57 protein-coding genes (1 of these 57 running past the window's edge) are annotated in these 55,400 nt (G+C 73.3%); 16 read left to right on the forward strand and 41 right to left on the reverse strand.

Translation table 11 applies throughout. The features are described from left to right. A partial coding sequence (locus ACFWIS_RS25375) for a hypothetical protein (RefSeq protein ID WP_380523997.1) occupies positions 1-251 on the forward strand: 251 nt, incomplete at its 5' end. Between the two features lie 147 nt (positions 252-398). Here the strand turns inward: ACFWIS_RS25375 and tyrS are convergent. Continuing rightward, the gene (tyrS, locus tag ACFWIS_RS25380) at positions 399-1,694 is read right to left on the reverse strand and encodes a tyrosine--tRNA ligase (RefSeq protein ID WP_380457729.1); all 1,296 of its coding nucleotides are present in this window, start codon (positions 1,692-1,694) and stop codon (positions 399-401) included. Between the two features lie 348 nt (positions 1,695-2,042). Here tyrS and ACFWIS_RS25385 point away from each other — a divergent pair, with 348 nt between their 5' ends. After that, on the forward strand, positions 2,043-2,573 hold the full coding sequence (locus tag ACFWIS_RS25385) for an HNH endonuclease (protein WP_380457720.1): 531 nt from the start codon (positions 2,043-2,045) through the stop codon (positions 2,571-2,573). 33 nt (positions 2,574-2,606) lie between these two features. On the opposite strand, the gene ACFWIS_RS25390 is transcribed toward ACFWIS_RS25385, so the two are convergent. The 7 genes from ACFWIS_RS25390 to ACFWIS_RS25420 form a co-directional block, all read right to left on the reverse strand. Next, positions 2,607-4,556, reverse strand: a complete 1,950-nt coding sequence (locus ACFWIS_RS25390) for a PQQ-binding-like beta-propeller repeat protein (RefSeq protein WP_380457718.1) — start codon at positions 4,554-4,556, stop codon at positions 2,607-2,609. Between the two features lie 108 nt (positions 4,557-4,664). After that, a complete protein-coding gene (locus ACFWIS_RS25395; protein WP_380457716.1) occupies positions 4,665-4,970 on the reverse strand; it encodes a 4a-hydroxytetrahydrobiopterin dehydratase in 306 nt (101 codons plus the stop codon). Positions 4,971-5,004: 34 nt separating this feature from the next. Further along, a complete protein-coding gene (locus ACFWIS_RS25400) occupies positions 5,005-5,184 on the reverse strand; it encodes a DUF1272 domain-containing protein (RefSeq protein ID WP_380457714.1) in 180 nt (59 codons plus the stop codon). Positions 5,185-5,253: 69 nt separating this feature from the next. Further along, complete coding sequence (locus ACFWIS_RS25405) at positions 5,254-6,012, reverse strand: sulfite exporter TauE/SafE family protein (protein WP_380457712.1); 759 nt, start codon at positions 6,010-6,012, stop codon at positions 5,254-5,256. Positions 6,013-6,207: 195 nt separating this feature from the next. After that, on the reverse strand, positions 6,208-7,260 hold the full coding sequence (locus ACFWIS_RS25410) for an SPFH domain-containing protein (protein WP_380457710.1): 1,053 nt from the start codon (positions 7,258-7,260) through the stop codon (positions 6,208-6,210). A gap of 10 nt (positions 7,261-7,270) precedes the next feature. Next, on the reverse strand, positions 7,271-7,693 hold the full coding sequence (locus ACFWIS_RS25415; protein WP_380457708.1) for an NfeD family protein: 423 nt from the start codon (positions 7,691-7,693) through the stop codon (positions 7,271-7,273). A 119-nt stretch (positions 7,694-7,812) separates the two neighbouring features. Further along, positions 7,813-8,604 carry an ABC transporter ATP-binding protein gene (locus ACFWIS_RS25420; RefSeq protein ID WP_380457706.1) on the reverse strand — a complete coding sequence of 264 codons (792 nt, stop codon included), beginning with the start codon at positions 8,602-8,604 and terminating at the stop codon, positions 7,813-7,815. A gap of 150 nt (positions 8,605-8,754) precedes the next feature. Between ACFWIS_RS25420 and ACFWIS_RS25425 the strand changes: the two genes are divergently transcribed. Beyond that, positions 8,755-9,558, forward strand: a complete 804-nt coding sequence (locus ACFWIS_RS25425) for a hypothetical protein (RefSeq protein ID WP_380457704.1) — start codon at positions 8,755-8,757, stop codon at positions 9,556-9,558. Positions 9,559-9,568: 10 nt separating this feature from the next. On the opposite strand, the gene ACFWIS_RS25430 is transcribed toward ACFWIS_RS25425, so the two are convergent. From ACFWIS_RS25430 to ACFWIS_RS25440, 3 genes are all read right to left on the reverse strand, one after another. Beyond that, positions 9,569-10,222 carry a response regulator gene (locus ACFWIS_RS25430; protein ID WP_380457702.1) on the reverse strand — a complete coding sequence of 218 codons (654 nt, stop codon included), beginning with the start codon at positions 10,220-10,222 and terminating at the stop codon, positions 9,569-9,571. Further along, positions 10,215-11,411, reverse strand: coding sequence for a GAF domain-containing sensor histidine kinase (locus ACFWIS_RS25435; RefSeq protein ID WP_380457700.1), 1,197 nt, complete (start codon positions 11,409-11,411; stop codon positions 10,215-10,217). The genes ACFWIS_RS25430 and ACFWIS_RS25435 overlap by 8 nt, the downstream gene beginning before the upstream one ends. Positions 11,412-11,582: 171 nt before the next feature. Then, positions 11,583-14,210: an FHA domain-containing protein gene (locus ACFWIS_RS25440; protein ID WP_380457698.1), complete on the reverse strand. Its 2,628-nt coding sequence runs from the start codon at positions 14,208-14,210 to the stop codon at positions 11,583-11,585. Between the two features lie 236 nt (positions 14,211-14,446). Here ACFWIS_RS25440 and serB point away from each other — a divergent pair, with 236 nt between their 5' ends. After that, positions 14,447-15,694, forward strand: a complete 1,248-nt coding sequence (gene serB / locus ACFWIS_RS25445) for a phosphoserine phosphatase SerB (protein WP_380457696.1) — start codon at positions 14,447-14,449, stop codon at positions 15,692-15,694. A gap of 72 nt (positions 15,695-15,766) precedes the next feature. On the opposite strand, the gene ACFWIS_RS25450 is transcribed toward serB, so the two are convergent. The 3 genes from ACFWIS_RS25450 to ACFWIS_RS25460 all read right to left on the reverse strand — a co-directional run bounded on the left by ACFWIS_RS25450 (position 15,767) and on the right by ACFWIS_RS25460 (position 17,969). Next, complete coding sequence (locus tag ACFWIS_RS25450; protein ID WP_380457694.1) at positions 15,767-16,294, reverse strand: SixA phosphatase family protein; 528 nt, start codon at positions 16,292-16,294, stop codon at positions 15,767-15,769. Positions 16,295-16,465: 171 nt separating this feature from the next. Then, entirely contained in the window at positions 16,466-16,588 is a 123-nt protein-coding gene (locus tag ACFWIS_RS25455; protein WP_380457692.1) for an SGM_5486 family transporter-associated protein, read from the reverse strand. A 97-nt stretch (positions 16,589-16,685) separates the two neighbouring features. After that, positions 16,686-17,969, reverse strand: a complete 1,284-nt coding sequence (locus tag ACFWIS_RS25460) for a CynX/NimT family MFS transporter (RefSeq protein WP_380457691.1) — start codon at positions 17,967-17,969, stop codon at positions 16,686-16,688. A gap of 123 nt (positions 17,970-18,092) precedes the next feature. On the opposite strand from ACFWIS_RS25460, the gene ACFWIS_RS25465 reads away from it, so the two are divergent. Then, the gene (locus ACFWIS_RS25465; RefSeq protein ID WP_380457689.1) at positions 18,093-18,767 is read left to right on the forward strand and encodes a FadR/GntR family transcriptional regulator; all 675 of its coding nucleotides are present in this window, start codon (positions 18,093-18,095) and stop codon (positions 18,765-18,767) included. Positions 18,768-18,891: 124 nt separating this feature from the next. Here ACFWIS_RS25465 and fabI read toward each other — a convergent pair whose 3' ends face one another. Together fabI and fabG are read right to left on the reverse strand one after the other, a co-directional pair. Next, positions 18,892-19,659, reverse strand: coding sequence for an enoyl-ACP reductase FabI (fabI, locus tag ACFWIS_RS25470; RefSeq protein ID WP_380457687.1), 768 nt, complete (start codon positions 19,657-19,659; stop codon positions 18,892-18,894). A gap of 2 nt (positions 19,660-19,661) precedes the next feature. Beyond that, positions 19,662-20,381: a 3-oxoacyl-[acyl-carrier-protein] reductase gene (gene fabG, locus ACFWIS_RS25475; RefSeq protein ID WP_380457686.1), complete on the reverse strand. Its 720-nt coding sequence runs from the start codon at positions 20,379-20,381 to the stop codon at positions 19,662-19,664. A 316-nt stretch (positions 20,382-20,697) separates the two neighbouring features. Here fabG and ACFWIS_RS25480 point away from each other — a divergent pair, with 316 nt between their 5' ends. The 6 genes from ACFWIS_RS25480 to ACFWIS_RS25505 all read left to right on the forward strand — a co-directional run bounded on the left by ACFWIS_RS25480 (position 20,698) and on the right by ACFWIS_RS25505 (position 26,600). Further along, positions 20,698-21,843: an MBL fold metallo-hydrolase gene (locus ACFWIS_RS25480; RefSeq protein ID WP_380457685.1), complete on the forward strand. Its 1,146-nt coding sequence runs from the start codon at positions 20,698-20,700 to the stop codon at positions 21,841-21,843. Positions 21,844-21,990: 147 nt separating this feature from the next. After that, the gene (locus ACFWIS_RS25485) at positions 21,991-23,592 is read left to right on the forward strand and encodes a TldD/PmbA family protein (protein WP_380457683.1); all 1,602 of its coding nucleotides are present in this window, start codon (positions 21,991-21,993) and stop codon (positions 23,590-23,592) included. Next, positions 23,592-25,007 (forward strand): metallopeptidase TldD-related protein, encoded by a 1,416-nt coding sequence (locus ACFWIS_RS25490; RefSeq protein ID WP_380457681.1) that lies wholly within the window; start codon positions 23,592-23,594, stop codon positions 25,005-25,007. The genes ACFWIS_RS25485 and ACFWIS_RS25490 overlap by 1 nt, the downstream gene beginning before the upstream one ends. Positions 25,008-25,039: 32 nt before the next feature. Continuing rightward, positions 25,040-25,588 carry an RNA 2'-phosphotransferase gene (locus tag ACFWIS_RS25495; protein WP_380457728.1) on the forward strand — a complete coding sequence of 183 codons (549 nt, stop codon included), beginning with the start codon at positions 25,040-25,042 and terminating at the stop codon, positions 25,586-25,588. Between the two features lie 144 nt (positions 25,589-25,732). After that, positions 25,733-26,116, forward strand: a complete 384-nt coding sequence (locus ACFWIS_RS25500) for a DUF3099 domain-containing protein (RefSeq protein WP_380457679.1) — start codon at positions 25,733-25,735, stop codon at positions 26,114-26,116. A gap of 265 nt (positions 26,117-26,381) precedes the next feature. Beyond that, entirely contained in the window at positions 26,382-26,600 is a 219-nt protein-coding gene (locus ACFWIS_RS25505) for a hypothetical protein (RefSeq protein WP_380457677.1), read from the forward strand. Between the two features lie 39 nt (positions 26,601-26,639). Here ACFWIS_RS25505 and moaA read toward each other — a convergent pair whose 3' ends face one another. From moaA to ACFWIS_RS25525, 4 genes are all read right to left on the reverse strand, one after another. Then, positions 26,640-27,629 (reverse strand): GTP 3',8-cyclase MoaA, encoded by a 990-nt coding sequence (gene moaA / locus ACFWIS_RS25510; protein WP_380457675.1) that lies wholly within the window; start codon positions 27,627-27,629, stop codon positions 26,640-26,642. Between the two features lie 79 nt (positions 27,630-27,708). Continuing rightward, positions 27,709-29,316, reverse strand: coding sequence for a cation acetate symporter (locus ACFWIS_RS25515; RefSeq protein WP_380457673.1), 1,608 nt, complete (start codon positions 29,314-29,316; stop codon positions 27,709-27,711). Continuing rightward, complete coding sequence (locus ACFWIS_RS25520) at positions 29,313-29,669, reverse strand: DUF485 domain-containing protein (RefSeq protein WP_380457671.1); 357 nt, start codon at positions 29,667-29,669, stop codon at positions 29,313-29,315. The genes ACFWIS_RS25515 and ACFWIS_RS25520 overlap by 4 nt, the downstream gene beginning before the upstream one ends. A gap of 259 nt (positions 29,670-29,928) precedes the next feature. Beyond that, positions 29,929-30,972, reverse strand: coding sequence for a zinc-dependent alcohol dehydrogenase family protein (locus ACFWIS_RS25525; protein WP_380457669.1), 1,044 nt, complete (start codon positions 30,970-30,972; stop codon positions 29,929-29,931). Between the two features lie 145 nt (positions 30,973-31,117). On the opposite strand from ACFWIS_RS25525, the gene ACFWIS_RS25530 reads away from it, so the two are divergent. Together ACFWIS_RS25530 and ACFWIS_RS25535 are read left to right on the forward strand one after the other, a co-directional pair. After that, positions 31,118-32,113, forward strand: a complete 996-nt coding sequence (locus ACFWIS_RS25530) for a DEDDh family exonuclease (protein WP_380457667.1) — start codon at positions 31,118-31,120, stop codon at positions 32,111-32,113. A gap of 31 nt (positions 32,114-32,144) precedes the next feature. Beyond that, a complete protein-coding gene (locus ACFWIS_RS25535) occupies positions 32,145-32,948 on the forward strand; it encodes an SURF1 family protein (protein ID WP_380457665.1) in 804 nt (267 codons plus the stop codon). Positions 32,949-32,982: 34 nt separating this feature from the next. On the opposite strand, the gene trxA is transcribed toward ACFWIS_RS25535, so the two are convergent. Together trxA and ACFWIS_RS25545 are read right to left on the reverse strand one after the other, a co-directional pair. Beyond that, a complete protein-coding gene (gene trxA / locus ACFWIS_RS25540; protein WP_380457663.1) occupies positions 32,983-33,312 on the reverse strand; it encodes a thioredoxin in 330 nt (109 codons plus the stop codon). Between the two features lie 6 nt (positions 33,313-33,318). After that, positions 33,319-33,726, reverse strand: a complete 408-nt coding sequence (locus ACFWIS_RS25545; RefSeq protein ID WP_380457726.1) for a MerR family transcriptional regulator — start codon at positions 33,724-33,726, stop codon at positions 33,319-33,321. Positions 33,727-33,827: 101 nt separating this feature from the next. On the opposite strand from ACFWIS_RS25545, the gene ACFWIS_RS25550 reads away from it, so the two are divergent. Then, positions 33,828-34,595 carry an SDR family oxidoreductase gene (locus ACFWIS_RS25550; RefSeq protein WP_380457661.1) on the forward strand — a complete coding sequence of 256 codons (768 nt, stop codon included), beginning with the start codon at positions 33,828-33,830 and terminating at the stop codon, positions 34,593-34,595. Between the two features lie 10 nt (positions 34,596-34,605). Here the strand turns inward: ACFWIS_RS25550 and ACFWIS_RS25555 are convergent, their stop codons facing one another. From ACFWIS_RS25555 to ACFWIS_RS25595, 9 genes are all read right to left on the reverse strand, one after another. Continuing rightward, a complete protein-coding gene (locus ACFWIS_RS25555) occupies positions 34,606-35,244 on the reverse strand; it encodes an alkaline shock response membrane anchor protein AmaP (protein ID WP_380457659.1) in 639 nt (212 codons plus the stop codon). Further along, a complete protein-coding gene (locus tag ACFWIS_RS25560; protein ID WP_380457658.1) occupies positions 35,241-35,873 on the reverse strand; it encodes a DUF6286 domain-containing protein in 633 nt (210 codons plus the stop codon). The genes ACFWIS_RS25555 and ACFWIS_RS25560 overlap by 4 nt, the downstream gene beginning before the upstream one ends. After that, on the reverse strand, positions 35,870-36,223 hold the full coding sequence (locus ACFWIS_RS25565; RefSeq protein ID WP_380457656.1) for a hypothetical protein: 354 nt from the start codon (positions 36,221-36,223) through the stop codon (positions 35,870-35,872). The genes ACFWIS_RS25560 and ACFWIS_RS25565 overlap by 4 nt, the downstream gene beginning before the upstream one ends. Next, on the reverse strand, positions 36,223-36,414 hold the full coding sequence (locus ACFWIS_RS25570; RefSeq protein ID WP_380457654.1) for a hypothetical protein: 192 nt from the start codon (positions 36,412-36,414) through the stop codon (positions 36,223-36,225). Before ACFWIS_RS25570 ends, ACFWIS_RS25565 begins: the two co-directional genes overlap by 1 nt. 66 nt (positions 36,415-36,480) lie before the next feature. Continuing rightward, positions 36,481-36,987, reverse strand: coding sequence for an Asp23/Gls24 family envelope stress response protein (locus ACFWIS_RS25575; RefSeq protein WP_380457724.1), 507 nt, complete (start codon positions 36,985-36,987; stop codon positions 36,481-36,483). A 186-nt stretch (positions 36,988-37,173) separates the two neighbouring features. Next, complete coding sequence (locus ACFWIS_RS25580; RefSeq protein ID WP_380457652.1) at positions 37,174-37,980, reverse strand: enoyl-CoA hydratase/isomerase family protein; 807 nt, start codon at positions 37,978-37,980, stop codon at positions 37,174-37,176. Positions 37,981-38,210: 230 nt separating this feature from the next. Continuing rightward, positions 38,211-38,444, reverse strand: coding sequence for a helix-turn-helix domain-containing protein (locus ACFWIS_RS25585; protein WP_030059940.1), 234 nt, complete (start codon positions 38,442-38,444; stop codon positions 38,211-38,213). A 327-nt stretch (positions 38,445-38,771) separates the two neighbouring features. After that, positions 38,772-40,370: an ABC-F family ATP-binding cassette domain-containing protein gene (locus ACFWIS_RS25590; protein WP_380457650.1), complete on the reverse strand. Its 1,599-nt coding sequence runs from the start codon at positions 40,368-40,370 to the stop codon at positions 38,772-38,774. 206 nt (positions 40,371-40,576) lie between these two features. Next, positions 40,577-41,590, reverse strand: a complete 1,014-nt coding sequence (locus ACFWIS_RS25595) for a hypothetical protein (protein ID WP_380457648.1) — start codon at positions 41,588-41,590, stop codon at positions 40,577-40,579. A gap of 368 nt (positions 41,591-41,958) precedes the next feature. Between ACFWIS_RS25595 and ACFWIS_RS25600 the strand changes: the two genes are divergently transcribed. Further along, positions 41,959-43,164, forward strand: a complete 1,206-nt coding sequence (locus ACFWIS_RS25600; RefSeq protein ID WP_380457647.1) for a glycoside hydrolase family 26 protein — start codon at positions 41,959-41,961, stop codon at positions 43,162-43,164. 21 nt (positions 43,165-43,185) lie between these two features. On the opposite strand, the gene ACFWIS_RS25605 is transcribed toward ACFWIS_RS25600, so the two are convergent. The 9 genes from ACFWIS_RS25605 to ACFWIS_RS25645 form a co-directional block, all read right to left on the reverse strand. Next, positions 43,186-44,346, reverse strand: a complete 1,161-nt coding sequence (locus tag ACFWIS_RS25605) for a GNAT family N-acetyltransferase (protein WP_380457645.1) — start codon at positions 44,344-44,346, stop codon at positions 43,186-43,188. Continuing rightward, on the reverse strand, positions 44,343-45,266 hold the full coding sequence (locus ACFWIS_RS25610; RefSeq protein WP_380457643.1) for a Wzz/FepE/Etk N-terminal domain-containing protein: 924 nt from the start codon (positions 45,264-45,266) through the stop codon (positions 44,343-44,345). Before ACFWIS_RS25610 ends, ACFWIS_RS25605 begins: the two co-directional genes overlap by 4 nt. A gap of 46 nt (positions 45,267-45,312) precedes the next feature. Beyond that, positions 45,313-46,428, reverse strand: coding sequence for a glycosyltransferase (locus tag ACFWIS_RS25615; protein ID WP_380457641.1), 1,116 nt, complete (start codon positions 46,426-46,428; stop codon positions 45,313-45,315). After that, the gene (locus ACFWIS_RS25620; RefSeq protein WP_380457639.1) at positions 46,425-47,276 is read right to left on the reverse strand and encodes a polysaccharide deacetylase family protein; all 852 of its coding nucleotides are present in this window, start codon (positions 47,274-47,276) and stop codon (positions 46,425-46,427) included. Before ACFWIS_RS25620 ends, ACFWIS_RS25615 begins: the two co-directional genes overlap by 4 nt. Further along, positions 47,266-49,005 carry a murein biosynthesis integral membrane protein MurJ gene (gene murJ / locus ACFWIS_RS25625; RefSeq protein WP_380457637.1) on the reverse strand — a complete coding sequence of 580 codons (1,740 nt, stop codon included), beginning with the start codon at positions 49,003-49,005 and terminating at the stop codon, positions 47,266-47,268. The genes ACFWIS_RS25620 and murJ overlap by 11 nt, the downstream gene beginning before the upstream one ends. Next, entirely contained in the window at positions 49,002-50,291 is a 1,290-nt protein-coding gene (locus tag ACFWIS_RS25630) for an O-antigen ligase family protein (protein WP_380457635.1), read from the reverse strand. Before ACFWIS_RS25630 ends, murJ begins: the two co-directional genes overlap by 4 nt. Positions 50,292-50,372: 81 nt before the next feature. Further along, positions 50,373-51,896, reverse strand: coding sequence for a sugar transferase (locus ACFWIS_RS25635; protein ID WP_380457633.1), 1,524 nt, complete (start codon positions 51,894-51,896; stop codon positions 50,373-50,375). Between the two features lie 392 nt (positions 51,897-52,288). Next, positions 52,289-53,443 (reverse strand): glycosyltransferase, encoded by a 1,155-nt coding sequence (locus tag ACFWIS_RS25640; protein WP_380457631.1) that lies wholly within the window; start codon positions 53,441-53,443, stop codon positions 52,289-52,291. 173 nt (positions 53,444-53,616) lie between these two features. Then, positions 53,617-54,057: an SRPBCC family protein gene (locus tag ACFWIS_RS25645; RefSeq protein ID WP_380457629.1), complete on the reverse strand. Its 441-nt coding sequence runs from the start codon at positions 54,055-54,057 to the stop codon at positions 53,617-53,619. Positions 54,058-54,220: 163 nt separating this feature from the next. On the opposite strand from ACFWIS_RS25645, the gene ACFWIS_RS25650 reads away from it, so the two are divergent. Next, complete coding sequence (locus ACFWIS_RS25650) at positions 54,221-55,117, forward strand: HipA family kinase (RefSeq protein ID WP_380457627.1); 897 nt, start codon at positions 54,221-54,223, stop codon at positions 55,115-55,117. A gap of 86 nt (positions 55,118-55,203) precedes the next feature. Here ACFWIS_RS25650 and ACFWIS_RS25655 read toward each other — a convergent pair whose 3' ends face one another. Next, a protein-coding gene (locus ACFWIS_RS25655; RefSeq protein ID WP_380457625.1) for a S8 family serine peptidase crosses the window boundary here: on the reverse strand, positions 55,204-55,400 show its end. 1,285 nt of this gene lie beyond the right edge of the window; only the last 197 of its 1,482 coding nucleotides appear in the window; the start codon falls outside the window, past its right edge; its stop codon occupies positions 55,204-55,206.

Raw genomic sequence — 55,400 nt, forward strand, 5'->3', positions numbered from 1 at the left:
GGAACGGACGCTTCCTTCGGACCGCCTTCCAGCGGGCCCTCCGGGCGCTTCGTTCTTTCGTGTTTCCAGCTTATCAGATGTTTTCCGCTCCGTTTTCCGGAGTTTCATTCATCCGATTTCCCGAACTGGCCGGGGCCGCTTTCTGCGACAACCACCACGTTAGCGCATTCCGAGATTTACTCGAAATTCACGCTCACACCCTGTCGATGACAACGCCAACGAACCCAATCGAATGGGCTTACGAAGTGTGAGAGTGGGTCTTGCTGAGTGAGGTGGCCGCTCCAGCGACTCGTTCAACACTAGGCCACCTGGAGGACGTCGTCAAACGTCGAGGGCGGGATCCGGCTGGATCCCGCCCTCGCTCGTCGAAGCCGCAGGTCAGCGGCGTCGGGTTTCGGTCACTCCGCGGTCGCGTCGGACACCGCGGCCGACGTCGGCAGCAGCTCCGCGGCCGCCAGGTTGCGCTTGCCACGGCGCAGCACGAGCCAGCGGCCGTGCAGCAGATCGGCCTCGGTCGGCACCGCTTCCTCGTCCGTCACCTTGACGTTGTTGAGGTAGGCGCCACCCTCCTTGACCGTCCGGCGGGCGGCCGAGCGGCTCGGCGCCAGGCCGACGGCGACCAACAGGTCGACCACCGGCTGGAGTTCGGTGACCTCGGCCTTCGGGACCTCGGCCAGCGCCGCGGCCAGGGTCGGGGCCTCCAGGTCGGCCAGGTCGCCCTGCCCGAACAGCGCCTTGGACGCGGCGACCGCGCGCTCGTACTGCTCGGCGCCGTGCACCAGCGTGGTGAGCTCCTCGGCCAGGGCGCGCTGGGCGAGGCGGGCGGCGGGGCGCTCGGTGGTCTCGCGCTCCAGCTCCTCGATCTCCTCCTTCGAGCGGAAGCTGAAGATCCGCAGGAAATTGGAGACGTCCCGGTCGTCCGCGTTCAGCCAGAACTGGTAGAAGGCGTACGGGGTGGTCAGCTCGGGGTCGAGCCAGACCGTGCCGGACTCCGTCTTGCCGAACTTGGTGCCGTCGGCCTTGACGATCAGCGGCGTGGCCAGCGCGTGCACGGACTTGCCGTCGGCCTTGCGGATCAGGTCCGTGCCGGCGGTGAGGTTGCCCCACTGGTCGCTGCCGCCGGTCTGCAGGGCGCAGCCGTAGCGGCGGTTCAGCTCCAGGTAGTCCATGCCCTGGAGGATCTGGTAGCTGAACTCGGTGTAACTGATGCCCGCGTCGGAGTTGAGCCGTCGGGCGACGGCCTCCTTGGCGATCATGTTGTTGACGCGGAAGTACTTGCCGACGTCGCGCAGCAGGCTGATGGCCGACATCCCGGACGTCCAGTCCAGGTTGTTGACCATGCGCGCCGCGTACGGGCCCTCGAAGTCGAGGAAACGCGAGATCTGGCCCCGCAGGCGCTCGACCCAGCCGGCCACCGTCTCGGGGTCGTTGAGCACGCGCTCGGCAGTGGGCTTCGGGTCGCCGATCAGGCCGGTGGCGCCGCCGACCAGGCCGAGCGGGAGGTTCCCCGCCTGCTGGATCCGGCGCATGGTGAGGATCTGCACCAGGTTGCCGAGGTGCAGGCTCGGGGCCGTCGGGTCGAAGCCGCAATAGAACGTGACCGGGCCGTCCGCGAACGCCTTGCGCAGTGCGTCCTCGTCGGTGGACAGGGCGATCAGCCCACGCCACCGCAGCTCGTCGACGATGTCCGTCACGGTCACGCTTCTCCTTCGATCGGGCGTCCGCCCGGTGGTGGCCCGGTTCGGTCGGGCCCCGGGTCGGTACGACTCCAGCCTGCAAGAGCCTACGCGGTTCCCGCCAGCGAGTTTCCCCCGAGGCACCGGGTCGGGCCTGCGTCGGGCCCGCACCAGGTCGGCGCCAGATGAGCGCCGAGCCGGCACCGGGCAGACGCCGGCTCGCCCCCACGCTCCTCCCCGGTACCGGAAATTCCCTTGTTCGTCGGCTGTGGGCCCGTTCAGAGTGGTTCCGCCGCCGCGCGGCGGCAGTGACGTGTGTGGAGACGGTCGTGCCGCCGTGGCACGCCCGTGGGAAGGGTGTGCCGAGTGCGCAACACGCTGGTTCTGAACGCGAGCTACGAGCCCCTGACGACGGTGTCGCTTCAGCGCGCCGTCGTCCTGGTGCTCCAGGACAAGGCCGTGGTGGAGCAGGCGCACCCGCTGCGCTCGATCCGGGGGACGGGCGTGGCCGTCCCGGTGCCGAGAGTGATCAGGTTGCAGAGGTACGTGAGGGTCCCGTTCCGACAACAGGCCCCGTGGTCGAGGCGGGGTGTCCTGGCCCGGGACCAGCACCTGTGCGCCTACTGCGGGAGCCGGGCCACCACGGTGGACCATCTGCAGCCCAAGTCGCGTGGTGGCGAGGACAGTTGGATGAACACCGTGGCCGCGTGCCCGGAGGACAACCAGCGCAAGGCCGACCGGACGCCCGAGCAGGCCGGGATGAAGCTGCTGCGGCGGCCGTTCGTGCCGACTCCGCAGGCCACCCTGATGCTGGCGCTCGGCCTGCGCGGCTCGGAGGCCCGGGAGCTGGCCGACTGGCTGCCGGCCGTACCGGGTCAGCCCGTCACCGCGGCCTAGACCTGCCCGGCGGATCCGGCCGCCGGAGGGGGCTCAGCCCTTCGCCTGGTAGCCCGCGGCCGTGCCGTAGTTGGTCGCGTGCTCGGGGACGACGACCACCTGCCCGCCGCCGATCAGCACCCGCCCGGAGAGCAGCAGCGAGCCGGTGCCGGGCGGGAAGTTGCCGCCGACCGCCTCCTGGCCGCCCGCCAGCGGGAAGCGGCCGAGGCGGGCGGGCTGGTCGCGGCGTTCGTCGGCGGCCAGCACCAGCGAGCCGCCGTCGATGCCGACGGCCCTGGCGGTGCCCTTGGCGGCGGTCGGCGCCTTCCAGCGCTGCTTGCCGGTGTCCAGGTCGTAGCCGACCGCGGACACCGGCCCGCCGGGGTTCGCCGGGGTCATCGCGGCGACCATGGTGCGGCCTTCGAAGAACACCTCGGGGGTGGCCGAAAACGTTCCGTGGGTGACGGCCAGCCGGCCCGCGTCGGTGACCACCGGGATCTCGGCGGCCGGATCGCCGGCGGTGCCCCACCCGAACACCCGGTCGTCCTCGGGCTTCCCGCCGGTGGTCAGCACCACGGCGGGCTCGGCGGAGAGCACCGTGACCGTCTTCGGCTGGTTGTTCAGGCCCCGCCACCAGCCGACCTTGCCGTCCGCCACGTTCAGGGAGACGGCCTGGTCCGCGGGCGTCGAGTCCGCACAGGAGGAGGCGACCAGCACGGTCTTGCCGGTGACGCCGCCGGACAGGGTGCAGAACTTGCCCTGTCCGGTGTACTGCCAGACGTCCTTGCCGTCGGCCGACGCCCAGGCCGCCACATGGTCGTCGCCGACCGCGACCACCATGTCCTCGGTGACGCCGATCCGCGCCGAGTAGGCGCCCTTGGCGTCCGAGAGGGTCTTGGTCCAGGCGGTCTTGCCGGTCTTGGTGTCCACCGCGGCGACCAGCGTGCACGGGCTCTTCGGGTCCGCCTGCGGCCGGAACAGGGCCGCGCCCAGCCCGGCCTGGTTCACGCCCGCGGACAGTCCGCACGGGACGGCCCCGGCGGCCGGGGGCTCGACCGTCCAGGTCGGTTTGCCCGCCGTCCGGTCGTACGCGTGCACCCCGGAGCCATCGGCCCGGACCACCGCGTCGGCCAGCAGCCAGCTGCCGACCAGCGTGTCGTCCCCCGCGGGCTGGGTGGCTGCGGCGGCCTGCGCGGACCAGATCTTGGTGTGCGCCACCGAGAAGCCGGGCTCGCCTCCGCTGGTCGCGGCCGCGCTGCCGCCGCCCTCGGCGCCGACCGTCAGCGCGGCCGTTATCAGCACCCCGAGCGCGGCCACCCCGGCACCGGCCCGCACCATCAGGGCCCGCCGGTTGGGCACGTGCTCCCCGGTCAGGACGGCCGAGCGGACCTTGGCCACCAGTGAGGAAGGGGCGGAGGAACCCGAGCCGCCGTCACCACGCCGAGCGGCCCGCGAACGCCCGGCGGCCCCAGCGGGCTCGGCGGGCCCGGCAGGCTGGTCGCCACTCTCCTCGTCGGCGGGCGCGGGCTCCACCCGGGGTTCCTCCAGCTGCACATAGCCGTCGGCCGAGTACTCCGCCCCCGCCGGGAGGTACAGCCCCTCCCCCGCCGACTGCTCCTGCGGCGCGGCGGCCGCGTACGGCTGCTGCCCGTAGTCCGGGTACGGCTGCTGGTACGGCTGGTACTGCTCCTGCCCGCCGTACGGCCCCTGGCCGTGCCCCTGGCCGTCGCCCTGCGCGTGACCGTGCCCCTGGGCGTAGCCGCCCTCGACGTACCCCGTCTGCCCGTAGCCACCCTGCCCGTCGTACGACTGGGGGTCATACGGCTGGGGGTCGTACGGCTGCTGGTCCCACTGCGGCGCCTGCTGCCACTGCCCGTGCGGCTGCGCCGGCAGCTGCGACGGTGGCTGCTGCGGGTCGTAGTACCCCTGCCAGTCCTGCTGCGGGCCCTGGGGGTACCAGGGCTGCTGCTGGGCATGAGGGTCTCCGAAGGGCTCCTGCGCCATCGTTCCGTCCCTCCCAGCCCCGCCTGCCTGCCGATTGCGGCAGTCAGCATCTCACGCCCTCCCGAGCGCCCCGCCCGGGCGCCCCACCCGGGCGCCCCACCCCGGCCCCTAGGCGGCGGACTCGGCGCGCAGGGCTTCGTCGATGCGGGCGGCGAGGGTGAAGTCCAGGTCGGTGAGCCCGCCGGCGCTGTGGGTGGACAGCACGAACCGCAGGGTGCGCCAGCGGATGTCGATGTCGGGGTGGTGGTCGAGCGCCTCGGCCTGTTCAGCGACGGCGACGACCACCCGGATCGCGGCCGGGAAGTCGGGGGCGTCGGCGCTGCGGACGATGCTGTCGCCGTCCCGGCTCCACTGCGGCACAGCCGCCAGGGCCGCCCCGATCTCGTCCTCGCTCAGTCGTGCCCTGCTGCTCATCGGTGCGCTCCGGGGGTCGTCGCTCGGGTACCGGTCAGGCGGCCTTCCGGCGCGGACGGACCACCAGTTCGCCACCGCAGTTGGGGCAGTTGGCGGCCATCACCTCGGTGCAGTCCGCGCAGAAGGTGCACTCGTAGGAACATATCGAGGCTGGGCTGTCGGCGGTCAGCGACACCTCGCAGCGCTCGCAGGTCTCGCGCATCTCCAGGGCCATGGCGCACTTCTCCGAGTCACGTACGGTCAGACGGTCGGATGTACGATCCCACGTTCGTCCGACGGCCGGTCAACCCACCAGCAGTTTGGTGACGGCCGCCAGTCCGACCACCACGATGACCCCGCGCAGCGCGGCCGGCGGGAGCCGGCGGCCGACCTTGGCGCCGAGCAGGCCGCCGACCAGCGAGCCGGCCGCGATCAGCCCGGCGGCCGCCCAGTTCACCGTCGAGGTGAACAGGAAGAACAGCGCGGCGACCCCGTTGACGATCAGCGCCAGCGCGTTCTTCACCGCGTTGATCCGCTGGAGGTCCTCCTGGAGCAGCATGCCCATCAGCGCCATCAGCAGGACGCCCTGCGCGGCACCGAAGTACCCGCCGTAGATGCCGGTGAGGAACACCCCGAGCAGCAGCACCGCGCCGCCGTCCGGATCGCCGTCCGCGCGACGCCGGGCCGCGACGGCCTTGGCCACCCGGGGTTGGATCACCACCAGGACGAGGGCGAGCAGGATCAGCACCGGGACGATCGCGTCGAAGGCTCCGCTCGGCAGCTTGATCAGCAGCAGGGCACCGAGCAGGCCGCCGAGCAGCGAGGCGGTCCCCATCCGCCGCAGGCGCCGACCCTGGTCGGCCAGTTCACGACGGTAGCCGATCACGCCGCTGAGCGAACCGGGCACCAGGCCGAAGGAGTTGGAGACGTTCGCGGTCACCGGCGGAATGCCGACGGCGAGCAGGACCGGGAAGGTGATCAGGGTGCCGGAGCCGACGATCACATTGATCATCCCGGCACCGACGCCCGCCACCAGGACGGCGATCGCCTCCCAGAGCGTCATGGGTCACCTCTCCTCTCGGTCCTGTCCGAGGGGATCATGCCGGACCGCGCACCGGCCCGACCAGGCCCGGCCATCATTCGGGACGCACGCCACACCGCCGCGACGCCCCGACACCGGGAACGCCCCGGAAGCCCCGGAAAGCCCGGGGGCCCGCCACCACCAGGCAGCGGGCCCCCGACCGGAGAAGCGCTCCGATCACTCCGGGTCGATCTTGCGGTACTCCCGCGCCGGGTCCACCCGCGGCCGGGCCGCACCCTTCTCCACGTCCACCGGCCGCGGCCCGGCCGCCGGGTCGATCGGCACCTGGGTGGCCGCCGGAGGCGCCTGCGGCACGCTCGGCGCCGCCACCGCGCCACCGTTCATCCCACCGCCGTTGCCGGTCAGCCCGCCGAACGCGCCGCCGAGGCCCTTGAGCGCGTCGCCGACCTCGCTGGGGATGATCCAGAGCTTGTTGGAGTCGCCCTTGGCCAGCTCGGGCAGGGTCTGCAGGTACTGGTAGGCGAGCAGCTTCTGGTCGGCGTCGCCGTCGTGGATGGCCTCGAAGACCGTCCGGATCGCGGCCGCCTCACCGTCGGCGCGCAGCACCGCGGCCTGCGCCTCACCCTCGGCCCGGAGCACGTCGGCCTGCTTCTCACCCTCGGCCTTGAGGATCTGCGCCTGGCGCTGGCCCTCGGCGGTGAGGATCGCGGCGCGCTTGTCACGGTCGGCGCGCATCTGCTTCTCCATCGAGTCCTGGATGGAGGTCGGCGGCTCGATCGCCTTCAGCTCGACGCGGTTGACCCGGATGCCCCACTTGCCGGTGGCCTCGTCCAGCACCCCGCGCAGACCGGCGTTGATGACCTCGCGCGAGGTCAGGGTGGACTCGAGGTCCATCGAGCCGATGATGTTGCGCAGCGTGGTGACGGTCAGCTGCTCGATGGCCTGGATGTAGCTCGCGACCTCGTAGGTGGCCGCCCGGGGGTCGGTGACCTGGTAGTAGATGACGGTGTCGATGTTGACCACCAGGTTGTCCTGGGTGATCACCGGCTGGGGCGGGAACGGCACGACCTGCTCGCGCAGGTCGATCCGGTTGCGGACCCGGTCGATGAACGGGACGACGATGTTCAGCCCTGCGTTGAGCGTCCGGGTGTAGCGGCCGAAGCGCTCCACGATCGCGGCGCTGGCCTGCGGGATGACCTGGATCGTCTTGATCAGCGCGATGAAGGCCACCACGACCAGGACGACCAAAACGATAAGGACGGGTTCCACGGACTCTCCCCTAGACGACCAGGGCGGTCGCGCCCTGGATTTCGACGACGTCGACCTGCTGCCCCGGCTGGTAGACCTGGTCCGGGTGGAGCGCACGGGCCGACCAGATCTCGCCGTTGAGTTTGATCTGTCCGCCCTCCCCGTCGACGGTTTCCGCGACGACCGCGGTGGCGCCCTGGAGCGCCTCGATGCCCATCTTGATCTGTGGGCCCTTCTGCAACTGCCGGTAGGCGATGGGCCGGACGAAGGCCACCAGCGCGACCGAGACCACCAGGAAGGTCACCGCCTGGAGGACCAGTCCGGCGCCCAGCCCGGCCGCGCCGGCGGCCGCGAGCGCGCCGACCGCGAACATGGCGAACTCCGGCATCGCGGTGAGCACCAGCGGTATGCCGAGCGCTGCGGCGGCCAGGAGCCACCAGATCCAGCTGTCCACACGTCCATCCTAGGGAGCGAAGGGCCTTCGAGGCGGACAGTTCCCGCAGGTCGAGGGGCGGAAACCGGTCGCAGGTGCGACCGGTTCCGACAGCCGTCGCGAAGTGGACGAACGGGGAATCAGCCCAGCGGCAGGCCCTGCGCCGACCAGCGGTCGCCGTGGCGCTCCAGGGTGAGCGGCAGGCCGAAGCACTTGGAGAGGTTGCGGGCGGTCAGCTCGGTGTCGATCGGGCCGGCCGTGAGCACCTTGCCCTGACGGATCATCAGGACGTGGGTGAAGCCGGGGGCGATCTCCTCGACGTGGTGGGTGACCATCGCCATGGCCGGCGCGAACTCGTCCTGGGCGAGCGCGCCGAGCCGGCGGACCAGGTCCTCACGGCCGCCGAGGTCCAGGCCGGCCGCGGGCTCGTCGAGCAGCAGCAGCTCCGGGTCGGTCATCAGGGCGCGGGCGATCAGGGTGCGCTTGCGCTCGCCCTCGGAGAGGGTGCCGAACTTGCGGCCGGTCAGGGCGGCCATGCCCATCCGGTCGAGCAGGGCGAGGGCGCGGCCCTCGTCGGACTGCTCGTAGGTCTCCTGCCAGCTGACCGTCATGCCGTAGGCGGCGGTGAGCACGGTCTGCAGGACGGTCTGCTCGGCCGGCAGCTTGTCGAACATCGAGGCACCGGCCAGGCCGATCCGGGAGCGCAGCTCGAAGACGTCGACCTCGCCCAGCTGCTCGCCCAGCACCGAGACCTTGCCCGAGGTCGGGAACAGGTACGAGGAGGCGATCTGCAGCAGGGTGGTCTTGCCGGCGCCGTTCGGGCCCAGGATGACCCAGCGCTCACCCTCGGAGATGGACCACGAGACCTGGTCGACCAGCGCGCGCCCCTCCCGGACCACGGATACGTCCACCAGCTCCAGCACGTCGCTCATGCCTACGCCTTCCCCAAATACACAAATGTCGGCCGTCGGTGCGGGGCGGCGAACCCACTCCGGCAGCCGGTGGGCACGGGGTGGGTGCGCCGCACGCGCATGGGCAAACCTACGCCACGCGGATGACCGCCGATTCCGTAGGCTGGCCGGATGCTCGTGACTCCTGCCGACAATCCGTACGAAGAGCCCCGTTCGGGGCGGCTGACCGCCTGGGGCAACGCCCTGCTGGGCGGCCTGGTGCCGCCCGACAACGCCGCCGCGGCCGTGCTGGGCGCCGACGAGGGCCACCGGGTGACCGGGCTGCCCGGGGACGCTCCGGGCGAGCGGCACGGGCTGACCTGGGCGCTGGGACGGCTGCGGGTGCTGGGTGTGAAGGGGCTGCGGCTGGCGCTGCCCTCGGCCGGGCACCCGCTGGGGCTGACCGGTCCGGCGGCCTTCAACGAGCGCGCCCTGGCGGCGGGCGAGGCGGTGCTCGCGGTGGGCGTACCGCTCGGGCTGGTGCCGGAGATCACGGTGTTCGGCCCGGAGGGGGACCGCTCGGCCACCGTGCTGTGGCGCTGCGCCGAGGTCAACGACACCCCGCCGGCCGACGTGCCCTCGCTGAACGAGGCCGAGCGCGAGCTGGCGGACGGGCTGCGCGAGGCGACCCTCCTGCTCACCCGGCTCGACGTGGCCGGCGCCGGCCCGGAGGCGCTGCGCGCCCTGGAGGCGTACCGCCGGCGCGGCCACGCCGAGCTGCTCGCCCCCGGCTACCCGCCGCGCGCGGTACGGGTGCTGGAGTCGGCCCGCCAGGTGTCCGCCCTGCTGTCGATCGCCTCGGGCGGCCACGGCGCGGCGGTGAGTGCCTCCGAGATGGCCGCCCGGCAGTCCGCGCTGGCCCCGCTGCGGCGCACCGCCCGGCGCGCCCAGGTGGCCGCCTACAACGCCCCGGTGGACGAGCGCGGGGAGCGCTAGGCGCGGAGCGTCAGGCGCGGGCCTCGCCGTTGCGGACGGCCCACAGCGCGGCCTGGGTGCGGTCGGCGAGGTCCAGCTTCATCAGGATGTTGGACACGTGGGTCTTCACCGTCTTCTCCGACAGGTGCAGGCTGCGGGCGATCTCCCGGTTGGAGCGGCCGTCGGCGATGTGGCCGAGCACCTCGCGCTCGCGCTCGGTGAGGGTGCCGCCGCGGCCCTGCGGGGCACGCGGGCCGTCGTCGGCGAGCAGCGCCTCGGCCAGTTCGGGCTGGAGCAGCACGTGGCCGGCGTGCACCGAGCGGATCGCCCCGGCCAGCGCCTCCGGGTCCACGTCCTTGTAGACGTACCCGGCGGCGCCGGCCCGCAGTGCGGGGACCATGGTGCGGTGCTCGGTGAAGCTGGTGACGATCAGGATCCGGGCCCGGCTGCCGCCGTCCTTGAGGGTGCGCAGCGCCTCGATGCCGTCGACGCCGGGCATCTTGAGGTCCATCAGGACGACGTCCGGGTCGAGTTCGCGGGCGCGGTCGACGCCCTCGGCCCCGTCGGCGGCCTCCCCGACCACCTCGATGTCGTCCTGGACCTCCAGGAAGGTGCGCAGTCCGCGCCGGACCACCTGGTGGTCGTCGACCAGCAGGACGCGGATCGACGGCGTGCTCTCAGGCACCGGGGACCTCCATCTCGACGAGCGTCCCCTTGCCGGGGGCGGACTCCAGGGTGAGCGAGCCGCCGACGGCGGCCGCCCGGTCGCGCATCGAGGCCAGGCCGAGGTGGCGGCCGGCCCGGCGGACGGACTCGGGGTCGAAGCCGCGCCCGTCGTCGCGCACCCGCAGCACGGCGCCGCGGGCGGGGGTGCCGGCCAGGGTGACGGTGACCCGGCCGGCGCCGGAGTGGCGCAGCGCGTTGTGCAGCGCCTCCTGGGCGACCCGCAGCAGCGCGGCCTCCTGGGCGGGCGGCAGGGCCCGGACACCGTCCGCGGCGAAGGCGAGGTCGGCGGTGTGGGCGCGGTCCAGCACCTGCACCTGGGAGGCGAGGGTGGCGCTCAGCCCGTCCTCCTCCAGAGCGGCGGGGCGCAGTTCGACCACCACGGCGCGCAGTTCGTCGGCGGCCTCGGCGGCGAGCCGGGCGACCTCGGCGAGTTCGGCGCGGGCCCGGGCCGGGTCGCGGTCGACGAGCTTGGCGGCGGCCTGGGCGGTCAGCCGCAGCGAGAAGAGCTTCTGTGCGACGGCGTCGTGCAGGTCGTGGGCGATCCGGGCGCGCTCGCCGGCCAGGGTGAGTTCGCGACTGCGCTCGTACAGGCGGGCGTTGGACAGGGCGAGGGCGGCGTGCGCGGCGAGGATCCGCAGCAGTTCCTCGTCGTGATCGGTGAACAGGCCGCCGCCGCGCTTGTTGGCGAGGAAGATGACGCCCATCACCTGTGGCTCGTCCTCGGCGGCCTCGGTGTCCAGGACGGGCATGCCGAGGAAGGCGTCCATCTCGGGATGGGCGGAGGGCCAGCCCTCGAAGGCGGGGGCCTTGCGGACGTCGGCGAGGCGGGTGGGGCCGGTCTCGTGCAGCATCTCGGCGAGCACGCCGTGCTGGCGGGGCAGCGGGCCGATCGCGCGCCACTGCTCGTCGGTGACGCCGTCGACCACGAACTGGGCGAAGCCGCCGTGGTCGTCGGGCACGCCGAGGGCCGCGTACTCGGCGCCGAGCAGGTCGCGGGCGGAGGCGGTGATGCGGCGCAGCACCTCGCGGACCTCCAGGTGCCGGCTCATCGCGAGCAGGGCCTGGCTGACGGCCTCGATGCCGGCCAGCGGGTCGCAGGCGTACGGCGGGCCGGCGGGGGTGCGGTGGTCACCGGTCGTGCTGGGCATACCGCCAAGCTACCGCCGTCGCGGGGGCGGCCGCGTCCGTCCCGGGCCGCTCCGGGCGCAGGTCCGGGGACCTAGGCCGATGGGCCCACCCGGGCGAGCGGGCGAGTAGCACCCGGCAACGCGAAGGGCGCTCCCCCCGGTCGGGGAGAGCGCCCTTCGCAGCAGAACCGGTCAGCCCTTCTGCATGACCTCCGGCTCGTGCCGGCGCTGCAGCCGGGTCACGATCACGCCGATCACGACCGAGATGACGATCAGCACGCCGGCGTCGATCGACCACTGGGCGACGCTGTGGTCCCACAGCGGGTCGTAGTTCGGGTTCTGGAAGTCCTTGTTCCAGGGGCCCATCAGCTTCGACAGGTCGAGCGTGCTGGAGACGATGCCGGTGCCCCAGCGGGCCGGCATCAGCCAGGCGACCTGCTCCAGGCCGGGCTTGCCGAAGATCTGGAAGAGGCAGCCGGTGAAGACGACCTGGACGATGGCGAACATGACCAGCAGCGGCATGGTCTTCTCCGCGGTCTTCACCAGCGCGGAGATCATCAGACCGAACATCATCGCGGCGAAGCTCAGCAGGATCATGCCGATGGTCATCTCGATCATCGGCATGTTCTGGACGATCAGGCCGTGCTCGGGGAGCTTGCGCGGCAGGAAGCCGACGGCGGAGATGATCGCGCCCTGGATGATCGAGAAGATGCCCAGCACGATGATCTTGGACATCATGTACGCCGAGCGGGACAGCCCGGTGGCCCGTTCCCGTTCGTAGATCGCCCGTTCCTTGATCAGCTCTCGGACCGAGTTGGCCGCCCCGGAGAAGCAGGCGCCGATCGCCAGGATCAGCAGGATCGTCGCGGCCCCGCTGTTGAGGTGCAGCTGGGTCTTCGGGTTCGGTGCGAGCCCCGGTTCGTTGGGGATCAGCACACTGACCGCGCCGATGACCGCGGGCAGCAGCACCGACAGCGCCAGGAAGCCGCGGTCCGAGGCGAGCACCGACATGTAGCGGCGCATCAGCGTCCACAGCTGGGAGCCCCAGCTCTGCGGCTTGGGCGGCTTGACCGCCTCCTGGGCGACCTGGACGTGCTGCACCTCTCCGGCCTCGACGGTCGGGGCGGAGTACTGCTGGTAGTGCACGGAACCGCGGTAGCGGCCGGCCCAGTCGTGGTCCGGGTAGTTCTCGAAGGCCTGGAAGACGTCCGCCCAGGTCTCGTACCCGAAGAAGTGCAGCGCCTCGTCCGGCGGGCCGAAGTAGGCCACCGAACCGCCCGGCGCCATCACCAACAGCCGGTCGCAGAGCGCGAGTTCGGCCACCGAGTGGGTGACGACCAGGATCGTGCGGCCGTCGTCGGCGAGACCGCGCAGCATCTGCATGACCTCGCGGTCCATGCCCGGGTCGAGGCCCGAGGTGGGCTCGTCCAGGAAGATCAGCGAGGGCTTGGTGAGCAGCTCCAGGGCGACCGAGACGCGCTTCTGCTGGCCGCCGGAGAGCGCGGTGATCTTGTTGTCGGCGCGCTTGTCCAGGCGCAGCTCGTACAGCACCTCGTCGATCCGGGCCTCGCGCTCGCGGGCCTCGGTGTCGCCGGGGAAGCGCAGCCGGGCCGCGTACTTGAGGCCCTTCCGCACGGTGAGCTCCTTGTGCAGGATCTCCGACTGCGGCACCAGGCCGATCCGGGAGCGCAGCTCGGCGAACTGCTTGTAGAGGTTGCGGCCGTCGTACAGCACCTCGCCGCGGTCGGCGGGGCGGTAGCCGGTGAGGGCGCGCAGCAGGGTCGACTTGCCGGAGCCGGACGGGCCGATGACGGCCACCAGGGACTTCTCCGGGACGCCGAAGCTGACGTCGTTGAGCAGGACCTTCTTGCCGCCCTTGAAGTCGACCTCGACGGTCAGGTGGCGGGCGGAGAAGGAGACCGCGCCGGTGTCGACGAACTCCTGCAGCTGGTCGCCGACCAGCACGAAGCCGGAGTGGCCGACGGTCAGCCGGTCCTGCGGTCCCATCAGCTGGCGCTGCACCCGCTGGCCGTTGAGGAAGATGCCGTTGTGGCTGCCGAGGTCGACGATCTCGTAGCGGCCGTCCGGCAGCTGGCGCAGCTCGGCGTGGTGGCGGGAGACCTGGAGGTCGGACACCACGATGTCGTTGTCCAGCGCACGGCCGATCCTGACGGTGCGCATGCCGGCCGTCAGGTTGCGGATCATCGTGGGCTGCGGGCCGCCGCCACCGCCGTGCTGGGGCGGGGGCGTGAAGCCCTGCTGCTGCGGGAACCCGCCGTGCTGCGGCTGCTGGTCCTGCGCCGGGTACGACTGCTGCTGCGGCGCGTACTGCTCCTGCTGCGGCGGCGGCGCGTACTGCTGCGGGGGCTGCTGCTGGGCCGGCCAGGCCTGCTGCGGGTGAGCCTGCTGCTGGTACGGGTCCTGCCCCGGCCAGCCCTGCTGCGGGCCGGGCTGCTGGGGCGTCGGGGCGGGACTGCGGCTGGTGACGGCCTCGTGCACCGGGGTGGGCTGCGGGGCGACGGCGTGGGCGGGCGCGGAGAAGGCGAGCCGGGGGCCGTTCTCCGGGTTGCCCAGGTTCACCACGGCACCGGCGAACAGCTGGGCCTGCATGGTGCGGGCGCCGGCCACATAGGTGCCGTTGGTGCTTCCGTGGTCGTCCAGCTGCCAACCGCTGCCGTTGAAGCTGATGGTCCCGTGCTGCCAGGAGACCCTGGCGTCGTCGAACGTGAAGTCCGACTGCGGGTTGCGTCCGATGGTGTAGGACTGCGCGGGCTCAAGAGTCCGCTGCTGTCCGTTGATCTCAATGACGAGTTGCGGCACTGCTCGCCTGCCCCGCTCTCTCGGTTCCCCCGAATTCGGCCCCCCGCCGGGGGTGCTGTTCCTCTGACTGACTGGGGGAATCATTCCAGCCCGTCGTCCGCGGGTGAAAGTCACCCCGGGTGACTGTGACCAGGCTGCTACCCACGGGCTCCGTCCCGGCCGGGCGCGCACACGTGTCCCGCGACGTGGGACGGGTGCCCTCGGCGCGGCGACCGACGGGTAGCGTGGGAGACACCATGAACGCATCGCCCTTGGCCGCTGAGCCCCTCCCCGCCGCCCAGCCCCGGACGGACGAGCGCACCCTGCTCGTCAAGGTGTTCGGCAAGGACCGCCCCGGCATCACCGCCGGCCTCTTCTCCACCCTGGCCGGCTTCGGCGTCGACGTCATCGACATCGAGCAGGTCGTCACCCGTGGCCGCATCACGCTGTGCGCCCTGGTCACCCCGCCCCACGCGCCCGGCGCCGAGGGTGGCCTGCGGGCCACCGTGCACCGCTGGGCGGACGAGCAGAAGCTGCAGGCCGAGATCCTCTCCGGCATCGGCGACAACCGGCCGCGCCGCGAGGGCCGTTCGCACGTGACGGTGCTCGGCCACCCGCTGACCGCCGCCGCCGTCTCCGCGCTGACCTCCCGGATCACCGCGGCGGGCGGCAACATCGACCGGGTCTTCCGCCTCGCCAAGTACCCGGTGACGGCGGTCGAACTGGCCGTGTCCGGCGTGGCCACCGAGGAGCTGCGGGCCGAGCTGGCCCAGGAGGCGGCCACCCAGCGGGTGGACGTCGCGGTGGTGGCCGCCGGGCTGGAGCGCAGGGCCAAGCGCCTGGTGGTGATGGACGTGGACTCCACGCTCATCCAGGACGAGGTGATCGAGCTGTTCGCCGCCCACGCGGGCTGCGAGCAGGAGGTGGCCGAGGTGACGGCGGCGGCGATGCGCGGCGAGCTGGACTTCGCCGAGTCGCTGCGGGCCCGGGTCGCCCTGCTGGCCGGGCTGGACGCATCGGTGACGGAGAAGGTGCGCGCGGAGGTGCGCTTCACGCCGGGGGCGCGCACCCTGATCCGCACGCTCCAGCGGCTGGGCTTCCAGGTGGCGGTGGTGTCGGGCGGGTTCACCCAGGTCACCGATCACCTGGTGGAGCAGCTGGGGCTGGACTTCGCGGCGGCCAACACCCTGGAGGTGGTGGACGGGAGGTTCACCGGCCGGGTGGTCGGCGAGATCGTGGACCGCGCGGGCAAGGCCCGCTGGCTGGCCCGGTTCGCCGAGCAGGCGAAGGTGCCGCTGGAGCAGACGGTGGCGATCGGCGACGGCGCCAACGACCTGGACATGCTGAACGCCGCCGGGCTCGGGGTGGCGTTCAACGCCAAGCCGGTGGTGCGCGAGGCCGCCGACACCGCGGTGAACGTGCCCTTCCTGGACACCGTGCTGTACCTGCTGGGCATCACCCGCGAGGAGGTCGAGGCGGCCGACGGCGGGCTCTCGGTCGACTAGGACGGGTGGTTCTCGAAGCAGACGAGGGGCGCGCGGATCCAAACCGCGCGCCCCTCAGACGTGGGACGGAGCTCAGTCCTGCGGCGTGAAGTACGAGACCAGCTCGGCCACGCCCGGCTCGACGAGCTTCCAGGACCCGCTGAAGCTGAGCACCGCGATCGCCGCCGTCGGGAAGCCGCCGAGGCGCAGCCGCTCCAGCGCGTCCCGGTCCCCGGCGTCCCCGGCCAGCACCTGGGTCAGGCCCAGCACACCGGGGTTGTGGCCGACCAGCACCACGTCCGAGTACTCCTCCGGGGTCTCCTGGAGGACGGCGATGATCTCGCCCGGGCTGGCCTCGTAGATCCGGTCCTCGTACACGGTCTTCCGAGCCCGCTTGGGCAGCTCGTGCGCCGCCAGCTTCCAGGTCTCCCGGGTGCGCAGGGCGGTGGAGCAGAGCACGAAGTCGGGGTTGATGCCGGAGTCGACCAGCCAACGGCCGGCGTCCGGGGCCTGGTGGCGGCCCCGGTCGGCCAGCGGCCGATCGTGGTCGTCCACGCCGTTCGGCCAGTCGGCCTTGGCGTGACGGAGAACGATGATCCTGCGGGGCGTGTCGGCGCTCATACCCAGCAAGCTTGGCAGAAAAGCGGCCCGGGGGCGCGATGCTCCCGGTTGCCGCCACTCCCCCGGGTGGTGGGTGCCATCATGGCCCGTTCGCCGGGGCGTCACCGGGAGTACGGCGTGGTAGGGGCGGCGCCACGGGTGTGCGCCGGGCGGGCGCGGTACGGGCGGCGATCAGCCGATCTGGGCGGCGACGGTGGCGATGATCGCCACCAGCACCACGATGCCGCCGATGGCGAGGGCGATGCGGCCGAGCTGTTTGCGGCCGCCGGTGGGGTTCGGGTCGAGAACGGGCATGCCGGGATTCTCCCACCCCGAACACACCCGTCCCGCGCTGGCCCCACCGCCTTGGTCAGGCCTTGACCTTCGACGTCAGGCCTTCCCGACCCGGTCCTCAGGCCTTGACCCGACCCGCCGGCAGGACCGCCTCGTCCTCGATGTGCCGGGCCCGCGCGGCCCGCAGGCCGAACAGCATCTGCGGCACCAGCAGGAGCGCCAGGAAGCCCAGCGGCAGGTACCACTGGCCGGTGGCCTGGTAGATCCGGCCGATCAGGATCGGGCCGGGGATGGAGATCAGGTAGCCGACGCCCTGGGCGAAGGCGGACAGCTGGGCCACCCCGCCGGCGGTCCGGGCGCGCAGCCCGATCATCGTCAGCACCAGCGGGAAGGCGCAGTTGGCCAGGCCCACCAGGACGGCCCACACCCACGGCGCCGCGGCCGGGGCGAGCGCCAGCCCGGAGTACCCGGCGATGCCGCAGGAGGCCAGCACGACCACGAACAGCCGCTGGTCGCCGCGCCGGGCGGCCAGGTTGGGCAGCACGAAGGAGACCGGCACGCCGATCACCATGGTGACCGCGAGCAGCACCCCGGAGGTGCCCTTGTCGATGCCGGAGTCCTGGAAGATCTTCGGCAGCCAGCCCATCACCACGTACGCGCCGGTGGCCTGGAGGCCGAAGAAGCAGGACAGCGCCCAGGCGGTGCGGCTGCGGGTGATCGGCAGCTTGGCGGGGGCGGTGGCGCCGGCGGCCCGCTCGCCGCGCTCGCGCTTGGCGATCAGCACCGGCAGCCAGAGCACCAGGGCGAACGCCCCCAGGCCGGCCCAGACCCCGAGGCCGTAGCGCCAGTCGCCGCCGAGCGCGTTGGTCAGCGGCACGGTGACGGCGGCGGCCAGGGCGGTGCCGGCGGACAGCGCCATGGAGTACAGGCCGATCATCGGACCGACCTTCTCCGGGAAGTACCGCTTGATCACCACCGGCAGCAGCACGTTGGAGACCGCCACCCCGGCCAGGGCGAGCGCGGTGAGCAGCAGGAACACCGCCGTGCCGCCGGCGAAGGAGCGGGCCAGCACGCCGGCCGTGATCGCGCCCATGCCGGCCGTGATCACCGCGATCGGGCCGATCCGGCGGGCCGCGACGGGGGCCGCGAAGCCGAACAGCGCGAAGCACAGCGACGGGACGGCGGTGAGCAGCCCCGCCAGGGTCGGGTTCATGCCCAGGTCGGCGCGGACCTGGTCGAGCAGCGGCCCGAGGCTGGTGACCACGGGGCGCAGGTTGAAGGCGGCGGCGGCGATCGCGACGGCGAACAGCACGCCGAGGTACCTGGCGGAGCCGGTGGGCCGCTCGGTCCGCGGCCGGGCCTCGGTTCGGGGGGAGGCGGTGGTGTCTACTGCGGGAGGCATGGGCACCATCATAGAATGATGGGATGAATTGATGCACCTTGGAATTGGCATGATGTCCCGACCGTTCATCCATCGGCCACCTCCCCTCAGGGCCCACCCACCCCGTAGTCGCAAGGAGTCCCCGTGGCGCTGTCCTCGCCGAGGCGCACCCCGCTGTCCGACCAGGTGATCGCGCAGCTGCGCGCCCAGATCACCTCCGGGGAGTGGCCCGTCGGCTCGCGCATCCCCACCGAGGCCGCCCTGGTCGAACAGCTCGGAGTGGCCCGCAACACCGTCCGGGAGGCCGTCCGCGCCCTCGCCCACAACGGGCTGCTCGACATCCGCCAGGGCTCCGGCACCTACGTGCTCGCCACCAGCGAGCTGGCCGGGGTGATGCACCGCCGCTTCGCCGACGCCGACCAGGCGCAGGTCGCCGAGCTGCGGGCGGCCCTGGAGACCTCCGCGGCCGGCCTGGCCGCACTGCGCCGCACCGAGCGGGACCTCGGCCTGCTGGACGCCGCGCTCGACCGGCGGGAGACCGCCTGGCGCTCCGGCGACGCCGAGGACTTCGTCCAGGCCGACGCCGCCTTCCACCACGCCGTGGTGGCCGCCGCCCACAACGACGTGCTGCTGGCCGTCTACTCCGACCTCGGCGAGGTCACCCGCGCACACCTGCGCAACGACGTCGGCCCCGAGCTGATCGCCGAGCGCTACATCGGCCACGACACCATCCGGGACGCCATCCGCGCCGGCGACGCCCAGCGCGCCTCGGTCGAGGCCGGCCGGGCCATCGGCGCCTGCGCGACCGCCGACGCGTAGCCGGGCCGCCGCCGGGCGGCCCGCCCCGGCCCCGGTGCGTGACCCCGCCTCACGGCCCGACGCGAACGCACCGCTGCCCGGCACCCCTCAGGACGGGGTGCCGGGCAGCGGTGGAGTCAGCCGGTCAGGCGCCGATGGCGTGCAGCCCGCCGTCGACGTGGATGATCTCGCCGGTGGTCTTCGGGAACCAGTCCGACAGCAGCGCGACGACACCGCGGCCGGCCGGCTCCGGGTCGCTCAGGTCCCACTTCAGCGGGGAGCGCTGGTTCCAGGTGTCGGCCAGGTCGCCGAAGCCCGGGATGGACTTGGCAGCCATCGAGCCGATCGGGCCCGCCGAGATCAGGTTGCAGCGGATGTCCCGCTCGCCCAGGTAGCGGGCCAGGTAGCGGTTGGTCGACTCCAGGGCGGCCTTGGCCGGGCCCATCCAGTCGTACTGCGGCCACGCGTACTGGGCGTCGAAGGTCAGGCCGACGACCGAGCCGCCGTCCTGCATCAGCGGCAGCAGCGCCATGGTGAGCGACTTCAGCGAGTACGCCGAGACGTGCATCGCGGTGGCCACGGACTCCCACGGGGTGTCCAGGAAGTTGCCGCCCAGAGCGTCCTGCGGGGCGAAGCCGATCGAGTGGACGATGCCGTCCAGGGTCGGCAGCGTCTCACGGACCTGGTCGGCGATGCCGGCCAGGTCCTCCGGGCTGGAGACGTCCAGCGACAGCACCTTGACCGGCTTCGGCAGCTTCTTGGCGATGCGCTCGGTCAGGCTCGGGCGGGGGAAGGCGGTGAGGATGATCTCGGCGCCCTGCTCCTGGGCGAGCCGCGCGGTGTGGAAGGCGATGGAGGACTCCATCAGCACACCCGTGATCAGGATCCGCTTGCCCTCGAGGATTCCACTCATGCTCAGTGACCCATGCCCAATCCGCCGTCGACGGGAATGACGGCTCCGGTGATGTACGCGGCCTCGTCCGAACCGAGGAACCGCACGGTGGACGCGACCTCGGCGGGCGCCGCGTAACGGCCCAGCGGGACCTCCGCGACGATCTCCGCACGGCGCTCGTCGCTGAGCACGGCGGTCATGTCAGTGTCGACGAAGCCGGGGGCGACCACGTTGACGGTGATGTTGCGCGGGCCGAGCTCGCGCGCCAGGGAGCGGGCGAACCCGACCAGGCCGGCCTTGGAGGCGGCGTAGTTGGCCTGGCCCGGCGAGCCGGAGAGGCCCACCACCGAGGAGATCAGCACGACGCGGCCCTTCTTGGCGCGCATCATCAGCTTCGACGCGCGCTTGACCACCCGGAAGGTACCGGTCAGGTTGGTGTCCACCACGGAGGTGAAGTCGTCCTCGGACATCCGCAGCAGCAGGGTGTCCTTGGTGATGCCCGCGTTGGCGACCAGCACCTGGACCGCGCCGTGCTTCTGCTCGATCTCCGTGAAGGCGGCGTCGACCTGCGCGGCGTCCGTGATGTCGCAGCGCACCGCGAGGACGTCGTACTTCTCCAGGGCCGCGGGCACCTCACCCGAACGGCTGGTGATGGCCACCTTGTCGCCCGCTTCGGCGAAGGCCTGGGCGATCGCGAGGCCGATGCCCCGGTTTCCTCCGGTGACGAGAACCGAGCGGCTCAACGATCCACCTCTCTCCGTACATGAGCGCGTACGTCGGAATGCGTACGCAGTGTGACGCTATCGGGCGGTCGGCGGCGGCGGCGAATCGGGCTCCCACAGCGCCGCACCGGCGGAACTGTCGCAATCCGACAATCCGCGGCCGCTGTTCCGGGCCGTTCCCGGCAGCCCCCCGCAGGCCCGGGAACCGTCCGCGAAAGGGGCCGCTGGGCGGGAACAACACGGGCGGGCGTGCCCGTTGCCCCCGTGGTGCGGGCCGCCCCGGGGCCGGACGTACCCTTCCCCGAAGAGTCCCGGCGAGGAAACGAAGGCAGGGCGCATGACCAAGGCACGGCCCGGGAGCACCTCCCGACGCGGACGACTGCTCGCCCTCACCGCCCTGGCGGCGGGCCTGGGCGCCACCGCCTGGTCGCTGCGCGACCTGCCCGCGGCGTTCGGACGCCGCCCGGACGGCGAGCGCGAGGAGCGGGTGCGCGACTCCCCGCAGTACCGCGACGGCGTCTTCCACAACGCGCCCTCCGCCCTCGCCCGGGCCGGGAGCACCCCGGACTTCGACCGCGACACCGTCCGCCGGATGCTGTTCCAGCGCGAGGGCCGCGTCCCGGCCGGCCCGGTGCCCACCGTCCGCCCCGCCACCGCGGCCGGCCCGGCCGCCGAGGGCGTGGAGATCACCTGGTACGGGCACGCCTCCGCGCTGGTCGAGATCGAGGGCTCGCGCGTCCTGCTCGACCCGATCTGGAGCGACCGCTGCTCCCCCGCCGCCCACGTCGGCCCCAAGCGCCTGCACCCGGTCCCGGTCGAGCTGGAGGAGTTGCCGCCGGTCGACGCGGTGCTGATCTCCCACGACCACTACGACCACCTCGACATGGCGACGGTCAAGCGCCTGGTGCGCAGCCAGTCCGCGCCCTTCGCGGTGCCGCTCGGCATCGGCGGCCACCTGCGCCGCTGGGGCGTCCCCGAGCACCGGATCATCGAGCTGGACTGGGACGAGACCTGCACCCTGGGCGAGCTGGTGCTCACCCTCACCTCCGCCCACCACTTCTCCGGCCGCGGCCTGACCCGCAACACCACCCTGTGGGGCTCCTGGGTGATCGCCGGCCCCAGCCGCAAGGTCTTCTACACCGGCGACTCCGGCTACTTCGAGGGCTACGCCCGGATCGGCGAGCGGCACGGCCCCTTCGACGCCGCGCTGGTGCAGATCGGCGCCTACGACGCGGCCTGGTCGGACATCCACATGACCCCCGAGGACGCCGTCCTCGCCCACCGCGACCTCCGGGCCGGACTGCTGGTGCCGGTCCACTGGTGCACCTTCAACCTGGGCCTGCACCCGTGGGCCGAACCGGTCGAGCGGCTGCTCGCGGAGGCCAAGGTCCAGGCCGTCCCGCTGGCCGTCCCCCGCCCCGGCGAGCGGGTCGACGTGGACAACCCGCCGGAGCTGGACGGCTGGTGGGAGTCCGTCTCCTGACGGAGCCCCGCCCGGCCGCACCCCGCTGGCCGAAACCGCAACGCACCGGGCGGAATGCGCTGGCCGGAAACCCGGTGGACGGGCAATGATGCGGTGCGGGCGCCCCTGCGGCCCCGCATCGCCACCCCCCGCGACCTGGGAGCCCGATTGCCTCCGATCCCTCCGGCCGACGCCACCGGCGCCCCGCACGGGCGCGCCGTCGACCCGCTGTTCCTCGCGCTCCCACTGCGCACCCTCGCCGACGCCGCCCTCGGCCGGGCCCGCCAACTCGGCGCGAGCCACGCCGACTTCCGGCTGGAGCGGGTCCGCAGCGCCTCCCGCCGGCTGCGCGACGCCCGTCCGGCCGGCACCTCCGACAGCGTGCAGCTGGGCTTCGCCGTCCGGGTGCTGCTGGACGGCGCCTGGGGCTTCGCCGCCGGGGTGGACCTCACGCCCGACGCCGCGGCGCAGGTCGCCGCCCAGGCCGTCGCGGTGGCCCGGCTCTCCGGCGGGATCAGCCGGGCGGCCGGGTCCACCGAGCGGGTCGAGCTGGCCGACGAGCCCGTCCACCGGGACGTCACCTGGGTCTCCTCGTACGAGATCAACCCCTTCGAGGTGCCGGACGCCGACAAGACCGCCCTGCTCGCCGACCGCAGCGCCCGGCTGCTGGCCGCCCAGGGGGTCTCGCACGTCGAGGCCGTCCTGCTGACGGTGCAGGAGAACAAGTTCTACGCGGACACCGCCGGCACCGTGACGACCCAGCAGCGGATCCGCACCTACTCCGACCTGACGGCCACCTCGGTCGACGAGCGCACCGGCGCCTTCGACTCGATGTGCACCCTGGCCCCGCCGGTCGGCCGCGGCTACGAATTCGTCACGGGGGTCCGGGGGACGTCCCCCGATGGACGGAGCCCGGCCGCCACCGGGTGGGACTGGGACGCCGAGCTCGCCGAACTGCCCGTCCTGCTGGCCGAGAAGATGAAGGCCCCGAGCGTCGAGGCGGGCCGCTACGACCTGGTCATCGACCCGTCCAACCTCTGGCTGACCATCCACGAGTCGATCGGCCACGCCACCGAGCTGGACCGCGCGCTCGGCTACGAGGCCGCCTACGCCGGCACCTCCTTCGCCACCTTCGACCAGCTCGGCACCCTGAAGTACGGCTCCGAGCTGATGCACGTGACCGGCGACCGCACCGTCGAGCACGGCCTGTCCACCATCGGCTACGACGACGAGGGCGTCGCCACCCAGTCCTGGGACCTGGTCCGGGACGGCGTCCTGGTCGGCTACCAACTCGACCGCAGCATGGCCAAGTTGAAGGGATTCGAGCGCTCCAACGGCTGCGCCTTCGCGGACTCCCCCGGGCACGTCCCGGTGCAGCGGATGGCCAACGTCTCCCTCCAGCCCGCCGCCGACGGCCCGGACACCGAGGGCCTGTTCGCCGGGGTGGAGAAGGGCCTGTACATCGTCGGCGACCGTTCGTGGTCGATCGACCAGCAGCGCTACAACTTCCAGTTCACCGGGCAGCGCGCCTACGCCATCAAGAACGGCGAACTCGCCGGCCAGGTCAAGGACTTCGCCTACCAGGCCACCACCACCGACTTCTGGGGCTCGATGGCGGCCGTCGGCGGCCCGCAGACCTACGTCCTCGGCGGCGCCTTCAACTGCGGCAAGGCGCAGCCCGGCCAGATCGCGGCGGTCAGCCACGGCTGCCCGTCGGCGCTGTTCCGCAACGTCAACGTGCTCAACACCCAGCAGGAGGCGGGTCACTGATGACCGCGACGCAGCCCCACGAACTCGTCGAGCTGGCACTCGGCCTCTCCCGCGCCGACGGCTGTGTGGTGATCGCCGACGAGGAGTCCACCGCCAACCTGCGCTGGGCCGCCCCTCCCAATGGGCTGGGGGGCGCCCTGACCACCAACGGCGTCACCCGCGGCCGCCGCCTCACCGTGATCGCCACCGTGGCCGGCGCCGAGGGCACCGCCTCCGGCGTGGTCTCCCGCGAGGCCGTCACCGCCGAGGACGTCGAGGGCCTGGTCCGGGCCGCCGAGGACGCCGCCCGAGCGGCCGGCCCGGCCGAGGACGCCCAGCCGCTGGTCGACGGCCGGCCGGCCTCCCCGGACTTCACCCAGCCGCCCGCCGAGACCTCCATCGAGGTGTTCGAGGCCTTCGGCCCGGCCCTCGGCGAGGCCTTCGCCCGCGCCGCCGCCCAGGGCGAGCTGCTCTACGGCTTCGCCCGGCACGAGGTCACCACCAGCTACCTGGGCAGCTCCACCGGCCTGCGGCTGCGCCACGACCAGCCCACCGGCATGGTCGAGATCAACGGCAAGACCGCCGACCTCACCGGCTCGGCCTGGGTCGGCGCCGCCACCCGGGACTTCACCGACATCGACGTCGAGGCCCTGCACACCGAGCTCACCAAGCGGCTCGGCTGGGGCGCCCGCCGGATCGACCTGCCGGCCGGGCGGTACGAGACGCTGCTGCCGCCCTCGGCCGTCGCCGACCTGATGATCAACCTCCACTGGTCCGCCGGCGGCCGGGACGCCGCCGAGGGCCGGACGGTCTTCTCCCGGCCCGGCGGAGGCACCCGGCTCGGCGACAAGCTCGCCGCCCTGCCACTGACCCTGCGCGCCGACCCGGACGAACCCGGCCTGGAGGCCGCCCCGTTCGTCCTGGCGCACAGCAGCGGCGGTGACGTCTCGGTCTTCGACAACGGCGCGCCGATCACCGCCACCGAGTGGATCCGCGAGGGCGTACTGACCGACCTGGTCACCAGCCGCCACGCGGCCGGCCTCACCGGCCTGCCGCTGCGCCCGGCGATCGACAACCTGGTACTGGAGACCGCCGACCAGGAGTCGGCGCCGACCCTGGACGAGATGATCGCCCGCACCGAGCGCGGCCTGCTGCTCACCTGCCTCTGGTACATCCGCGAGGTGGACCCGGCGACGCTGCTGCTCACCGGCCTCACCCGGGACGGCGTCTACCTGATCGAGAACGGTGAAGTAGTCGGCGCCGTCAACAACTTCCGGTTCAACGAGTCCCCGGTCGACCTGCTCGGCCGGATCACCGAGGCGGGCCGCACCGAACGCTGCCTGCCCCGCGAGTGGAGCGACTACTTCACCCGCGCCGCGATGCCACCCGTGCGTGTCGCGGACTTCAACATGAGTTCGGTCAGCCAGGCCTCATAGCCGCTGACCAACGGGGGGATATGAACACCATGATGGACGAGAAGCGGCTGGTCAGATCGAGCAAGATGCTGTCGCGCATCCTGCGGCACGAGCCGGAGCTGGTGGGGATCACGCTGGACTCCTCCGGCTGGGTCCGGGTCGACGTCCTGCTCGGCGCCCTCGCGGCGAAGGGCCGGCCGCTCACCAGGACCGAACTGGACCACGTCGTGGCCGGCAACGACAAGCGCCGCTTCGGCTACTCCGCGGACGGCCTCTCGATCCGCGCCAACCAGGGCCACACGGTGGCGGTCGACCTCGGTCTGACCGCCACCGCGCCGCCCCACGTGCTCTACCACGGCACCGCCGACCGCCACCTGGCCTCGATCTTCCGCGAGGGCCTGCGCCCGATGGCCCGGCAGGACGTGCACCTGTCGGCGGAGACCGAGACGGCCACCCGGGTCGGCGCCCGGCACGGCCGCCCGGTCGTGCTCACCGTGAACGCGGCCGCGATGGCGGCGGCCGGCCACGAGTTCCGGCTCAGCGAGAACGGCGTCTGGCTCACCGACGCCGTCCCCCCGCAGTACCTGTCCCGCCGCTCCTAGCCGCCCCTGCCGCCGTACGGCTCCCTACCACGCCCGACCGGGTGGGCTCCGCCCACCCGGTCTCGTCGTCCCCGGCTCCCCGGCGTACCGTGAGGAGGTCGTGCGGATCGGCGCGCGGGTGCGTGGACGAGGGCGGTAGGACACATGGGCAAGAGCGCCGAGGGCGGACGGGTCTACCGGATCACGGGGGCGCGCAGCAGCCTCTCCGAGGACGTCCGGGGGCGCCAGCGCCGCTACGTCATCTCGATGCTGATCCGCACCGCCTGTGTCCTGCTCGCGGTGGTGCTGTGGGACGTCGAGCGCTGGCTGGCCTTCGCCGCCCTGGGCGGCGGCGTGCTGCTGCCGTACTTCGCGGTGCTGATCGCCAACGCCGGCCGGGAGCAGGCGCCCGGGCTGCCGAGCACCTTCGACTTCCCAGCCGACACCCAGCTGATGCTCGGCCCGGGTGGTACGGGTGGGGCTGGTGCGCCTGCTGGTACAGGACAGGCAAAGCCCGCTGGCACCGAAACTTCACAGGGCACCGCCTGACCGTCCCGTTTAAGGGGATTGAGCCTGGATCGGCTCGGCGAAAGCTCAAAAGAAGCTCAGATTAATCATGCAAGACCTCCCCAACCGAGCCCTCCGGCGTGACATACTGCGTACGCGCTCCGCATCCCCCGTCGGAGCGACGGACCGACGCCGGGCAGCTCCCCCCGTGGCTGCCCGGCGTCGCCATGCCCGGATCCGGGCGGGCCGGGCCGGCGTGGCAGACTGGCGGTGACGACGCGCCCGCCGAACACCGAGGACGGCCCCGATGGACACCCCGCAGACCCCGATCTGCTCCGCCAAGGGCTGCCGGGCGGACGCCCACTGGGTGCTGGTGTGGAACAACCCCAAGCTGCACACCCCGGACCGTCGCAAGACCTGGCTCGCCTGCGACGAGCACCGCGAGCACCTGTCCCAGTTCCTGGGCGTGCGCGGCTTCCTCAAGGAGGTCGTCGCCTTCGCCGACTGGACTCCCGCGGACAGCTAGGCCCCCATCCGACCGATCCTGCTGGACAGGACCGAGCGCCTAACCGCCGATCGCCGACATCGGCCGATCGGGCTGGTGGAACTCCGGGTCGTCGATCCCGGCCCCGGCCTTCTTCCCCCACATCGCCGCCCGCCAGAGTGCGGCCAGCTCCGCATCGTCCGCCCCCGAGCGCAACGCGGTGCGCAGGTCGGTCTCCCCGGTGGCGAACAGGCAGTTGCGCACCTGGCCGTCGGCGGTCAGCCGGGTCCGGTCGCAGGCCCGGCAGAACGGCCGGGTGACGGAGGCGATCACCCCGACCCGGCCCGCCCCGCCGTCCACCACCCAGCGCTCGGCGGGCGCCGCGCCCCGGCGGGCGGACGGCTCGGGGGTGAGCGCGAAGCGAGCCTGGAGCAGCTCCAGGATCTCCCCCGCGGTGATCATCGACGAGCGGTCCCAGCCGTGCTGGGCGTCCAGTGGCATCTGCTCGATGAAGCGCAGCTCGTAGCCCCGCTCCAGGCACCAGGCCAGCAGGTCGGCCGCCTCGTGGTCGTTGACCCCGCGCATCAGCACCGCGTTCAGCTTCACCGGCGCCAGCCCGGCCTCCTCGGCGGCGGCCAGCCCGTCCAGCACGTCCTGGTGGCGCCGACGGCGGGTGAGGGTGAAGAACACCTCGGGGTCGAGGGTGTCCAGCGAGACGTTGACCCGGTCCAGTCCGGCCTCGCGCAGCGCCGTCGCGGTCCGGGCCAGCCCGATGCCGTTGGTGGTCAGCGACAGTTCGGGGCGCGGCTCCAGGTCGGCGCAGGCGGCCACGATCGCGACCAGTCCGGGGCGCAGCAGCGGTTCGCCGCCGGTGAAGCGGACCTCGCGCACGCCCAGCTCGCACACGGCGAGGGTGACCAGCCGGACGATCTCCTCATCGGTCAGCAGATCGGGCTTGGCCAGCCACTGCAGCCCTTCCTCGGGCATGCAGTAGGTGCAGCGGAGATTGCACCGGTCGGTCAGGGAGACCCGCAGGTCGACGGCGCGTCGTCCGAAGGTATCGAGCAGCACGTGCGTCCCTTCCCGAAAAGCGGCCGGCCCGGCCACCGTCGCGGCGGGTGGCCGGGCCAGCATAGTCATGCCGGAACGATCAGTGGGCGCCCAGCCCGGTCAGCGATCGGACCTCGAGTTCAGCGTACTTGCCCGGGTCGGAAGGTTCCTTGGACAGGAGCGTGCCCAGCCAACCGGCCAGGAATCCGATCGGGATGGAGACCAGCCCGGGGTTCTCGAGCGGGAACCAGTGGAAGTCGGAGTCCGGGAAGAGCGAGGCCTTGGCGCCCGAGACCACCGGGGAGAAGACCACCAGCAGCAGCGAGCTGACCAGGCCGGCGTAGACCGAGCTGACCGCGCCGGCGGTGGTGAAGCGCTTCCAGAACAGCGAGTAGAGCAGGGTGGGCAGGTTCGCCGAGGCCGCCACCGCGAAGGCCAGCGCCACCAGGGCGGCGGTGTTGAGCTTGTCCGCGAAGAGGCTGAGCACGATCGAGACCGCCCCGATCCCCACGGCCGCCCACTTCGCCGACCGCACCTCCTCCCGTTCGCTCGCCTTCCCCCGCCGGATCACATTGGCGTAGAGGTCATGGGCGAAGGAGGCCGAGGAGGCCAGGGTGAGCCCGGCGACCACGGCCAGGATGGTGGCGAAGGCGACCGCCGAGATCACCGCGAGCAGGATCGCCCCGCCGGTGCTGCCACTGCCGCCGCCGAGCGCCTCGGCCAGCTGAGGGGCGGCCGTGTTGCCGGCCGCGTTGGCCGCCTTGATCTCCTTTGAGCCGACCAGGGCCGCGGCGCCGAAGCCGAGCGCCAGGGTCATCAGGTAGAAGACGCCGATGATGCCGATCGCCCAGAGCACCGACTTACGGGCCGCCTTGGCGGTGGGCACGGTGTAGAAGCGGACCAGGATGTGCGGCAGGCCGGCGGTGCCGAGCACCAGGGCGATGCCGAGGCTGATGAAGTCGAGCTTCGCGGTGCCGGTGCCGTACTTCTGCCCGGGTTGCAGGAAGGCCTCGCCCTTGCCGCTGGCGCTGGCCGCCGCGCCGAGCAGCTCGGACGGGTTGAAGTGGTACTTGGCCAGCACCAGGACGGTCATCAGCGCGGCGCCGGCGATCAGCAGCACGGCCTTGACGATCTGCACCCAGGTGGTGCCCTTCATGCCCCCTATCACCACGTAGACGATCATCAGGGCGCCGACTCCGACGATGGTCCAGCGCTTGGCGGCGTTCCCCTCGGCCCCGAGCAGCAGCGCCACCAGCGTCCCTGCGCCGACCATCTGGGCCAGCAGGTAGAAGATCGACACCACGATCGTGGACACGCCCGCGGCGGTGCGCACCGGGCGCTGGCGCATCCGGAAGGCCAGCACGTCCGCCATGGTGAACCGGCCCGAGTTGCGCAGCGGTTCGGCGATCAGCAGCAGCGCGACCAGCCAGGCGACCAGGAAGCCGATCGAGTACAGGAAGCCGTCGTAGCCGGCCAGTGCGATGGTGCCGGCGATACCGAGGAAGGAGGCGGCGGACATGTAGTCGCCGGAGATGGCCAGGCCGTTCTGGAATCCGGTGAAGCCGCGGCCGCCGGCGTAGAAGTCGGCGGCGCTGCGGTTCTGCCGCCCGGCCCACACGGTGATGGCCAGGGTCGTCAGCACGAACAGCCCGAACAGGGCCATCGTCAGGCCGCGGTGATCGGTGGCGGAACTGGCGAGCAGTGTCATTCGGCGGACTCCCGGGGGGCATGGAGGACTGCGCCGTGGGCCTCGCGGATCGCGGCGGCGGGCGGGTCGATCCGCCGGTCCGCGTAGCGGGCGTACCAGCCGGCGATGACGAAGGTGGTGACGAACTGCAACAGCCCGAGCACCAGGGCCACGTTGATGTGCCCGACGACCTTGGTGCCCATCAGCCCGGGGGCGTAGCAGGAGAGCAGGACGTAGAGCAGGTACCAGAGCACGAAGCCGATGGTGACCGGGAAGGCGAAGCTCCGGAACGAGCGCCGCAGGGTACGGAACTCCTCGCTGTCGTCGATGAGTTGGACTTCCGTAGCGGTAGTGGTGATCGGCGGCGAATCCACTCTGTCTCCTCACTCCTTCGGCGTAGCGGTCACACGAGGGGACCAATCGAACGTGAGGGACGTCACATTCCTCGTGTGCGCCGCGCAATGCTAGGAGCGTCGTGCCCACCCCGGAAGGGGTTGACCGCGATCAGCCAGTCGTTCACCCCCTCGCACCATCCAAATGGCCGAAAACAGCTACTCGCGCCCCCCTCGAATCGGACCGCGACAACCGAAAGGGGCGACACCGTCCAACGGTGCCGCCCCTGTTGACGGAGCATCAGAACGCGATGCGGACCTTCAGCGCGGAACGGTCGTCCATCGCCCGGTAGCCGTCCGGCACACCGTCCAGGTCCACCGTCCGGTCGAAGACCAGGCCCGGCTCGATCGCGCCCGAGAGCACGTCCGGCAGCAGCTCGGGGATGTATGCGCGGGCCGGTGCGACGCCGCCGTTGAGCGAAACGTTTCGGCCGAACATCTGGCCGATGTCGACGCCCGCGCTGCCGCCGTGCGGCACCCCCACGTAACCGACCGCGCCGCCGTCCCGGGCGATCGAGATCGCCGTCCGCATCGACTCCTCGGTACCGACCGCCTCGAGCACCGCCTGGGCGCCCAGCCCGCCGGTCAGCTCCTTCACGGCCTCGATCGCGGCGTCGCCGCGCTCGGCCACCACGTCGGTGGCCCCGAAGCGCCGGGCCAGCTCCGTCCGGGCGGGGTGCCGGCCCAGCGCGATGATCCGGCCCGCGCCCAGCCGGTGCGCCGCCAGCACGCCGCACAGGCCCACCGCCCCGTCGCCGACCACCGCGACCGTCGCGCCCGGGCGCACCCGGGCCGACACCGCCGCGTGGTGCCCGGTGGACATCACGTCGGACAGCGCCAGCAGCCCCGGCAGCAGCTTCTCGTCGCCCGCCGCCTCGTTCGGCAGCTTCACCAGCGTCCCGTCCGCGAACGGCACCCGGACCGCCTCGCCCTGGCCGCCGTCCGAGCCGACCTCGCCCCAGAACCCACCGTGCGGGCAGGAGGTCTGCAGGCCCTCGCGGCAGAACTCGCAGACGCCGTCCGACCAGACGAAGGGGGCGACCACCAGGTCGCCCTTCGCGAAGCCGCGGACCTCCGCGCCGGCCTCCTCGACCACACCCAGGAACTCGTGCCCGATCCGCTGCCCGGCCACCCGCTGGGCCACCCCGCGGTAGGCCCACAGGTCACTGCCGCAGATGCAGGCGTTCACCACCCGGACCACGGCGTCCGTCGGGTGCTTGATCACCGGGTCCGGTACCTCTTCGATCCGGATGTCGTTCGGTCCGTGGATCACCGTGGCGCGCATGCGTTCTTCCTCACACAAATCCGGCCGGACGGCCGGAAACGAACTCGACCAGGTGTACGACACCCCCGTCACTCACTCTATTCCGGCCCTGGGATCGGAACATTTCGACCGGACCCGACCACTGCGCCCCTTATCCTGTTGGACCATGCAACCGATCCAGCCCGAGACGTACGGCGCGCAGCGGACCGCCCCGGTCCCCGCCCAGCGCTCCGCCGCCCCCGCCGAGGGCTTCGCGGTGGTCGACGTCGAGACCACCGGTCTCGGCCGCTCCGACCGCGTCATCTCGGCGGGCGTCTACCAGCTGGACGGCGACGGCGAGGTGACCGACCACTGGTACACCCTGGTCAACCCCGAGCGGGACCCCGGCCCGGTCTGGATCCACGGCCTCACGGCCGAACTGCTCTCCGGCGCCCCGACCTTCCCCGAGATCGCCGACGAGTTCGCCGGGCTCCTGCGCAACCGCGTCCTGGTCGCGCACAACGCGCTCTTCGACTGGAACATGATCTCCCGCGAGTTCTCCCGGGCCGGCCGCAGCGCCCCGGTCGAGCAGCGGCTCTGCACCATGGTCCTCTCCCGCGACCTGCGCCTCCCGCTGCCCAACGGCAAGCTCTCCTCGCTCGCCGCCCACTTCGGCGTCCAGCAGCGCCACGCCCACAACGCCCTGGACGACGCCCGGGTGCTCGCCGAGGCCTTCCGCCCCAGCCTGCGCCTGGCCCGGCTGGCCGGCCTCCCGCTCCCGCTGCAGACCTGCGTCGCGGTCACCGACCTCGGCGAGGACGAGCCCGCCACCCCCGGCCGCGGCAACTGGACCGGCTCCCAGTACCGCCAGGCCAAGAAGCGCCCGCCCTGCCCGTACCCCAACCCGGGGCGCTGGGAGGACGGCAAGCCGCTGGTCCAGGGCATGCGGGTGGCCTTCACCGGCGACACCGCCACCGACCGCGAGGTGCTGGAGGACCGTGCCGCCGAGGCCGGCCTGCACATCGCCACCTCGGTCAGCCGGCTCACCAGCCTGCTGGTCACCAACGAGCCGACCAGCTGGAGCGGCAAGGCCCGAAAGGCCCGCGACGTCGGCACCCCGGTGGTCACCGAGGACGCCTTCCTCCAACTCCTGCGCGAGGTCGCCCCGCACCCCGGTGCGTGAGCCGGTTGTGAGGTCGGCGTACCGTTCCCATGTGTACCGTTTTCTGCTGACCCGACAGTGGCTGATCACCATGCTGATCGCGCTGCTGCTGATCCCCGCGACGATCAAGCTGGGCTTCTGGCAGCTGCACCGCCACGAGGCGCGGGTGGCCCGGAACGAGCTGATCGGCAAGGCCCTCACGGCCTCGCCGGTGCCCTTCGACAGCCTGTCCGCGACCCCCGGCGCCGCGGTGCCGTCCGCCCTCACCTGGCACGCCGTGACGGCCACCGGACAGTACGACCCGGCACACGAGTTCGTGGTCCGCAAGCGGACCGACTCCAACGGAACCCTCGGCTACTTCGTCGTCACCCCGCTGAAGCTCTCCGACGGCAAGGGCACCGTCCTGATCAACCGCGGCTGGGTCCCCTCCGGCGACGGCGCCACCCAGTACCCGCCCGTCCCGGCCGCCCCGGCCGGCGAGGTCACCCTCACCGGCCGGCTGCGCTCCGACGAGACCACCGGCAGCAGCGGCGGCTGGGTCAAGGACCGGGCCGGCCTCCCCGACCGCCAGTTCAACCTGATCAACTCCGAACAGCAGGCCAAGGAGAGCGGCACCCCCCTCCTCAGCGGCTACCTGGAACTCACCGCCACCTCCCCGGCCCCGGCCGACCAGCCCGAGCTGATCCCCGAGCCCAACCACTCCGACATCGGCCCGCACATGGCCTACGCGATCCAGTGGTGGCTGTTCACCGCGATGATCCCGGTCGGCGTCTGGGTGCTGATCCGCCGCGAGGCCAAGGACCGCGCCAAGCAGGCCGCCGAACCCGAGGTCGCCCTCGACGCCCTCCCGGCCTGAGCACTCGACGCCCTACCGGCCCGGGGACGCACCTCTAGAGCACGTCCGCCAACTCCCGCAACAGTCGGGCCTTCGCCCGCGCCCCCACCACCGACCGCACCGGCAGGCCGTCCCGGAACAGCATCAGCGTCGGCATCGACAGCACCCCGTACGCCGCCTGGGTCCGGGGGTTGCGGTCCACGTCGACGCTCACCACCCGCATCCGGTGCGCCTCCTCCCGCGCGACGTCCGCCAGCACCGGCGCCATCATCCGGCACGGCGGGCACCAGTCCGCCGTGAAGTCGACCAGCACCGGCCCTTCGGCCGCCAGCACCTCCGCCGCGAACGTCTCGTCCGTCACAGCCGGCACACCCACGATCTCCACCGTCGTCTACTCCTCCGCGAGTTCACACTGGGGCGGCTGCTCGGCGGCCGCGAGGTCGTCCCGCGCCCGGACGGCCCGCTCGAACTGCCCGGCCACCCGCACCCGGACGTCCTGGAGGCGCGCGATGCACTCGTCCAGCTCGGCCAGCTTCCGCCGGTACACCTCCAACGAGGCCGGGCAGGAGTCCCCTTCCGGGTGCCCCGCCCGCAGACACTCCACGAACGGCCGGGTCTCCTCCAGTCCGAACCCGAAGTCCTGCAGCATCCGGATCTCCCGCAACAGCCGCAGGTCCTCCTCCCCGTACGCCCGGTACCCGTTGCCCGCCCGCCGGGCCGGCAACAATCCCAACTGCTCGTAGTACCGCAACGCCCGCGTGGTCGTCCCCGCCCGCTCCGCCAACTCCCCGATCCGCACGCCGACCCACTCCTTCCGAACAACCGCCACCGACGCTAAACCTTCCCCCCGACGTCAACGCCAGTGCGAACGCGCGGGTCGGCTCCCGGCAAGATGTCCCCATGGATCTCGGACTCACCAACAAGGCCTACATCGTCACCGGCGCCACCCGGGGCCTGGGCCTCGCCGCCGCCCGCGAACTCGTCGCCGACGGCGCCCACGTGCTCATCAGCGGCCGCACCCGGCAGGCCGTCGACGCCGCCGTCACCGAGCTCGGCGCCCTCGGCTCCGGCACCGCCCACGGCCTGGTCGCCGACAACGCCGCCCCCGACACCGCCGAGCGCCTGATCGCCGAGGCCACCACCCGCTTCGGCCGCTTCGACGGCATCCTGATCAGCGTCGGCGGCCCCCAGGCCGGCCCCGTCGAGACCACCCCCGAGTCCGCCTGGCGCGACGCCTTCGAGTCCGTCTTCCTGGGCGCCCTGCGCCTGGCCCGCGCCGCGGCCGCCGCCCTGCCCTCCGGCGGCGTGATCGGCTTCGTGCTCTCCAGTTCGGTCCGCCAGCCGATCCCCGGCCTCGGCATCTCCAACGGCCTGCGCCCCGGCCTCGCGATGGCCGCCAAGGCCCTCGCCGACGAACTCGGCCCCCGTGGCATCCGGGTGCTCGGCCTGCTCCCCGCCCGGATCGACACCGACCGGGTCCGCGAACTCGACGCCCTGGCCGCGGACCCCGAGGCCGCCCGCGCCCAGCACAGCGCCGGTATCCCGCTGGGCCGTTACGGCACCCCCGAGGAGTTCGGCAAGGTCGCCGCCTTCCTGCTCTCCCCCGCCGCCTCCTATCTGACGGGCCTGATGGTCCCCGTCGACGGCGGCGCCCTCCGTTCGCTCTGAGTCCGAGCCCCTACTCCAGCTGACGACGCTCCCGCCGGCCGCGGCGCCGCCGCCCGGCGGGGGCCTCCTGCAGCACCCGGATCCGCAGGTCGGCGGGCAGCTCCGCCAGTCCCAGGCTCCGTACGGCGTCCGCCCGCGGCCCGTCCTCGAAGTGCTCCACCAGCCCGACCGGGTCCCCGCCCGGTGTCAGCCGCACGGCGCCGCGCAGCCGCGGATGCCCGGGTGCCCTCACCAGCCGCACCCCCGCCCGCTCGACCTCCGGCAGCACCGCCGTGCCGTGCTCCAGTGCCTCCTCCAGCGCCCGCGAGTTCACCCGCATCCGCAGTCCGCCCACCCCGGGCGTCGGCACCGCGATGTGGGCCAGCCCGGTCCGCCGCAGCTGGGCCACCAGCCACCAGGCCATCCCGAGGACCAGCACCGAGAGCCCGCCGATCACCGTCGGCCACCACCACGAGGAGCCGACCCAGCGCCCCCGGGAGCGCGCACTGACCACCGGCTGGTCCGGGGAGGTCAGCGGCCACCAGCCCGGCGGGTGGACCCCGAGCCGCCGGTACAGGTCCAGCCCGCCCGCCAGCACCAGCACCCCGACGCCCAGCAGCACCGCGCCCACCAGCCCCAGCAGCACCCGGTTGACGACCGTCCGCCTCATTCCGACGCCTCCCCCGCCCGTTCCGGCCCACCGTCGGCCACCGCGCCGTCCGCCACCACACCGGCCGACCCGCGCCAGGACCGCACGTCCAGCCGCAGCGGCCGAGCCAGCCCGACCCGCGCCAGTTCCTCGCGCAGTTGCCGCTGCACCGCCGCCGGATCCACCGGCCCGTTCACCGACACCCGCACCCGCCGCCGCCCGACCCGGATCCGCAGCCGGTCGACGCCGTCCAGCCCGGCGGCCCGGTCCGCCAGCAGGTGCCCGATCCCGGCCCGCTCGATCGCCGCTGCCGTCCCCCCGTACGGCCGCAGCACCAGCCACCGCCGCAGCCCGGGCGCGAACGCCAGCCACAGCAGCCACCCCCCGGCGAGGGCCGACACCCCGGCCCCCACCAGCACCCACAGGTCGTCCAGGTGCCGCGTGGCCAGCTCGTCGGCGATCTGCGCCCGCCACCGCCGGGCCGGCTGCCCGGCCCGCACCGCGACCGTGTCGTACAGCAGCGCCCCGGCCACCACCAGCACCACCGTGGCGACCAGCGCCGCCGTGGCCGCCCGCCCCGCCCGCAGCCGGGGCACCTTGCCCGGCCGCTCGGCCGCCACCGGTCCGGGGGCCTCCAGGTCCGTACTCACCTCGCTCCCCCGGCGACCAACTTCTCGACCACCACGACCACTTCGGACACCTTCGTCCCGGTCAGCCCGACCACCTGCGCCGCCACCCGGTCCCGTACGCCCCGGGCGAGGCCCGCGAGGTCGGCGGGGAAGGGCAGCTCGACGGCCACCCGGACGGTCACGGTGCTGCCCGGCCGGGCCACCGACACCCGGGGCGGCGCCCCCTTCACCGACCGTCCGGCCCAGGCCTGGGCGAGCACCTCCCGGGCCGCCTGCGCGGCGATCCGCTCGTACACCCGGTCGGCGACCCGCAACCGCCCCCGGCGCGCGGCACCGGGGGCAGGGGCGGGGGCCGGGACGACGGCCCCCATCAGTGCCGCCGGTCGCGGCCGCGGAGCAGGTCCCCGAGGTCGCCGAGGTCGATGTCACCCTCCAGCAGTCGCCCTGCCACGAAGCCGACCAGTCCGAGCGCCGCCACCAGCAGGAACGCCGCGAACCCGCCGAAGTACCCGGCGAAGCCGAGGGCCATGCCCACCACCAGGCCGACGATGGCCAGGTTCATCCGCTACTCCCTCGTCCTCCGCCGGAAGCCGGCGCCGAAAGCCCCGGGCGGCCCCGCGGCCGGGTGCTACTTGAGCTTGGGCCGCTGCCCCGGTGCCGGCACCGGTTCCTCTTCCTCCTCGAACTCCGGTTCGTCCGGGAGGTGGACGTCGTTGACCGCGATGTTGACCTCGACGACCTCCAGGCCGGTCATCCGCTCGACCGCGTCGATGATGTTCTCCCGTACCTGGCGGGCGAGTTCGGGGATCACCACGCCGTACTCGACCACCAGGGCGATGTCGATGGCGGTCTGCTTCTCGCCGACCTCGGCCTTGATCCCGCGCCCGATGCTGGACTTGCCGCCGGGCACCCGGTCCCGCATCGCGCCGAAGGTACGGGCCAGGCCGGAGCCCAGCGCGTGGATGCCGGTGACCTCTCGGGCGGCCATCCCGGCGATCTTCTCCACCACGCCTACCGCCAGCGCCGTACGGCCGCGCTCGGCGGGCGGCCGACCGCCCTCCCCGCCCGCGCCGGAGGCGGGCCTGGCACCGGTGTGCGGGCCGGGCGTCGGCGCACCGCCGGGGTTCTTGTGCATGGTCGCGGGCGTCGGAGTGTCAGGCATGGGGCGCATCTCCCTCGTAGCGGCTCCAGCTATATCGCAAACCTCCCCAACTCTGGCATTTCGCCACGGACCCCGCCCGCCGAGCGCACCCACGGGAACGCCGGAGGCCCGGCCCCGGGGCTTTCCCCTGGGCCGGGCCTCCGGGCGGAGACGCGGAGGTCAGTCGCCGATTCCGGCGAGTTCCCGCAGCCGTCGGGCCTGGGCCGCCCGTTCGGCCGAACGCTGCTCGTCGTACGACCGTCCGGAGGCTCCCTGCAGCAGCGCCTTGGTCTCGATCACGGCCCCGCGCGGCGCGGCCAGCAGCGCGGCGGCGAGGTCCCGGGCGGCGGCGTCCAGCTCGGCGCCGGGCACGGCCAGGTTGGCCAGCCCGGTCGCGACGGCCTCCTCCGCACCGACCCAGCGGCCGGTCGCGCAGATCTCCAGCGCCCGGGCGTAGCCGACGAGTTCGACCAGCGGCTTGGTTCCGGCCAGGTCGGGGACGAGTCCGAGCGAGGTCTCCTTCATCGCGAACTGCACGTCGTCGGCGACCACCCGCAGGTCGCAGCCGAGGGCGAGCTGGAAGCCCGCGCCGACGGCATGGCCCTGGACGACGGCGATGGTGACCAGGTCGGCACGGCGCCACCAGGTGAAGGCCTCCTGGTAGGCGGCGATGGCGTCGTCCAGCTCCTGGTCGGCGGAGCCGGCCAGCTGCAGGAAGGTGGGCTCACCGGGGATGCCCTCGGGAGTGAACATGGCCCGGTCCAGGCCGGCCGAGAAGGACACCCCTTCGGCGCGCAGCAGCACGACCCGCACGGTGCCGGGCAGCTCACGGCCGGCCTGGGCGAGGGCGCGCCAGAGCGCGGGCGACTGGGCGTTGCGCCGCTTGGGCTGACAGAGGGTGACGACGGCGAGCTCGCCGTCGATCTCCAGCCGGACGCCGTCCCGCTCCCAGCTCGGGGCCTGCGGGTCGATGGCGGGGGCGGTCATGCGGGAACCTCCGGTGGCGGGGGACGTGGCTACCGGAGAGTAACAAACCTGGGCGCGGACGGGCAGGCCCCGGCCCGGAAAGATCGGAACGGGCACGGGGGCCCCGGTCCGGACATGACGATCGGCGGCCGGTCCGCTCGACCCGAGGGCGGACGCCCAGCTGCGGTCAGCTGTCGTCTCCTCGGCCGGCGCCCTGCCGCCGCGCCATCCAGCTCAGAGCTGACGGACCGTCAGGAACCGGCTCCGGCAGTCGCCTTGTTCTTGCCCCGCGTGGCACCACCGCGGCCCCGGAGGATTACTCCGGACTCGCTCAGCATCCGGTGCACGAAGCCGTACGAACGACCGGTCTCCTCCGCGAGAGCGCGAATGCTCGCCCCGGAGTCGTACTTCTTCTTGAGATCGGCCGCGAGCTTCTCACGCGCGGCACCGGTCACCCGGCTGCCCTTTTTCAGAGTCTCGGCCACCCGTGCCTCCTCGTAGCGTTGCTCGGTCAGATTCCCATGATCACCCATCCACCGCGTCCTGGCCACCCATTCGACAAGGTCGATGTCGCAAATGCGTGGTCCTGCGGTGGTGATCCGAGCGCACCAGGGCGCTCACGCAGAGTGCACGCCCCCGGGCCGATGCCGCCGGATGCCGAGAAAGAGCTGATCAGCAGCGTCGGCCCGACCACGATCAAGTGGCGGGCCGACGGGAAGTGCTTAAACGGAATCCGGGTCTTCTTCATTCCCGGACACGCCGAAAGGACTAGATTTTCTGGTCCGAAAAGCGGAGGCGGCGTCTACTTCCGGTCAGGCCAACGAGACCAGATCGGCGTACGACGGGTTCCACAGGTCCTCGACCCCGTCCGGCAGCAGGATGATCCGCTCCGGGTCGAGCGCCTCGACCGCGCCCTCGTCATGGGTGACCAGCACGACCGCGCCGGAGAACTCGCGCAGCGCGCCCAGGATCTCCTCGCGGCTGGCCGGGTCGAGGTTGTTGGTGGGCTCGTCCAGCAGCAGCACGTTGGCGGAGGAGACCACCAGGGTGGCCAGGGCCAGTCGGGTCTTCTCGCCACCGGAGAGCACCCCGGCCGGCTTGTCCACGTCGTCGCCGGAGAACAGGAAGGACCCGAGGATCTTGCGGATCTGGACGAGGTCGGTGTCCGGCGCGGCCGAGCGCATGTTCTCCAGGACGCTTCGGTCCGGGTCGAGCGTCTCGTGCTCCTGGGCGTAGTAGCCGATCTTCAGGCCGTGGCCCGGGATCACCTCGCCGGTGTCCGGCGCCTCCACCCCGGCCAGCATCCGCAGCAGGGTGGTCTTGCCGGCGCCGTTGAAGCCCAGCACGACGACCCGGGAGCCCCGGTCGATCGCCAGGTCGACGTCGGTGAAGATCTCCAGCGAGCCGTAGGACTTGGACAGGCCGCTGGCCGTCAGCGGGGTCTTGCCGCAGGGGGCCGGGTCCGGGAAGCGCAGCTTGGCGACCTTGTCGTTCATCCGGACCTGCTCCAGCCCGGAGAGCAGCTTGTCGGCGCGGCGGGCCATGTTCTGCGCCGCGACCGTCTTGGTGGCCTTGGCGCGCATCTTGTCGGCCTGGGCGTTCAGGGTGGCGGCCTTCTTCTCGGCGTTCGCCCGCTCGCGCTTGCGGCGCTTCTCGTCGTCCTCGCGCTGCTGCTGGTACTGCTTCCAGCCCATGTTGTAGACGTCGATCGCGGAGCGGTTGGCGTCCAGGTAGAAGACCTTGTTGACGACCGTCTCGACCAGGTCGACGTCGTGCGAGATGACGATGAAGCCGCCCCGGTACGTCTTGAGGAAGTCCCGCAGCCAGACGATCGAGTCCGCGTCCAGGTGGTTGGTGGGCTCGTCGAGCAGCAGCACGTCGGAGTCCGAGAACAGGATCCGGGCGAGCTCGACGCGGCGGCGCTGACCGCCGGAGAGGGTGTGCAGCGGCTGCCCGAGGATGCGGTCCGGCAGTCCCAGCGCGGCGGCGATGGTGGCGGCCTCGGCCTCGGCGGCGTACCCGCCCTTGGTGAGGAACTCGGTCTCCAGGCGCGCGTACTTCTTCATCGCGTTGTCCCGGGTGGCGCCCTTGCCGTTGGCCATCCGCTCCTCGTTCTCGCGCATCTTCTTCAGCACGGTGTCGAGGCCGCGGGCGGAGAGGATGCGGTCCTTGGCGAGGACGTCCAGGTCACCGGTGCGCGGGTCCTGCGGGAGGTAGCCGACCTCGCCCGAACGGGTGACGGTACCGGCGGCGGGCAGTCCCTCGCCGGCCAGCACCTTGGTGAGCGTGGTCTTGCCGGCGCCGTTGCGCCCGACCAGACCGATCCGGTCGCCGGCGGCGACCTTGAAGTTCGCGGACTCGATCAGGATCCGGGCACCGGCGCGCAGCTCTAGGGCGTTGGCGGAAATCATGGCTGGAACTACTCCTGGGACGTGGGCGGGCGGCCGGGTACGGGCCCGGGCGGGAAGCGGGAACGGGGCTTCATCGGCGGTCGGCGCGGTGGAACTCGGCGCCGCCGCCCGCTATTGCCCGGAGAAGATAGCCATGACGGCCAGTCTACCGGGCCACGCGGAACGCCCCGGGGGCGTACCGCCCTGGGGTACCCGCGGGCCCTCCGCTACTGCTGGGGCGCCGTCTGGTCGCCCGCGGAGGCCGTCGCGGCCGTCTGGGCGGCCGGGTCCACCGGGGCGGCGGGGGCCGTCGTCGGACTCGCCGACGGGTCGGTGCAGCCGTCCTTCGGCCGGACCGCCGCGAACGGCGCGTCCGGGTTGGCGCAGGCCGTCTCGGGTGCGGCCGCCTTCGTGTCGAAGACCTTGGGCGGCACGATCGGGCCGTCGGCGATCTCCACCCGGCTGTTGTCCAGCACCTTCACCGTCGCCGTCGGCCCGGTGATCATCGACCAGCCGTTGCTGTCCAGCCGGTAGCCGGTGATGCCGCCGGAGACGGGCACCCCGCTGCCGTTGGTGCAGGTGCGCGGGATGAGCACGGCGTAGCCCGTGTGCACGGTGCGCAGCGGGTCGAAGAGGCAGCCGTTGGACGGCCGGTCGTTGTACCGCAGGTCGCCGTCGACGTCACGCAGGCCCATGGTCAGGCTGGGCGTCACCACGGCCAGCCAGGGCGAGCCGTCCCGCTGGACGGTGTGCAGCGCGGCCGCGGCCCGCTGGACGGCGGTCTCCTTGCGCTGGGCGTCGGTGCGCTTGTCCGCGCCCGGCTCGCCGTCGGCGCGCAGGTAGTCCGCGAGGCCCGGCACGGCGCGGTGCCAGCGCACCTCGTGGTCGCCCGGGCGCACCGAGGTGACCAGGCCGTCGTCCCAGACCACGATCGCGTTGTCCCCGGCCATCGCCAGGTAGAGCGCCTCGGCGCCCTCCCGGCGGTACGACCAGGCCCGCTCGCCGGTCTGCTTGTGGTACGCCTCCAGGCCGGGGCCGACCACCTTGAGGTCCAGGTCGGCCGAGCTGACCGACTGCGAGTTCACCGGCGTCGCCTCCGCGTCGCCCGGCCCCGCCACCCGGTCGCCGAACGGCACCGGCTTGTTCGCGTGCGCCGCCGCACCGGCCGCAAGGACCAGCATCACCGCCAGGGCAGGCAGGATCGACCGGGGGGTGAGTACGCGCGGCGGCTTCCAGGACACGGCCGGAGCGTACCTTTCGCCGGCCGCGCGAGTCAGCCCGGAATCGCCGCCCGGGAGTCCCGGCCATCGCACGCCGGACGGTGCGCGTCCGTCCCGTACGCCCGCCCGCCCACCTGCGCCGTCGGCCCCCCGGCCGATCGGCGGAGCCCTCCGCGACGGGCGCCGTCAGCCCCGCCGGACCGTTACAGAGCTGATACACGGGGCCGGGCCGGACGGGGGTTGCGGCAGACGGCGTTCGAATATCGCCCACTTTAGGGTGACATTCGGCTTCTCCCTCCCCTGCCGGGCCTACTGTCGGCGAGCGTGGCGCGACCGTCCGTCGACGTCGTCACCGCCCGCCCCGCTCCCGCGACGTCCGAGGAGAGACCATGCGCATCGGCCGCCTGACGCTGGCCGCCGCCGCTCTGCTGCTGATGGCCACGGCCAGCGTCCCGGCCGGGACGCCGCTCAGCCAGACCGACCGGCACAGCCTCTCCTCGGACGCCTTCGAGCCGCGCGGCGCGGCCCCCCGCCCGCCCGTCCAGCGGCCCCAGCACGAGCCCCCGTTCGGCGCCTTCGTCGGCTCCTGGGACGACTACATCCCGCAGATCGGCAAGTACGCCCAGTGGCTGGGCAACGCCAACCTGCAGGTCGGCCACACCTACCTGGCCGGCAACGGCTGGGCGGACATCGAGGGCGAGCCGGTGGTGCTCGGCCTGTGGTCGCAGTGGCGGCTGGCCGACCCGTCCCGGCAGCTGGTGCTCGGGGTGCCGATGCTGGTGCCCAACGAGGCGAACGTGCCGGACGGCGAGGTCGCCAAGCTGCTCGGCCGGGGCGCGCGCGGGGACTTCGACAGCCACTTCCTCCGACTCGCCCGCCGGCTGGTGGCACTCGGCGGCGCGGACACCGTGATCACCCTCGGCTGGGAGATGAACGGCGTCACCTACACCCACCGCTGCAAGCCCGACCCGACGGCGTGGAAGGCGTACTGGCGCCGGATCGTCGGGGTGATGCGCTCGGTGCCCGGGCAGCGGTTCCGCTTCGACTTCACTCCCAACCGGGGCCTGGACGCCATCCCGTGGACCAAGTGCTACCCCGGCGACGACGTGGTCGACATCATCGGCATGGACAGCTACGACCAGCCGGCCGGGAGCACCTTCGACGACTACGTGCGCGAGCCGTACGGCCTCCAGGACCAGGTGGAGTTCGCGGCCAAGCGCGGCAAGCCGGTCTCGTACCCGGAGTGGGGGCTGTTCCGCAACGGCGACAATCCCGAGTTCGTCCGGCGGATGGTCGACTGGATGCGCACCCACGACACCGCCTACCAGACCGTCACCGACTACTGCCCGCACGGCTTCTTCCAGTGCCGGAGCAATCCGCGCTCGGCGGCGGCGTTCAAGCAGCTGATGGCCGGTTCGGCGGGGGCGCCGACGGCGGTGCCGACGGTGCCCCCGACCCCGATCGTGCCGGTGGTACCGGTGGTACCGGTGGTACCGAGCGTCCCCGCCGTACCGACCCCGCCCGGCGCGACGGCGAGCCCCTCGGCCGGTACGTCGCCCGCCCCGTCCGCGACCGGCACCCCGTCACGGCGCTGACCGCCGGGCCACGACCGGGCGTCAGGCCCGGCGGCGGGCCAGCAGGGCCTCCTTGAGCCGGGGGAAGCGGGTGCGCAGCTGGTGCGCCGCCGCCTGCCGGGCGAGCACCGCGCCGGCCCTGGCGGCGGCCGCCGGGGCCGCACCCGCCGGGCCCAGCAGCAGGCGCTGGTTGGGTAGCCGGTCCGGCCGCCAGCGCTGCTTGTACGGTTCCTGGCCGCGTAGCAGGCCGAGCACCGGGATGCCCGCGCCGACCGTCTCGTCCAGGGCGGCACTGAACAGCAGCCCGGCGATGTCCAGCCGCTCGCGCAGCACCGGGTGCGCGCCGTACAGGTACAGCCCGCCGAAGGAGGGGCAGAGCAGCAGCAGGTTGACCGCGACCAGCTCTCCGTCCAGGTGGAACTGGTGGACGGCCGCCCGGCCGGTGGCGACCAGGCCGGTGGTGGACTCGGTCAGGTGCCGGGCGAAGCGCTCGGTGCGGTGCTCGGCGGTGACCCCGCGCTCCTGCCACTGCAGGAAGTGCAGCCGCAGCAGCCCCTCCAGCGCGGCCGGCACCTCGTCCACCGGCGTGCTGCGGACCCGCACCCCGGCCTCGGCGATCTTGCGCAGCTTCACCCGGCTGCGCTGGGCGGTCTTGCCGGGCACCCGCTTGAGCAGCCGCTCCATCGGAACGGCCGGGAGGTACTGGCAGAGCGAGTCCTGGTAGCGGCGGCGGGCCCCGCGCCAGTGCTCGTACACCCGCTGGACCGCCGCCTCGGGGTGCACCTCGCGCAGCTCCAGCCAGTGCCAGGGGCGGGTCAGCGGGAGGGCTGCGGCGAACTCGGCGGCGGCCCGGTCGGCACAGTCGTCGTCCAGCAGGACGTCGCCGTAGTCGACCAGCCCGGCCCCGAGGCCGGTGAGGCCGCCGAACGGGCCGCCGCGCCGCATGAACGCGCCGGCGCCGACCAGCCGGCCGTCCCGGCGGACCAGCACCAGCACCAGCGCGCCGGGGCGGCCGTAGTGGCGCCACCAGGAGCACTGCCAGGCGGCGGCCTGGAAGAAGGTGGCGGTGCGGCACCGGGCGGCCAGCTCGTCCCACTCCTCGGCGACGGTGTCCAGGGCGTCGTCCTCGCGCCGCAGCTCGGTGGTCCAGACGGGCGCGGCCGACTGGGCCGGGAGGCCGGCGGCGCGGGTCTCGGTGCTCATCGTCCGCTCCCGGAGGCGCTCTTCTCCTTGGTCAGGGGCTTGGGCTCGGCCCCGGTCCCGGCCTTCGGGTCGGCCTTCGGCTCGGTCTTCGCGTCCGTCTTCGGCTCGGTCTTCGGGTCCGTCCTCGGCTCGGTCTTCGCGTCCGTCCTCGGCTCGGTCTTCGGGTCCGTCCTCGGCTCGGCCGTCGCACCGGCCTTCGGCTCGTTCTTCGGCCGGGCCTTGCCGCCCGGCTCCTCACTGCGCGGGCGGGGCGTGGCCGGGGCCGCGCACGCCACGCTCGCCGCGGTCTCCACGGCGGCCTCGGCCCCGCTCGGCCCGCTCGGTTCGGGGGCCGCCGCCACCGGCACCGCCGCGGTCTCCGCGCCGCCGCGCCGACGGGTCATCAGCACCAGCGACCCGAGCAGCAGCCCGGCCGCGGCACCGACCGCGACGTCCAGCTTGGCGGAGGGCGTGGTCGGCTTGTCCGGCTCGGCGGCCGGGGCCAGCGTCACCAGCCGGACGTTGGTGTCCTTGCTGCTGGTGTTGGCGAAGGCGACCAGCGAGCGGGCCACCGCGTCGGCGGTCTGGGCGGCCTCCTGGGCGCGCCGGCCGGTCCCGGTGATCTCGATCATCGGGGCGTCCGGGGAGGTCGTCCCGGCCACCTGGGCCTCCAGCTCGGACCGGGTGCGGCCGGTCTCGGCGGCAGCGACCGCGAGCACCTGCGGCTGGCCCGCGAGCCGCCCGTACGCCTGGGCGAAGTTGGTCGCGGTCGACGCCTCCCCCGGGTTCTGCGGCACCACGAGGACGTAGGCGGTGGCGGAGTACGAGGGGTGCGAGACGACGGCGTACCCGGCGCCGGCCGCGGCGCCCAGCGGCACCGCGAGCGCCACCGGCCACCAGCGGCGGACCAGGTGGCGGGCGCTTCGGCGCGGTGTGGTCATGGGTGTGGCTCCTTGGGTCTGGTACGGCGGTTCCGGCGGCGGGCGGTCAGACGCGGGCCAGCCGGTCGTAGAGGGCGCCCAGGTCGGCGGCGACCCGGGCGATGTCGTAGTGGCCGACGGCCGGGGGGTGCGGCAGCGGGTCGGCGGTGTGGCCGCTCAGCTGTCGCAGGTCGCGCAGCGCGGCGGCGTACGCGGCGGGCTCGGAGGGGATCCGGCGGGCCTGCGGGGCGGCGCTGGGCGGAAGTTCGTCCAGCGCCGGGCAGGCGCTGTGCCGCACCGGCAGCCCGGCCGCGAGGCCCTCCAGCACGCCGAGGCCGAAGGTCTCCGCGGTGGACGGCGCGGCCAGCACGTCCATGGCGGCCAGCAGGTCGGGGACGTCGTCGCGCTCGCCGGTGAGCACCAGCCTGTCCCGGAGGCCGAGTTCGGCCGCCCGGCGCTCCAGTCCGGCCCGCTCGGGACCCTCGCCGACCAGCATCAGCCTGGTCCCCCGATCGAGGTCGACGAGCGCCTCCAGCAGCACCTCGAAGCGCTTGCCGGGAACCAGCCGGCCGACCCCGCCGACCACCCAACTGCTGTCCGGCAGGCCGAGTTCGGCCCGGATCCGGCGGCGGGCGGCGGCCCGCTCGGCGGGCGGGCGCCGGTAGCCGGCGGTGTCGATGCCGTTGGGGATCAGCTCGATCCGGGCCGGCGGGACACCCCAGGAGCGCAGGGTCTGGGAGACCTGTCGGGAGACCGCGACAGTGGTGCTGCCGAGCCGTTCGGCCGCCAGGTACAGGCCCTTGACGCCCCGGGTGACCGGCCGGCCCTCGATCACCCCGGCATGCAGCGAGTGCTCGGTGGAGACCACCGCCCGCACCCCGGCGAGCCGCGCGGCCAGCCGACCGTACAGCTGCGCCCGGTAGAGGTGGGTGTGCACCAGGTCGTAGCGGCCGGCCCGGACCAGCCGGACCAGCCGGGGCAGCGCCCCGAGGTCCCGGTTGCCGCGCATGCCGAGGTGGTGGACGGTCACGCCGTCGGCGCGCAGCGCGTCGGCGACCGTGCCGGGGTTGGTCAGCGCGAGCACCTCGCAGCGCTGGTGCGGCGGCAGGTGGCGCAGCAGCAGGTGGAGTTGGCGCTCGGCCCCGCCGGAGGCGAGCCCGGTGACGATGTGCAGCACCTTCACGGCCGACGCTCCCTGCGGCTGCGCCGCAGTTCGGTGACGGCGTCCCGCAACCGGTGCCGGCCCTTCTTGGCACGCAGCCGCCAGGCGCCGTCCCGGTCTCCGACGTAGCAGCGGGGCAGGGCGTAGCGGCCGGTGAGCGGGGAGTGGGTGATGGCGCAGGCGTAGTCGTACCCGGCGTCGCGCACAGCGGCGGTGGCGGGCAGGTCGACGGCGCCGTACGGGTAGCAGAAGCCGGTGACCGGGCCACCGACGACCTCCTCCAGCAGGCGCCGACTCTCCCGGGTCTGCACCGCGAGGGCCTCGGCGGGCAGACCGGGCAGCGCCTGGTGACCGAGGCCGTGCGAGCCGATCTCCCAACCCGCGGAGGCGAGTTCGGTGACCTCCTCGACGGTGAGCAGCTTCTTGCGCGGACCCTCGGTGTCCCAGCCGTTGTCCTGGCCGAGGAGGTCGGCGACCACGTAGGCGGTGGCGGTGAAGCCGTACGCCTGCAGAATCGGCACGGCGTACCGGGCGAAGTCCGCGTAGCCGTCGTCGAAGGTGAGGCCGACCAGCTTGTCGTCCCGCCCCTGGGCGCGGGCCCGCATCAGCTCGCGGACCGAGACGCCGCGCCGGCCGCGCCGGTGCAGCCAGGCGATCTGTTCGGCGAAGCGCTCGGGGCTGACGGTGAGTTGGTACGGGTCCTCCTTCTCCACCGCCACCGAGTGGTACATCAGGATCCACGGCGAGGGGGACCCGGGCAGCGCGGGTCCGCCGGCCGGGCGGCGACTCCTGGGCAGTCGTGCCCGGTCGGGCGGGGCGTTGGTGACCCCCGCCTGGGCTGAACGGACGATTCCCCGTTCACTGTCCATGGGGAAACTTCCCTTCATCGGCGACGGTTGACGGGCGCGGACGCCCGGTGCGGCCCACGGCCCGGGCCGCGGCGAGGACCGGGCCGCGCACCTCGTGGGCACCGAGCCCGGTGCCCAGGACGGCGAAGACCAGCGCCACGGTGAGGCCCCCGGAGAGGGTCGAGAGCAGCGGATCGGCGGCCAGGCCGGCGGCGGCGGCGCCCAGCACGGTGGCCCCGGCGGCGGCGCCGACCAGTCGGCCGTGGCCGCCGAGCACCCGGCGCAGCCGCAGCGGGATGCCGCGCAGCACCAGGCCGTGCAGCAGCAGTGCGGCGGTGGTGGTGATCCCGGTCGCGTTGCCGGCGGCCAGGCCGAGGGCGCCGAAGCGCGGTGTGGCGAGCAGTCCGACGGTGACGGTCACCCCGAGGCCGAGCAGCATCGCGGCGACCGGGTACCAGTCCAGCAGCCGGCGCCCGCCGTCCCCGGTGTGCGGGTCGTCGGCCCGGCGGACCACCGGCCGCAGCGAGAAGTACGGGCGGATCATCACGCCGATCAGCGCCTGGGCGGGCAGGCCGAAGCTGTACACCCGGATGACGGCGGCGGTGGCGGCGGTGTCGCCGGGGCCGAAGGCGCCGCGCTGGAACAGCAGCGAGACCGTCGAGGGCGCGCAGGCCATCAGGAAGGCGGTGCCGAGCAGGACCACCGCCGCGGCCTGGCCGAGGTCCTTCTCGACCCGGTCGCGGGCGGCGGCGAGGTCCCCGGCCGCGAGCGCCCGGGCCACCAGCGGGAAGGTGACGGTGCAGATCAGGATGCCCGCCGTCATGGCGAGTTGGGAGACCTTGGCGGCGTAGTTGAGGTGCGAGATGGTGCCGGGCGGCAGCGCCGAGCCGAGGTAGCGCTCGACGAACACCTGGGACTGCCGGGTCAGGGTGAAGGCCGCCACCGGCAGCAGCGCCAGCGGCATCAGTACCAGTGTGCTGCGGCTGCGCCGGCTGCGGCCGGTGGCGGCCTGGCCGGACCGCAGGTACCGCAGGAACGGGCCGACCAGCAGACCGGCCATCAGCAGGCTGCCGAGCGCCACGCCCAGGGCGGCGGAGCGGACGCCGAGGAGGCCGTGGAAGCCGAACAGCAGGGCCAGGATGCCCAGGTTGTAGGCGACGTAGATGCCGGCCGGGGCGGTGAAGCTGTGGTGGGCGCGCAGGGCGGCGGCCAGGTAGCCGGCCACCCCGAAGGGCAGCACGGTGACCGCGGTGATCCGGGTGCAGGCCACGGCCAGGCCCGGGTCGGGCAGCCCGGGGGCGAGCACCTCGACCAGCTGGGGCGCGCCCAGGGCGGCGGCCAGGGCGAGCCCGCTGAGGGCGAGCAGCAGCCAGGGGAGGGTGGCGCGGACCAGGTGGCGGACCGGGTCGGGGGCGTCCGGCTCCTCCTCGCGCAGCACCAGGGCGAGGGCGAAGGCGGGCACCATGAGGAAGGACATGGCGTCCTCGATCAGCAGCGGTGCGGCCGTCTCCGGGACGGTCCAGGCGACCAGGAAGGCGTCGGTGCCCTGGCTGGCGCCGAAGTAGCGGGCCAGCAGGAGGTCGCGCAGCAGGCCGAGGCCGGAGCCGGCCGCGCTGAGCACGGCGGTGATGCCGAAGGCCTTGGCGAGGAAGCCGCGCCGGGGCGCCGGGTCCGGCCCGGGAGCCTGGACGGGGACGCTGCGCGGGGCCGGGAGGGGCGAGGCGAGGGCGGCGGGCCGGTCGGTGGTCACAGGGCCGTCGCCCGCCCGTCGGCGGCGGCACCGGCGGGCCCGGTCGGCTCGGGACGGACCGCCCCCTGGGCTGCGGCCCGGGCGGCCAGGCCCAGGACGACGGAGGTCAGCACGGTGGTGGTGCCGCCGATGTCGGCGTACAGGAAGTCGACCAGCACCCAGGTGAGCAGGGCGAGGGCGGCCAGGGTGGTGCCGCGGCGGTTGCGCAGGCAGCCGAGCAGCAGGCCGAGGAAGAGCGCGGCGTAGGCGGTGATGCCGATCAGGCCCTGCTCGCTGAGCACCAGGAAGTACATGTTGTGCGGGGAGAGCAGCGGTTCGCGCTGGAAGCCGATGGTGGAGTCGGCGGCGTCGCTGCCGGAGGACAGCCGCAGCGGGGCGTGGCTGTCGCGCAGCTTGGGGAAGGCCTTCGGTCCGGCGCCGTGGACGGGGTGGTCCTGCCAGATCCGCCCGGCGGTGGACCACAGGTCATAGCGGTCGGAGACGGACTGGTCGGGCGCGGCGGAGACCGACCCGATCGAGCTGAGCCGCTCGGTGACGCCGGAGGTGCCCAGGCCGAGGCCGCCGACCAGGACGACCGCGGCGGCCAGGCCCAGGACGGCGCTGCGGACCAGCAGCCGGGCGTCGGCGCGCAGCAGCAGCACGGTGGCGGCGGCGCCGGTGGCGATCCAGCTGCCGCGGCTGAAGGAGACGGCGAGCGGGAAGGCGAGGAAGGCGGCGGCGGCGAACATCGCCCGGCGGAGGCGGACGCTGCCGCCGGGACCGCGTTCGCCGAGGGCCAGGGCGAGGGCGGCGAGCAGCCCGTAGCCGACCACGGTGGACATCGCCATGATGTCCAGCGCGCCGAAGGTGCCGACGGCCCGGATCGGCTGGCCGGTGTAGGAGGCGCCGGTGCGGGTGAGGTACTGGTTCGCGCCGACCACGCCCTGGATCAGCGCGGCGAGCACGAAGGAGCCGAGGACGAGCCGCTGGTCGGTGCGGTCGCGCAGCGAGCAGAGCACGGCGGCCGGGACCAGGACGAACACCTGGGTGAGCCGGACGAAGCCGGTGATGCTGGTGGCCGGGTCGATGGAGCCGGCCGTCGCGACGGCGGCGGCGACCACGATGCCGCCGAACAGCGCGCAGGTGGTGCGGGTGATCGCGGGCAGCCGTCCGCGCAGCAGGTTGAGCGCGGTGAGGGCGACCAGCGCGAGCGAGGCGACGTCGGCGGCGGTGACGTGGACGGCCGCGGTGACGTCCTTCTCCCCCGTGGGCACGCAGACCAGCAGCACGGTGGCCGCGGCCAGCACGCTGGGCCGGTCCGCGAGGGCGGGCAGGGCCCGCCGTAATACCGGCCGCGGAAGGGCCGTGAGGGTCAGTGCCACGCCGGGTCAGCTCCCGTCCGGGTGGAGCATCAGAGCCGCGGTGCGGCACAGGATCTTGACGTCCTGCCAGAGGCTCCAGCTCTCGATGTAGCGGTTGTCGAAGCGGGCCCGCTCCTCGATCGAGGTGTCCCCGCGCAAGCCGTTGACCTGGGCGAGGCCGGTGAGGCCGACCGGGACCCGGTGGCGGTCGGCGTACTCGGGGTAGGCCTGGCTGAACCGCATGACGAAGTACGGGCGTTCGGGGCGCGGGCCGACCAGGCTCATGTCGCCGCGCAGGACGTTCCACAGCTGCGGCAGCTCGTCCAGCGAGCTCTTGCGCAGCAGGCGGCCGACGGCGCCCATCCGGTGGTCCTGGGAGATGTTCCAGCGGGTCGCCGACTCGTGCTCGTTGCTGGGGCGCAGGGTGCGGAACTTCAGCACGGTGAAGACCCGGCCGTCCAGGCCGGTGCGCTGCTGGCGGAAGAGCACCCCGGGGCCGGTGTCGAAGCGGACGGCCAGGGCGCACAGCACCAGGACGGGGGCGAGCAGCAGCAGACCGAGGGCGGCGGCGGTGACGTCCAGGGCGCGCTTGGCGGCCCAGCCGGGGCGGCGCATCGCCGGGCTGCCGAGCCGCAGGCAGGGGAAGCCCCACAGGTGGTCCCCACCGGCGATCGGCGCGGTGGGCAGCGAGCCGTACTCGCGCAGGGCGGGCACCAGCCAGACCTGGCAGCCGAGCCGGACGGCGTCCCGCAGGGCGGCGGCGGTCTCGGCCTCGTCGGCCGCGCCGGCGGTGGCGATCACGTGGTGGATCCGGAGTCGGCGGACCTCGCGCTCCAGGACCTCGCGGCCGCCCAGGACGGGCAGGTCGGTGTCCTCGGCGAGCAGCGGCGGGTCGGCGTCCAGGAAGCCCACCGGGCGCATCCCGTACTCGCCGTGCTCGCTGAGCGCGGCGGCGACCTTGCGGCCGAGCCGCCCGGCGCCGAGCACCAGGACGGGGCTGGGGCGGCCCCGGCGGATCCGCCGGACCAGGTGGTAGAGGACGGCCCGGCCGACGGTGGCGATCAGCAGCTGGGCGCCGAGCAGGACGGTGAGCCGGGCCGGGGTGGCCGGCCCGCAGTCGGGCCAGCGGCCGTCCAGGCAGCCGGCCAGGGTGACGGCGAAGGCGGTGGCGACCACGGCCCGGACGGCCAGGGCGGGCAGTTCGTCCAGGACGGACAGGGTGAGCCGGGTGCGGTAGAGCCCGCCGGCCAGGTAGAGCAACAGGAGCAGGGGCAGGACGGCGGCGACGCCGAGCAGTGGGGCGAGCGGCACGCTGGGGTCGATCGCCCGGTTGGCGACGCCGGCGGCGGTGCAGAGCGCGATCGCGTCGACCTGGACCAGCGCGAGCGGCAGGGCGAGCCGGGACCGGGGAGCCCGGCGGTGCCGCCGGGACGACGGCACCGCCCGGCTGTACGTCGCCCCGGTCGGCCGGTCGAGCACCCCGGCGCCGGGCAGACGCGGTCCGGACAGGGGCCCGCCGGATCGCGGCACACTGTCGTGGTCAATGGTCATCAGCGCACGAACTCCCCTGCTGTGTGCCCGGGGTGGCGTGCCCCGGCACCGATAGGCGTGGGGCGGCCGTCCCGGCCCGTTGGGCGCGGTCCTGACAGCACCTGCTATCGCTGGCGGCTTTCGGTTCTCCTGCGAGGGGGCTGATCGCGGAACTGCTGGTCACCGTGGAAGCGGCCGCGAAGAGCCCGGACGCGAGTTTCCGGGATGAAATCGGAGCGAAGCAGGCAAAATCCGACAATACCGAACCTAGCCATGTGGGCTGGAAGTTGACTTGCCGTTTCATTCCAGCCGCCCATTAATAGGTATTTCGGATTTGATGCCTCGTCCTTATCCGGTTGAGGGTGCGAATGCGCCAGCGCCGGAACGGCGGGGATTCACGGCATGTGAAACGATCAGATCCGCTCTGGGACACGGGCCCGGCGCCGCCCGGCCGCCGGTCCGGCCCCCAGCAGATGCCGGTACAGGGCGTCCACCTGTTCGACCACGGTACGAACGTCATGCCGGGCGGCCACGTGGTCACGCAGCCGGGCACCGCGTCGCTCACACTCGATCGGATCGGACAACCCTTCCGCCATCCGGGTGGCGAGCGCCTCCGCGTCCTCGGGCGGCACCACCGACCGCGCGCGCTCCGCCTGCGGCAGGCACTCCCGGGCCCCCGGCACGTCGGTCAACAGCACCGGCCGGGCCGCCGCCATCGCCTCCAGCGGGGCCAGCGCCATGCCCTCCCAGCGCGAGGGCAGCACCACCAGGTCGGCCGCCGCCAGCCACGGGCGCGGATCCGGCACGTCTCCGACCAGCCGGATCCGGCAGGGCTCGGCCGACTCCCGGACGGCCTCCGCCAGCCGCTGCTCCGCCGGCCCGCCGCCGACCAGCGCCAGCCGGGCCTGGGGCACCCGGCGCAGCACCTCCGGCCAGGCGGCCAGCAGCACGTCCTGGCCCTTCTGCCGGCACAGCCGCCCGACGCAGACCGCGAGCGGGGCGTCCAGGTCCAGCCCCAGGGCGATCCGGGCGGCCCGGCGGTCGGCGGGCGCGTAGTGGCGCACGTCCACGCCGTTGGGCACCACCGCCCAGTCCGCGTGCACCCCGGCGGCCACGCCGTCCGCCCGCTCCTGGACGCTGACGCACAGCAGCCGGTGCGCCCAGCGGCTCGCGAAGCGCTCCCAGCGCAGGGTGGCGGCGGCCATCGCACCGTCCACGGCGGCGAAGGACCAGGCGTGCGGTTGGAAGACGGTCGGCACCGCGCCGCGCACGGCCATCCGGCCGGCCAGCCCGGCCTTGGCGCTGTGCAGGTGGACCACGTCCGGTCCGGCCGCCCGGACGATCCGGCGCAGCCGCCAGGCCTCGGCGGCGGTGGCCGGGCCGGGCGAGCGGTCGGCGGGCCAGTCCTGGACCAGCGCGCCCACCGCGGCGGCCTCCTCGGCCAGCCGGCCGCCGCGCGGGCAGGCGACCAGCACCCGGTGCCCGGCCTCGCGCTGCCCCCGGACCAGATCGACGACGACGCGGGCGACTCCGCCGTCCACCGGCTGCGAAATGTGAAGGATCGTCATATGCACGGCGGCGAGCCTAGGATGGCTCCCCCGCGCCGGGCGGCCCTCGTCACCCGCAGGTGGCGGGCCGTCCACCCGTACGGCTTTCGGCTCGTACGGGCGGACGAGCCGCTCGAAACTCCGGACGATTCGGTCAACCGATCCGGATCAGCGGATCCGGAACGGGATCCGGGTCAGCGGACCTCGTCGGCCAGGTTGGCCAGCACCTGGTCGTGGATCCGGTTCAGGCCCTTGGGGGCGAAGGTGCGCTCGAAGAAGCCGCCGATGCCGGTCGCGCCCTGCCAGGTGGCGGTGACGGTGACCTTGGCGCGGCCCTCGCCGGCGGCCGCGACGGTCCAGGTGATCACCATGCTGGAGTTGGCGTCCTTCTCCACCAGCTGGTCCGGCGAGGGCGCCGAGACGGTGAACAGGCAGTCGCGCACCCGCTTCTCGGTGGCCTGCAGCTTCCAGTGCACCTGGGTGCCGGCGCCGGTGCCGCCGACCCGGACCTCGTACTCGCTGTACTGCGCGGGCAGCAGCTTCGGGCGGGTCACCTGGTAGTCGGCCAGCGCCTCGTACACCCGCTCGGGGGCCGCGTCGTAGACCCGCTCGGTGGTGGCCTGCACCTGTCCCATGCCGTGCTCTCCTCGTCTGGTGGGTACCGCTTCGCCGTACCGTTCGCACCGGCAAGCCAATCACAGGGCCGCGCCCGCGACGCCCTGGGCCCGTCGGCAGGCTCCCGCCGTGCGCCCGGAGGGCGGGAGCCTGCCGACGGGCCCAAGGGATAGGGTGACGGTTGTGCTCGATCTGGTGACTGCGCTGCGCTACGTGGACCCGCTGCGGGCCGGGGGCTCGGTGCCGGGCGTCGTGGAGACCGACGACCTGGGGACGTACGTGGTGAAGTTCACCGGCGCCGCCCAGGGGCGCAAGGCGCTGGTGGCCGAGGTGATCGTCGGCGAGCTGGCCCGGCGGCTCGGGCTGCGGGTGCCGGAGCTGCGGCTGGTGGACTTCGATCCGGCGGTGGCCGCGGACGAACCGGACACCGAGATCCAGGACATGCTCAAGGCCAGCGCCGGCCTCAACCTCGGGATGGACCTGCTGCCCGGGGCCGCGGACTACCGGCCCGGGATGATCCCGGTGGACTCCGCCGAGGCCGGGCGGGTGGTCTGGCTGGACGCCCTCACCGGCAACGTCGACCGGACCGTCCACAACCCCAACCTGGTGGTCTGGCACCGGCGGCTCTGGCTGATCGACAACGGCGCCGCGCTGATCTTCCACCACCGCTGGGCCACCGCCGGGGCGTCCGTCGGCAAGCGGTACGACCTCAGCGCCCACGCGCTGGGCGGCTGCGCCCCGGACGTCCGACTGGCCGACGAGGACCTCGGGCCGCTGGTCACGGTCGAACTGCTGGAGCAGGTGCTGGCACTGGTCCCGGACGAGTGGCTGGCCGACGAGCCCGGCTTCGACTCGGTGGACGCCGTCCGGCACGCCTACGTCACCCACCTGGCCGCCCGGGCGGTGCTCTCCGCGGAATGGCTGCCGGAGGGCTTCGCCACCCCCGAGCAGCTGCGCGAGGCGGAGCTGCGGCGGGCAGCTCGCACCCGGGCCGGTCGGCCGGCCTGGCTGCAGGAGGTGCCGGACCTGCACGGCAAGCCGTCGGTGGAGACGGTCTGGGAGCACCACTTCGAGGGCTGAGCCGGGAACGCCGCTGGGGAGCGGGGCCCGTGGCCCCGCTCCCCAGCTCGTCGTCCGATGCTCAGCGCTCAGTGGTCAGCAGCGCGTCAGCGCCACCACTGGACCGCCTTCTCGGCGTTGATGATGCCCGCGCCGTAGAAGCCGTTGTCGTCGGCGCCGCCCTCGCAGGTGGCCTTGAACTGGCCGGTGCCGCCCGGGTTGTACTCGCCGGTCGGGCAGGCGTGGGACTCGGCCTGGTTGGTCAGCAGCTCGGTGAGCTCGTCCGGGCTGGCCCACGGGAAGG

It is taken from the genome of Kitasatospora sp. NPDC127060 (assembly GCF_042724935.1).
GTDB lineage: Bacteria > Actinomycetota > Actinomycetes > Streptomycetales > Streptomycetaceae > Kitasatospora.

Bases quoted from the DNA above. Each gene is read 5' to 3' on its own strand.
- ACFWIS_RS25390 (WP_380457718.1), bottom strand. From the start codon at position 4,556: ATGGCGCAGGAGCCCTTCGGAGACCCTCATGCCCAGCAGCAGCCCTGG.
- ACFWIS_RS25395 (WP_380457716.1), bottom strand. From the start codon at position 4,970: ATGAGCAGCAGGGCACGACTGAGCGAGGACGAGATCGGGGCGGCCCTG.
- ACFWIS_RS25400 (WP_380457714.1), bottom strand. From the start codon at position 5,184: ATGGCCCTGGAGATGCGCGAGACCTGCGAGCGCTGCGAGGTGTCGCTG.
- ACFWIS_RS25405 (WP_380457712.1), bottom strand. From the start codon at position 6,012: ATGACGCTCTGGGAGGCGATCGCCGTCCTGGTGGCGGGCGTCGGTGCC.
- ACFWIS_RS25420 (WP_380457706.1), bottom strand. From the start codon at position 8,604: ATGAGCGACGTGCTGGAGCTGGTGGACGTATCCGTGGTCCGGGAGGGG.
- ACFWIS_RS25425 (WP_380457704.1), top strand. From the start codon at position 8,755: ATGCTCGTGACTCCTGCCGACAATCCGTACGAAGAGCCCCGTTCGGGG.
- ACFWIS_RS25435 (WP_380457700.1), bottom strand. From the start codon at position 11,411: ATGCCCAGCACGACCGGTGACCACCGCACCCCCGCCGGCCCGCCGTAC.
- serB (WP_380457696.1), top strand. From the start codon at position 14,447: ATGAACGCATCGCCCTTGGCCGCTGAGCCCCTCCCCGCCGCCCAGCCC.
- ACFWIS_RS25450 (WP_380457694.1), bottom strand. From the start codon at position 16,294: ATGAGCGCCGACACGCCCCGCAGGATCATCGTTCTCCGTCACGCCAAG.
- ACFWIS_RS25455 (WP_380457692.1), bottom strand. From the start codon at position 16,588: ATGCCCGTTCTCGACCCGAACCCCACCGGCGGCCGCAAACAGCTCGGC.
- ACFWIS_RS25460 (WP_380457691.1), bottom strand. From the start codon at position 17,969: ATGCCTCCCGCAGTAGACACCACCGCCTCCCCCCGAACCGAGGCCCGG.
- fabI (WP_380457687.1), bottom strand. From the start codon at position 19,659: ATGAGTGGAATCCTCGAGGGCAAGCGGATCCTGATCACGGGTGTGCTG.
- ACFWIS_RS25480 (WP_380457685.1), top strand. From the start codon at position 20,698: ATGACCAAGGCACGGCCCGGGAGCACCTCCCGACGCGGACGACTGCTC.
- ACFWIS_RS25490 (WP_380457681.1), top strand. From the start codon at position 23,592: ATGACCGCGACGCAGCCCCACGAACTCGTCGAGCTGGCACTCGGCCTC.
- ACFWIS_RS25495 (WP_380457728.1), top strand. From the start codon at position 25,040: ATGGACGAGAAGCGGCTGGTCAGATCGAGCAAGATGCTGTCGCGCATC.
- ACFWIS_RS25500 (WP_380457679.1), top strand. From the start codon at position 25,733: ATGGGCAAGAGCGCCGAGGGCGGACGGGTCTACCGGATCACGGGGGCG.
- ACFWIS_RS25505 (WP_380457677.1), top strand. From the start codon at position 26,382: ATGGACACCCCGCAGACCCCGATCTGCTCCGCCAAGGGCTGCCGGGCG.
- ACFWIS_RS25515 (WP_380457673.1), bottom strand. From the start codon at position 29,316: ATGACACTGCTCGCCAGTTCCGCCACCGATCACCGCGGCCTGACGATG.
- ACFWIS_RS25525 (WP_380457669.1), bottom strand. From the start codon at position 30,972: ATGCGCGCCACGGTGATCCACGGACCGAACGACATCCGGATCGAAGAG.
- ACFWIS_RS25530 (WP_380457667.1), top strand. From the start codon at position 31,118: ATGCAACCGATCCAGCCCGAGACGTACGGCGCGCAGCGGACCGCCCCG.
- ACFWIS_RS25550 (WP_380457661.1), top strand. From the start codon at position 33,828: ATGGATCTCGGACTCACCAACAAGGCCTACATCGTCACCGGCGCCACC.
- ACFWIS_RS25555 (WP_380457659.1), bottom strand. From the start codon at position 35,244: ATGAGGCGGACGGTCGTCAACCGGGTGCTGCTGGGGCTGGTGGGCGCG.
- ACFWIS_RS25565 (WP_380457656.1), bottom strand. From the start codon at position 36,223: ATGGGGGCCGTCGTCCCGGCCCCCGCCCCTGCCCCCGGTGCCGCGCGC.
- ACFWIS_RS25570 (WP_380457654.1), bottom strand. From the start codon at position 36,414: ATGAACCTGGCCATCGTCGGCCTGGTGGTGGGCATGGCCCTCGGCTTC.
- ACFWIS_RS25575 (WP_380457724.1), bottom strand. From the start codon at position 36,987: ATGCACAAGAACCCCGGCGGTGCGCCGACGCCCGGCCCGCACACCGGT.
- ACFWIS_RS25580 (WP_380457652.1), bottom strand. From the start codon at position 37,980: ATGACCGCCCCCGCCATCGACCCGCAGGCCCCGAGCTGGGAGCGGGAC.
- ACFWIS_RS25590 (WP_380457650.1), bottom strand. From the start codon at position 40,370: ATGATTTCCGCCAACGCCCTAGAGCTGCGCGCCGGTGCCCGGATCCTG.
- ACFWIS_RS25600 (WP_380457647.1), top strand. From the start codon at position 41,959: ATGCGCATCGGCCGCCTGACGCTGGCCGCCGCCGCTCTGCTGCTGATG.
- ACFWIS_RS25605 (WP_380457645.1), bottom strand. From the start codon at position 44,346: ATGAGCACCGAGACCCGCGCCGCCGGCCTCCCGGCCCAGTCGGCCGCG.
- ACFWIS_RS25610 (WP_380457643.1), bottom strand. From the start codon at position 45,266: ATGACCACACCGCGCCGAAGCGCCCGCCACCTGGTCCGCCGCTGGTGG.
- ACFWIS_RS25620 (WP_380457639.1), bottom strand. From the start codon at position 47,276: ATGGACAGTGAACGGGGAATCGTCCGTTCAGCCCAGGCGGGGGTCACC.
- ACFWIS_RS25635 (WP_380457633.1), bottom strand. From the start codon at position 51,896: ATGACCATTGACCACGACAGTGTGCCGCGATCCGGCGGGCCCCTGTCC.
- ACFWIS_RS25640 (WP_380457631.1), bottom strand. From the start codon at position 53,443: ATGACGATCCTTCACATTTCGCAGCCGGTGGACGGCGGAGTCGCCCGC.
- ACFWIS_RS25645 (WP_380457629.1), bottom strand. From the start codon at position 54,057: ATGGGACAGGTGCAGGCCACCACCGAGCGGGTCTACGACGCGGCCCCC.